Origin of the sequence: Rhodococcus tibetensis (assembly GCF_024438035.1) — a bacterium.
Lineage (GTDB): Bacteria > Actinomycetota > Actinomycetes > Mycobacteriales > Mycobacteriaceae > Rhodococcus_F > Rhodococcus_F tibetensis.
In genome coordinates this window covers 169,825-226,100 of record NZ_JANFQF010000001.1, presented here as the reverse complement: position 1 = coordinate 226,100, position 56,276 = coordinate 169,825, and the positions used below count along the sequence as shown (strand labels likewise).

58 protein-coding genes (2 of these 58 only partly in view) are annotated in these 56,276 nt (G+C 64.5%); 22 read left to right on the top strand and 36 right to left on the bottom strand.

Translation table 11 applies throughout. From position 1 onward, the window contains the following. The 13 genes from NOF53_RS01155 to NOF53_RS01095 form a co-directional block, all read right to left on the bottom strand. A protein-coding gene (locus tag NOF53_RS01155; RefSeq protein ID WP_255965136.1) for an NAD-dependent epimerase/dehydratase family protein crosses the window boundary here: on the bottom strand, positions 1 to 141 show its 5' portion. Its footprint begins 861 nt before the window's first position; the window shows 141 of its 1,002 coding nt (coding positions 1-141); the start codon lies at positions 139 to 141; its stop codon lies off the left edge, out of view. Positions 142 to 274: 133 nt separating this feature from the next. Continuing rightward, complete coding sequence (locus NOF53_RS01150) at positions 275 to 808, bottom strand: Rv1363c family protein (RefSeq protein ID WP_255965135.1); 534 nt, start codon at positions 806 to 808, stop codon at positions 275 to 277. After that, positions 805 to 1,593, bottom strand: coding sequence for an Rv1363c family protein (locus NOF53_RS01145; RefSeq protein WP_255965134.1), 789 nt, complete (start codon positions 1,591 to 1,593; stop codon positions 805 to 807). Before NOF53_RS01145 ends, NOF53_RS01150 begins: the two co-directional genes overlap by 4 nt. Further along, a complete protein-coding gene (locus tag NOF53_RS01140) occupies positions 1,590 to 3,002 on the bottom strand; it encodes an MCE family protein (RefSeq protein ID WP_255965133.1) in 1,413 nt (470 codons plus the stop codon). The genes NOF53_RS01145 and NOF53_RS01140 overlap by 4 nt, the downstream gene beginning before the upstream one ends. Further along, complete coding sequence (locus NOF53_RS01135) at positions 2,999 to 4,243, bottom strand: MCE family protein (RefSeq protein ID WP_255965132.1); 1,245 nt, start codon at positions 4,241 to 4,243, stop codon at positions 2,999 to 3,001. The genes NOF53_RS01140 and NOF53_RS01135 overlap by 4 nt, the downstream gene beginning before the upstream one ends. After that, positions 4,240 to 5,529: an MCE family protein gene (locus tag NOF53_RS01130; RefSeq protein WP_255965131.1), complete on the bottom strand. Its 1,290-nt coding sequence runs from the start codon at positions 5,527 to 5,529 to the stop codon at positions 4,240 to 4,242. Before NOF53_RS01130 ends, NOF53_RS01135 begins: the two co-directional genes overlap by 4 nt. Further along, the gene (locus NOF53_RS01125) at positions 5,526 to 6,575 is read right to left on the bottom strand and encodes an MCE family protein (RefSeq protein ID WP_255965130.1); all 1,050 of its coding nucleotides are present in this window, start codon (positions 6,573 to 6,575) and stop codon (positions 5,526 to 5,528) included. The genes NOF53_RS01130 and NOF53_RS01125 overlap by 4 nt, the downstream gene beginning before the upstream one ends. A 2-nt stretch (positions 6,576 to 6,577) precedes the next feature. Then, positions 6,578 to 7,594, bottom strand: a complete 1,017-nt coding sequence (locus tag NOF53_RS01120) for an MCE family protein (protein ID WP_255965129.1) — start codon at positions 7,592 to 7,594, stop codon at positions 6,578 to 6,580. A 1-nt stretch (position 7,595) separates the two neighbouring features. Beyond that, complete coding sequence (locus NOF53_RS01115) at positions 7,596 to 8,771, bottom strand: MCE family protein (protein ID WP_255965128.1); 1,176 nt, start codon at positions 8,769 to 8,771, stop codon at positions 7,596 to 7,598. Between the two features lie 12 nt (positions 8,772 to 8,783). Then, a complete protein-coding gene (locus tag NOF53_RS01110) occupies positions 8,784 to 9,635 on the bottom strand; it encodes an MlaE family ABC transporter permease (RefSeq protein ID WP_255965127.1) in 852 nt (283 codons plus the stop codon). A 24-nt stretch (positions 9,636 to 9,659) separates the two neighbouring features. Then, positions 9,660 to 10,424: an MlaE family ABC transporter permease gene (locus NOF53_RS01105; protein WP_255965126.1), complete on the bottom strand. Its 765-nt coding sequence runs from the start codon at positions 10,422 to 10,424 to the stop codon at positions 9,660 to 9,662. 524 nt (positions 10,425 to 10,948) lie between these two features. After that, on the bottom strand, positions 10,949 to 11,866 hold the full coding sequence (locus tag NOF53_RS01100; RefSeq protein WP_255965125.1) for a 3-oxoacyl-ACP reductase: 918 nt from the start codon (positions 11,864 to 11,866) through the stop codon (positions 10,949 to 10,951). Positions 11,867 to 11,970: 104 nt separating this feature from the next. Beyond that, positions 11,971 to 12,162, bottom strand: coding sequence for a ferredoxin (locus tag NOF53_RS01095; RefSeq protein WP_255965124.1), 192 nt, complete (start codon positions 12,160 to 12,162; stop codon positions 11,971 to 11,973). A gap of 247 nt (positions 12,163 to 12,409) precedes the next feature. On the opposite strand from NOF53_RS01095, the gene NOF53_RS01090 reads away from it, so the two are divergent. The 3 genes from NOF53_RS01090 to NOF53_RS01080 are packed head-to-tail and all read left to right on the top strand — an operon-like array spanning position 12,410 to position 16,320. Continuing rightward, the gene (locus tag NOF53_RS01090) at positions 12,410 to 13,621 is read left to right on the top strand and encodes an acyl-CoA dehydrogenase family protein (protein ID WP_255965123.1); all 1,212 of its coding nucleotides are present in this window, start codon (positions 12,410 to 12,412) and stop codon (positions 13,619 to 13,621) included. A 9-nt stretch (positions 13,622 to 13,630) separates the two neighbouring features. Then, on the top strand, positions 13,631 to 14,752 hold the full coding sequence (locus tag NOF53_RS01085) for an acyl-CoA dehydrogenase family protein (RefSeq protein WP_255965122.1): 1,122 nt from the start codon (positions 13,631 to 13,633) through the stop codon (positions 14,750 to 14,752). Beyond that, complete coding sequence (locus tag NOF53_RS01080) at positions 14,749 to 16,320, top strand: long-chain-fatty-acid--CoA ligase (RefSeq protein ID WP_255965121.1); 1,572 nt, start codon at positions 14,749 to 14,751, stop codon at positions 16,318 to 16,320. The genes NOF53_RS01085 and NOF53_RS01080 overlap by 4 nt, the downstream gene beginning before the upstream one ends. A 42-nt stretch (positions 16,321 to 16,362) precedes the next feature. Here NOF53_RS01080 and NOF53_RS01075 read toward each other — a convergent pair whose 3' ends face one another. Beyond that, positions 16,363 to 17,478 carry an NAD(P)H-dependent flavin oxidoreductase gene (locus NOF53_RS01075; RefSeq protein WP_255965120.1) on the bottom strand — a complete coding sequence of 372 codons (1,116 nt, stop codon included), beginning with the start codon at positions 17,476 to 17,478 and terminating at the stop codon, positions 16,363 to 16,365. Beyond that, positions 17,478 to 19,154, bottom strand: coding sequence for an acyl-CoA synthetase (locus NOF53_RS01070; protein ID WP_255965119.1), 1,677 nt, complete (start codon positions 19,152 to 19,154; stop codon positions 17,478 to 17,480). Before NOF53_RS01070 ends, NOF53_RS01075 begins: the two co-directional genes overlap by 1 nt. A 79-nt stretch (positions 19,155 to 19,233) precedes the next feature. Between NOF53_RS01070 and NOF53_RS01065 the strand changes: the two genes are divergently transcribed. Further along, positions 19,234 to 20,088, top strand: coding sequence for a crotonase/enoyl-CoA hydratase family protein (locus NOF53_RS01065; RefSeq protein ID WP_255965118.1), 855 nt, complete (start codon positions 19,234 to 19,236; stop codon positions 20,086 to 20,088). 85 nt (positions 20,089 to 20,173) lie between these two features. On the opposite strand, the gene NOF53_RS01060 is transcribed toward NOF53_RS01065, so the two are convergent. Beyond that, entirely contained in the window at positions 20,174 to 21,121 is a 948-nt protein-coding gene (locus NOF53_RS01060) for a hypothetical protein (protein WP_255965117.1), read from the bottom strand. Positions 21,122 to 21,271: 150 nt separating this feature from the next. Beyond that, positions 21,272 to 22,309 (bottom strand): LLM class F420-dependent oxidoreductase, encoded by a 1,038-nt coding sequence (locus NOF53_RS01055; RefSeq protein ID WP_255965116.1) that lies wholly within the window; start codon positions 22,307 to 22,309, stop codon positions 21,272 to 21,274. A 79-nt stretch (positions 22,310 to 22,388) separates the two neighbouring features. On the opposite strand from NOF53_RS01055, the gene NOF53_RS01050 reads away from it, so the two are divergent. From NOF53_RS01050 to NOF53_RS01030, 5 genes are read left to right on the top strand one after another with little or no spacing between them, the layout of a single operon-like run. Further along, positions 22,389 to 23,369, top strand: coding sequence for a Zn-ribbon domain-containing OB-fold protein (locus NOF53_RS01050; protein ID WP_255965419.1), 981 nt, complete (start codon positions 22,389 to 22,391; stop codon positions 23,367 to 23,369). 12 nt (positions 23,370 to 23,381) lie between these two features. Continuing rightward, a complete protein-coding gene (locus NOF53_RS01045) occupies positions 23,382 to 24,446 on the top strand; it encodes a thiolase family protein (protein WP_255965115.1) in 1,065 nt (354 codons plus the stop codon). Beyond that, the gene (locus tag NOF53_RS01040; RefSeq protein ID WP_255965114.1) at positions 24,446 to 25,624 is read left to right on the top strand and encodes a thiolase family protein; all 1,179 of its coding nucleotides are present in this window, start codon (positions 24,446 to 24,448) and stop codon (positions 25,622 to 25,624) included. The genes NOF53_RS01045 and NOF53_RS01040 overlap by 1 nt, the downstream gene beginning before the upstream one ends. A 13-nt stretch (positions 25,625 to 25,637) precedes the next feature. After that, on the top strand, positions 25,638 to 26,501 hold the full coding sequence (locus NOF53_RS01035) for a TIGR03619 family F420-dependent LLM class oxidoreductase (protein WP_255965113.1): 864 nt from the start codon (positions 25,638 to 25,640) through the stop codon (positions 26,499 to 26,501). 10 nt (positions 26,502 to 26,511) lie between these two features. Then, entirely contained in the window at positions 26,512 to 26,925 is a 414-nt protein-coding gene (locus NOF53_RS01030; RefSeq protein ID WP_255965112.1) for a nuclear transport factor 2 family protein, read from the top strand. A gap of 166 nt (positions 26,926 to 27,091) precedes the next feature. Here NOF53_RS01030 and NOF53_RS01025 read toward each other — a convergent pair whose 3' ends face one another. Beyond that, positions 27,092 to 28,348, bottom strand: a complete 1,257-nt coding sequence (locus tag NOF53_RS01025; RefSeq protein WP_255965111.1) for a cytochrome P450 — start codon at positions 28,346 to 28,348, stop codon at positions 27,092 to 27,094. A 160-nt stretch (positions 28,349 to 28,508) separates the two neighbouring features. On the opposite strand from NOF53_RS01025, the gene NOF53_RS01020 reads away from it, so the two are divergent. The 4 genes from NOF53_RS01020 (at position 28,509) to NOF53_RS01005 (ending at position 31,461) form a co-directional block, all read left to right on the top strand. After that, positions 28,509 to 29,672, top strand: coding sequence for a steroid 3-ketoacyl-CoA thiolase (locus NOF53_RS01020; protein WP_255965110.1), 1,164 nt, complete (start codon positions 28,509 to 28,511; stop codon positions 29,670 to 29,672). Positions 29,673 to 29,681: 9 nt separating this feature from the next. Next, positions 29,682 to 30,173 (top strand): nitroreductase family deazaflavin-dependent oxidoreductase, encoded by a 492-nt coding sequence (locus tag NOF53_RS01015; RefSeq protein ID WP_255965109.1) that lies wholly within the window; start codon positions 29,682 to 29,684, stop codon positions 30,171 to 30,173. A 101-nt stretch (positions 30,174 to 30,274) separates the two neighbouring features. After that, the gene (locus tag NOF53_RS01010; protein WP_255965108.1) at positions 30,275 to 30,937 is read left to right on the top strand and encodes a GNAT family N-acetyltransferase; all 663 of its coding nucleotides are present in this window, start codon (positions 30,275 to 30,277) and stop codon (positions 30,935 to 30,937) included. Between the two features lie 116 nt (positions 30,938 to 31,053). After that, positions 31,054 to 31,461, top strand: coding sequence for a DNA-binding protein (locus NOF53_RS01005; RefSeq protein WP_255965107.1), 408 nt, complete (start codon positions 31,054 to 31,056; stop codon positions 31,459 to 31,461). Here NOF53_RS01005 and NOF53_RS01000 read toward each other — a convergent pair. From NOF53_RS01000 to NOF53_RS00960, 9 genes are all read right to left on the bottom strand, one after another. Then, on the bottom strand, positions 31,448 to 33,064 hold the full coding sequence (locus NOF53_RS01000; protein ID WP_255965106.1) for an acyl-CoA synthetase: 1,617 nt from the start codon (positions 33,062 to 33,064) through the stop codon (positions 31,448 to 31,450). The genes NOF53_RS01005 and NOF53_RS01000 overlap by 14 nt on opposite strands. Before the next feature lie 14 nt (positions 33,065 to 33,078). Next, a complete protein-coding gene (locus NOF53_RS00995; protein WP_255965105.1) occupies positions 33,079 to 34,323 on the bottom strand; it encodes a hypothetical protein in 1,245 nt (414 codons plus the stop codon). Positions 34,324 to 34,328: 5 nt separating this feature from the next. Next, on the bottom strand, positions 34,329 to 34,907 hold the full coding sequence (locus NOF53_RS00990) for a nuclear transport factor 2 family protein (RefSeq protein WP_255965104.1): 579 nt from the start codon (positions 34,905 to 34,907) through the stop codon (positions 34,329 to 34,331). A 12-nt stretch (positions 34,908 to 34,919) separates the two neighbouring features. After that, positions 34,920 to 35,126: a ferredoxin gene (locus NOF53_RS00985; RefSeq protein ID WP_255965103.1), complete on the bottom strand. Its 207-nt coding sequence runs from the start codon at positions 35,124 to 35,126 to the stop codon at positions 34,920 to 34,922. Then, complete coding sequence (cyp51, locus tag NOF53_RS00980) at positions 35,126 to 36,478, bottom strand: lanosterol 14-alpha demethylase (protein WP_255965102.1); 1,353 nt, start codon at positions 36,476 to 36,478, stop codon at positions 35,126 to 35,128. Before cyp51 ends, NOF53_RS00985 begins: the two co-directional genes overlap by 1 nt. Further along, complete coding sequence (locus tag NOF53_RS00975) at positions 36,475 to 37,260, bottom strand: SDR family oxidoreductase (protein ID WP_255965101.1); 786 nt, start codon at positions 37,258 to 37,260, stop codon at positions 36,475 to 36,477. The genes cyp51 and NOF53_RS00975 overlap by 4 nt, the downstream gene beginning before the upstream one ends. After that, complete coding sequence (locus NOF53_RS00970) at positions 37,253 to 38,479, bottom strand: cytochrome P450 (RefSeq protein WP_255965100.1); 1,227 nt, start codon at positions 38,477 to 38,479, stop codon at positions 37,253 to 37,255. The genes NOF53_RS00975 and NOF53_RS00970 overlap by 8 nt, the downstream gene beginning before the upstream one ends. A 6-nt stretch (positions 38,480 to 38,485) precedes the next feature. Beyond that, positions 38,486 to 39,046 carry a TetR/AcrR family transcriptional regulator gene (locus NOF53_RS00965; RefSeq protein WP_255965418.1) on the bottom strand — a complete coding sequence of 187 codons (561 nt, stop codon included), beginning with the start codon at positions 39,044 to 39,046 and terminating at the stop codon, positions 38,486 to 38,488. Between the two features lie 64 nt (positions 39,047 to 39,110). Beyond that, the gene (locus tag NOF53_RS00960) at positions 39,111 to 40,325 is read right to left on the bottom strand and encodes a cytochrome P450 (RefSeq protein ID WP_255965099.1); all 1,215 of its coding nucleotides are present in this window, start codon (positions 40,323 to 40,325) and stop codon (positions 39,111 to 39,113) included. An 84-nt stretch (positions 40,326 to 40,409) separates the two neighbouring features. Between NOF53_RS00960 and NOF53_RS00955 the strand changes: the two genes are divergently transcribed. Continuing rightward, a complete protein-coding gene (locus NOF53_RS00955; protein WP_255965098.1) occupies positions 40,410 to 41,012 on the top strand; it encodes a TetR/AcrR family transcriptional regulator in 603 nt (200 codons plus the stop codon). 34 nt (positions 41,013 to 41,046) lie between these two features. Here NOF53_RS00955 and NOF53_RS00950 read toward each other — a convergent pair whose 3' ends face one another. Beyond that, positions 41,047 to 42,279 carry a hypothetical protein gene (locus NOF53_RS00950; protein WP_255965097.1) on the bottom strand — a complete coding sequence of 411 codons (1,233 nt, stop codon included), beginning with the start codon at positions 42,277 to 42,279 and terminating at the stop codon, positions 41,047 to 41,049. 21 nt (positions 42,280 to 42,300) lie between these two features. Further along, positions 42,301 to 43,110 carry a DUF8017 domain-containing protein gene (locus NOF53_RS00945; protein ID WP_255965096.1) on the bottom strand — a complete coding sequence of 270 codons (810 nt, stop codon included), beginning with the start codon at positions 43,108 to 43,110 and terminating at the stop codon, positions 42,301 to 42,303. A gap of 169 nt (positions 43,111 to 43,279) precedes the next feature. On the opposite strand from NOF53_RS00945, the gene NOF53_RS00940 reads away from it, so the two are divergent. Next, a complete protein-coding gene (locus NOF53_RS00940) occupies positions 43,280 to 43,702 on the top strand; it encodes a hypothetical protein (RefSeq protein ID WP_255965095.1) in 423 nt (140 codons plus the stop codon). A gap of 30 nt (positions 43,703 to 43,732) precedes the next feature. Here the strand turns inward: NOF53_RS00940 and NOF53_RS00935 are convergent, their stop codons facing one another. Further along, entirely contained in the window at positions 43,733 to 44,656 is a 924-nt protein-coding gene (locus NOF53_RS00935) for an SDR family NAD(P)-dependent oxidoreductase (RefSeq protein WP_255965094.1), read from the bottom strand. 147 nt (positions 44,657 to 44,803) lie between these two features. Between NOF53_RS00935 and NOF53_RS00930 the strand changes: the two genes are divergently transcribed. Genes NOF53_RS00930 through NOF53_RS00905 form a run of 6 tightly spaced genes read left to right on the top strand, consistent with a single transcriptional unit; the run spans position 44,804 to position 50,069 of the window. Continuing rightward, positions 44,804 to 45,847, top strand: coding sequence for a ferredoxin--NADP reductase (locus NOF53_RS00930; RefSeq protein WP_255965093.1), 1,044 nt, complete (start codon positions 44,804 to 44,806; stop codon positions 45,845 to 45,847). A gap of 39 nt (positions 45,848 to 45,886) precedes the next feature. Then, positions 45,887 to 47,356, top strand: a complete 1,470-nt coding sequence (locus NOF53_RS00925) for an aldehyde dehydrogenase (protein WP_255965092.1) — start codon at positions 45,887 to 45,889, stop codon at positions 47,354 to 47,356. Positions 47,357 to 47,399: 43 nt separating this feature from the next. Further along, positions 47,400 to 48,152: an SDR family oxidoreductase gene (locus tag NOF53_RS00920; protein ID WP_255965091.1), complete on the top strand. Its 753-nt coding sequence runs from the start codon at positions 47,400 to 47,402 to the stop codon at positions 48,150 to 48,152. Further along, entirely contained in the window at positions 48,149 to 49,021 is an 873-nt protein-coding gene (locus tag NOF53_RS00915) for an NAD(P)-dependent oxidoreductase (protein WP_255965090.1), read from the top strand. The genes NOF53_RS00920 and NOF53_RS00915 overlap by 4 nt, the downstream gene beginning before the upstream one ends. Next, on the top strand, positions 49,018 to 49,410 hold the full coding sequence (locus NOF53_RS00910) for a carboxymuconolactone decarboxylase family protein (protein WP_255965089.1): 393 nt from the start codon (positions 49,018 to 49,020) through the stop codon (positions 49,408 to 49,410). The genes NOF53_RS00915 and NOF53_RS00910 overlap by 4 nt, the downstream gene beginning before the upstream one ends. After that, positions 49,407 to 50,069 carry a class I SAM-dependent methyltransferase gene (locus tag NOF53_RS00905; RefSeq protein WP_255965088.1) on the top strand — a complete coding sequence of 221 codons (663 nt, stop codon included), beginning with the start codon at positions 49,407 to 49,409 and terminating at the stop codon, positions 50,067 to 50,069. The genes NOF53_RS00910 and NOF53_RS00905 overlap by 4 nt, the downstream gene beginning before the upstream one ends. On the opposite strand, the gene NOF53_RS00900 is transcribed toward NOF53_RS00905, so the two are convergent. From NOF53_RS00900 to NOF53_RS00875, 6 genes are all read right to left on the bottom strand, one after another. Beyond that, positions 50,045 to 51,133, bottom strand: a complete 1,089-nt coding sequence (locus tag NOF53_RS00900; protein ID WP_255965087.1) for a prenyltransferase/squalene oxidase repeat-containing protein — start codon at positions 51,131 to 51,133, stop codon at positions 50,045 to 50,047. The two genes, NOF53_RS00905 and NOF53_RS00900, sit on opposite strands and share 25 nt — an antisense overlap. After that, entirely contained in the window at positions 51,130 to 51,870 is a 741-nt protein-coding gene (locus NOF53_RS00895) for a class I SAM-dependent methyltransferase (RefSeq protein WP_255965086.1), read from the bottom strand. The genes NOF53_RS00900 and NOF53_RS00895 overlap by 4 nt, the downstream gene beginning before the upstream one ends. Then, positions 51,864 to 53,111, bottom strand: a complete 1,248-nt coding sequence (locus tag NOF53_RS00890) for a glycosyltransferase family 4 protein (RefSeq protein WP_255965085.1) — start codon at positions 53,109 to 53,111, stop codon at positions 51,864 to 51,866. The genes NOF53_RS00895 and NOF53_RS00890 overlap by 7 nt, the downstream gene beginning before the upstream one ends. 87 nt (positions 53,112 to 53,198) lie before the next feature. Beyond that, complete coding sequence (locus NOF53_RS00885; protein ID WP_255965084.1) at positions 53,199 to 54,062, bottom strand: LLM class F420-dependent oxidoreductase; 864 nt, start codon at positions 54,060 to 54,062, stop codon at positions 53,199 to 53,201. A gap of 153 nt (positions 54,063 to 54,215) precedes the next feature. Further along, positions 54,216 to 55,130, bottom strand: coding sequence for an SDR family oxidoreductase (locus NOF53_RS00880; protein WP_255965083.1), 915 nt, complete (start codon positions 55,128 to 55,130; stop codon positions 54,216 to 54,218). Further along, positions 55,127 to 55,939, bottom strand: coding sequence for an SDR family oxidoreductase (locus NOF53_RS00875; RefSeq protein WP_255965082.1), 813 nt, complete (start codon positions 55,937 to 55,939; stop codon positions 55,127 to 55,129). Before NOF53_RS00875 ends, NOF53_RS00880 begins: the two co-directional genes overlap by 4 nt. Positions 55,940 to 56,001: 62 nt before the next feature. On the opposite strand from NOF53_RS00875, the gene echA20 reads away from it, so the two are divergent. Then, on the top strand, positions 56,002 to 56,276 hold the 5' portion of the coding sequence (gene echA20 / locus NOF53_RS00870; protein WP_255965081.1) for a (7aS)-7a-methyl-1,5-dioxo-2,3,5,6,7,7a-hexahydro-1H-indene-carboxyl-CoA hydrolase. Its footprint extends 502 nt past the window's final position; the window shows 275 of its 777 coding nt (coding positions 1-275); the start codon lies at positions 56,002 to 56,004; the stop codon falls past the right edge of the window.

Below are 56,276 nucleotides of genomic sequence, written 5' to 3'. Positions count from 1 at the left end.
GTTAACCCAGGTGACCCCGTCGTGGGGAGCGTGTTCGGACCGGATGCGGTCGATGGCTGTCACCTCGTGGCCCGATTGGACCAGGAGATCGAGCAGATTGGTGCCCACGAATCCCGCGGCCCCGGTTACTGCAACCTTCATCGACGACTCCCCGTTCAGTTGTGGCCCTGCGACACAGCGTGGTGTGTGGGCAGTCGGCCAGGAAGCCCCGAGAGTACTAGAACATGTTTCACTTTGTGAAGGTCCGCCCGGCTCGGCGTGCGCGCCGACACTGCTACACCGGGGTGAGCTGATCGACGAGCCAGCGGTCGTCGACCTTCTGCAGCGAGACCCGCACCCGGCTGCCCGAGGTCCGAGCGTCCGGTGCTTCGGCACTGGTAGTGGTCTGGTTGAGGTACAGCAGGACCACCGCCTCAGTGGGAGTGGTCGACACGGGTGCAGCGGCTTGCACAGTCACCTGGACCGTCAGCTGTTTCTCCTTCGCCCCCGGAGCGATGGTTCCCTCCACGAGGGTGGTGTAGTCGTCCCGGAACGAGCCCGTGATTCCGTCTGCCGCAGCGGCCAATTGGCTGTCGACGTTGGCGAAGTCGTACGCCAGCATCGCAACGGCTTGCCTGCTCGCCGCGTCGACCGCCTCGGTCCGTGCCTGTTCGGCCAATTGGTCCTGCCGATCGCCGTACCAGAGGAACCCCACAGCGACTGCGAGCGCGACCACCGCGAGCGCAGCCACGATCTTCAACGCTGTCGCCTTGCTGACCGGGAGTTTTCGCGATTGTTGTGTGGACTTGTCGACGTCTTTGTCGGTCATGGGACGAACTCCACCTTCGATGCTGTCAACTTCCCGTTGTCGTCGCTGACGGTGACGCGCATCCGAAAGTCACGCGGCGACGGCTCCGGTTGTTCGGTGCTGGTGACCATGGTGCGGGCCGCGACGAGCACGTCGGCCGAAATCTCTGTCTCGCTTTGAATTCCCGCTTCGAGTACTTCGCCTTCGGTGGTGACGTTGGCGTCGCGGACCACACCGACGAAGGGGTCTTCCCGGCCCTGGAATTCCGCCAGAAAGGCTCCTGAGGCACCCGCGAGGATGCGGTCGACGTCTTCCTTCGCGGTCTCGGGGTGAATTGTCGTCAGGTTCAGTACGGTCTGGCGCGCCGTGTCGATGAAGGCCTGGCGCCGATCGTCTCGTTCGCGCGCAGACCGTTGGTCGAGCAGCAGGACGACGGCGGCCACGACCAAGGCGAGAATGACGACCGCGGCCACACCATAGCCGACCAGCGACTTCCACGAGCGACGCATTTTCGTATCGCCTCCGGGCGGTGGCGGCGCCCCGCCCGACTTGACTGCCCCCTCGGCAGCCGCCTTCTTCGTCGAAATCGTCACTGCCACCGGCTCATGCTTGGGCTCGGCAGATTTACCCGAGTGCGCGTCGCTCGACTTCGCCAGCACGACCGGTTGCGGTGTTCCCGTCTCACCGACCGGTGGACCCGCGTGGCGCACCGCTCGACGCCGGCTGCGCTCCTTCCGTGCCGAGGAGGCCTCCCCCGCCGGCGCTGCCACCTCGTCGGCCGCCCGCTCTTGTGTCGATGAACTCAAATCTGCTGACCTGTCATCATCGTCTGCCACGTCGAGTCCTTTCTCGGCGATCCTGACGCCAGATCCGGTTGGGTGTACGTCTTACCATCCGAACCGACAAAGCTACCCGTGCCCGGGTCGTACGGGACGGCCGCGACCGACCCACTCGGGGATCCTTCGTAGGAACTGGGGATAACAGGAACGGCCGTATACGAGGGTACATCCGGCGGCATGATCGGCCCGTAGGGCGGGTTGTTACCCGCGGCCTCCCACCCGTCACGGCACGCTTGCACGGTCGGTGCCCGGCGTCCGGGGTATTCCATGCAGGGTAGGTTCCGCGCACCACGCACGACCGACGGATCGTCCTGCGCCGCCTTGCAGTACAGATCGCCGGGTGTCGCGATCGGTTCCGTCTGGTCGCCGCTGCGCCGCTGATCCGGCGGGAGGAATCCTGTGGTGCACGCGGGCGGATCGTGGAGTTCCAAGGCGAAGTCGACAATCGCGCCGTCCTCGACCGGTCCCCCCTTGGCGGCCGTGACGAGTGCGGCGGTCAACGGTGGGTAGATGACGAGAACTTGCTCGATGCTCTTGTTGTAGATAACACCCACCTGGCCGACGCTCACCAGATTGCTCAGCAGAATCGGCAGGGTGGGCTGTAACTCCTGGAAGAGCTGAGTGGCTTCGACCGCCGTTCCGGGACCCTTCTCCAGCACTCCCCGCAGATCCGGGTCGCTGGCCCGGAGCTGATCGGTGAAGGTGACGAGGTCCTGGGTCCACGAACGGATGGCGTCACTACTGACGGTTTGGGTATCGAGTAGTGGGCCGATCTGTTCGATCAAATCTATCGTCGCGTCGCTGTTCGCATCTGCCTCTTCGACGAACAGACGGGCCGAGTCGATGAGCCGCTGCAAATCGGGGCCGGAACCGTTGAACGCGGTGAACGCCTCGTCGATCACGGTACGTAGCCGGGTGTCGGAAATACTGGCCAACAGCACGTCGGCTTGGTCGAGCATTTCGCCGACATCCTGCGGTACGGCCGAGCGATCCAGCGGGATCACGTCACCGGCCGCGAGATCCGGGCCCTCGGACGTCCGCGGGATCAGATCGACGTACTGCTCCCCGATGGCCGACACACTTTTCACCACTGCGTCGACATCGGCGGGAATTTTGTAGGTGCTGTCGAGCGACAGCTGGGCTTCGACCCCGTCGTCGGTGAGGACGACACGATCGACGACACCGACATTGGTTCCCCGGTACGCGACGTTGGCGTGTGAGTACAGCCCTCCGGTGGAAGGCAGTTGCACGGCGACGTCGTAGCGTCCGATGCCGAACATGACCGGCACCTTCACGTACTGGATCGACATCACGACGAGACCGACCACCGTGAGGATCGAGAAGATGATCAATTGGATGCGAACGGATTTTCTCATGGTGTCGGGGCCCCTCCCAGTTGCGGCGGAAGGCCGGGAATCTGCGGGAGGCCTGGAATCTGCGGCAATCCGGGAAGAGCGGGTGCCGGCGCAGGCTTCGCTGCCGGCGGCGGGGCGGGCAGCAGCGGGATCTGCAGGGGATCACCGGACTGTCCCGCGACTCCTGCGAGCGAGCCGACAGCTCCTTCCACTCCGCCGAGCGAACCACCCAGGGCCGTACCCGTCAGGAAGTTGCTGTCGACCCTCGCAGCACTCAGGTCGACGGTCATCATCAGGTTCGCGTAGTCGCCTCGAATGGCCTTGTCCATCGTCCTCATGGGGAACGGGTAGGTGAGCATCAGCGTCAGGACGTCGGTGAGTGCGCTGCCCGAATTGGCGAGTTCCGCGAGCACCGGTGTGAGGTTGCGCAGGTTCTGTTCCAGCTCTTCCCCGCTGCTGTCGACGAGACGGGTGGCGGTATCGCTGAGTTTGCCGAGCTCCACCAGCGCCGTTGTCAAATTATGGCGTTGTGCCACAAGCACTTCCAGGGCAGGTGGGATTCCGTCGAGCGCTGCCTCGAGCGTGGGTTTCTGCTGGTTGACCGTGACGGAGAGTCGATCGAGACCCTCCATGGCACCGATGATGTCGCCGCGCTGTTCGTCCAGGCTCGTGACCAGTTGGTCGAGTTGTGGAAGCAGGTCACGGACCGAAGCCTCGCGTCCTCCGAGCGCGGCGTTCAACTCTTCGGTGATGTCCCGGATCTGGGCGATACCACCGCCGTTCAGAACCACCGACAAGGACGACAGCGTCTGCTCCGTCGTCGGGTACGCCCCTGCACGCTCGATCGGAATTACGTCGCCTTCCGCCAACCGGCCCTCGGGCTCCGCATCTGTGGGCGGGGCGAGCTCGAGATGCTGCGAGCCGAGGAGACTGGTCTGACCGATCTTGGCGGTCGCATTGGCGGGCAGTTCGACGTCCTTGTTCAACGAGACGGTAACCTGCGCATGCCAGTCCTTCACGTCGATGCCCGTGACGGTACCCACGGTGACGTCGTTGACGCGGACCGGTGAATTCTGCGAGAGAGTGGTGACATTGGGCATCTCGATCTCGACGGTGTACGCGTCACCGCCTGTGCCCTCAGTTCCGGGAAGGGGAAGCGAATTCAGACCCTCCCACTCACATCCGGTCATGGTCAGCGACAACGCGAGCACCCCGGCCGCGATACCACCGCCCCGCACGCGCCTGCTTACGAACCCGGTCATCGTCCACCTCCCGGCTGCAGCAGGTCGTTCAGATCTCTCGGCACGGCGACGGTCGGAATTCCGGCCAGCGCACCCGTCGCCGGCGGCGCGGACCGCGGCGGTACGGATCCCGCCAGGCTCGGCGGACTGTACTGAAGCTGATCCGGGAACGCGTTCACACCTGTTGTCGGGTTACTGAGAATGGGCAGGTAGTTCATGGTGAGCGAGTTCAGCACCGGCGACAGGTATTGCGTGCACAGGTCGGCACTGCGTTGGGCATCGTTGGCCTGCAGGCTCTGAATCGCGCCGCACATGAAGTTGACGGGATTGCCGAAGTTCGCGAATGCCACCGCACCGACCAGGGACCCCTGCGCCGGCTTGTAGATGTTGCTGAAGTTGGCCAATGCCGTCGGGGCGACGTGCAGCGTCTGCTCGAGCTGTGGCCGCTTGTCGGCGAGCACCTGGGTGGCGTCGGCGAGGCGCCCGACCTGCTCGGTGAGCGCTGCCCTGTTCTCGACGACGAATCGATTGACATCACCCAGTGCGAGATCCAGGTCGATCAGTGCCGTGCCGAGTTCGTCCGAACTGGTGGCGAGCAGGTTCGACACGGACGCCAGCCGGCCCTCGAACTGCACGATCTGCTCGTTGCTCGACGACAGAGCCGCGACGAAGGTTTGCAGGTTCCGGATGGTGGCGAACAGATCGGTCCGCCCGTCGGACAGTGTCCGCATGGTCTCCGACAGTTCACGCAGTGTGTTGCGCAGGGATTCACCGTTGCCGTCGAGGTTGTCTGCCGCGGTGTCGATGAATGTTCCCAGCGATCCCTGTGGGTCGGCGCCTTGCGGTCCGAGCGCCTCGGAGAGCTTGTTCAGCTCGGATTTGATTTCGTCCCACTCCACCGGTACAGCGGTGCGGTCCACCGGAATGTTCGCCCCGTCCTGCATGGTCGACCCCCCGGCGTAGACGGGCGTCAACTGAACGAATCTGCCGGACACCAAGCTCGGCGCGACGATGATCGCCTTGGCGTCGGCGGGGATGTCCACGCTCTTGTCCACGCTCATGGTGACCTTGGCGAAATCGGGACCCGGCTCGATCTCGCCGACCGTGCCCACCTTCACGCCCAGCACCCGCACGTCGTCGCCGGAGTAGAGGCCGGTCGTCGTCGGAAAGTAAGCGGTGACGGTGTTCTCGAACAGTCGCGGCAAAAAGGCGACCAGGCCACCGACGATCAAGGCCACCACGACGCCGGCGATCGCACCGCGGATCCACCACTTCTTCCGCGCACCGGATTCTTCTGTCTGTGTCATCGCGGCCTCAGCTCGAGGGACGGGCCCGTCTGCAGGTAGGCCTGCAGGTCGTTCGGCAGATGCTCCGGCCACAAGATCGCGTCGTTCAGCCCCTGCAGCAGATTGCCGATGCCGATGTTGTAGACGTACGCCATGAAGAAGGGTCCGCTCCCCACAGATTCACCCAGCTGCGTCGCGTACGGTGCGAGGCCGTCGAGCGCCTGCGAAATGTTGTCCTTGTTGCGTTGGAGGATGTCCACCACGGAGTTCAGCTTGTCGAGTGTCGGCTTCATCTGCTCCTGGTTGTCCTGCACCAGCCCCGTCAGTTGCCTCGACACCGCCGAGATGTTCACGATCAGCTGGCTGATCGCAGCCCGGCGACGGTCGAGCTCACCCAACAGTTCGTTGCCGTCGACGATCAGCGAGTTGATCTGGCCGCTTCGCTCGGCGAGTATGCCCGTCACGTTCTCGGCGCGAGAAAGTAACTGCTTCAAGGTTTCGTCGCGTGAATTGATGCTCTCCGACAACCGGGTCAACCCGTCGAGGGCGGTGCGCAACTCGGGAGGGGTGTTCTCGAGCGCGCCCGACATCGCGTTCAGCGCATTGTTGACCTGATCGGTGTCGAGCTCCGACACCGTCGTGGTGAGGTCGCCGAGTGCGTCGTTGAGCGAGTACGGCGAATTGGTCCGATCCAGCGGAATTGTCGACCCGACCGGCAGGGTATCCGTTCCCCGCGGCGTGACCGCAAGCGATTTCCGGCCGAGGATGGTATTGGTCTTGATGTCCGCCTCGGTCACATCCCCGAGTGCTATTCCGTCCTCGACAGTGAAAGTGACCAGCACGTGCTGCCCGTCGAGCTCGACATCGGAGACCTTGCCCACGTCGACTCCTGCCAACGTGACCGTGTCACCGGACATCAGACCACCGGCGTCCTCGAACATGGCATTGTAATGCGTTCCGCCCGAGAGGAACTGAAGCTGGTCGTACTGCAGAGTGGCGATCACGATCATCGCGGAGACTGCCACACCGATCAACCCGACCTGTACGGGATTCCGTTCTTTCTTCATGGCTACGGTGCACACCTCCCCGCTGTCTGTCCGCCTGGCATGTTGAGAAGCAGATCCGACCCCTCGGGGCCGGTGAACTTGAACTTGACTGTGCACACGTACATCTGGAAAAAGCTGCCGTACGTGCCGATCCGGATGAGGCGGCGATAGGCATCCGGAAGGTTCTGGAGCACCCAGTCCAGAGTCTCTTCTCCCATTTGCAGCTGCGTCGCAGTCCGGTTCGCCTCCGCGACGGTGCTCTGCAGCGGCGGACGGACCCCTTCGAGCAACTCCGCGAGGTCTCCTGTGCCGCCGGCGATCCTCGGGATGGCGTCACCGATCGGCTCACGATCCTGTGCGAGGCCGCTCACCAGTTGCTGCAATTGATCGAGGGTAGACCTGAACTGGTCACCGCGATTGTTGATGGTTCCGAGGACCTCGTTGAGGTTGGTGATGACCTCACCGATCAACTGGTCGCGATCTGCGAGTGTGTTGGTGAACGAACTGGTACTGCCCAGCAGCGACACGAGCGTGCCGCCCTGCCCCTGGAAGACCTGCACCAACGCCGCCGAGAGATCGTTGACCTGCTGGGGATTCAACGAACGCAGGAGCGGCTTGAACCCACCGAGCAAGAGGTCGAGGTCGAGTGCCGGCGAGGTCTGTTCCACCGGGATGGAGCCGCCCTCCGACAGCGGCTCCACCGAACCGGCGCCCTCGAGGAGTTCCATGTAGCGGTCACCGACGAGGTTCTCGTACCGGACCGTTGCCTTGGTTCCATCGAACAACGAGTACTTGGACTCCACGTCGAACTCCACGTCGGCGAGGTTGTCGTCGTCGATCTTCACGTTCTTGACCGCGCCCACCGGGACACCGGCGATGCGCACCTTGTCACCCGGCTTGAGGCCTGACACATCGACGAACGTCGCCGAGTAGTCCTTCGACGTGCTGAAACGGTACTGGCTGAACACCACTGCGAGGCCCACGAAGATGAGGGTCATCACCGTCGCGAAGATCACCAGCTTGACGGTTGTGCTTCTCACGTCACTGCCCACCCTGCTCCGGGTAGACACCGGCGAACAGGATCTGGAAGACCTTCGGCATATGTACCTGTACTTCGGTCGACGGCACGAACGGCACAGTACCCGTGTCTGCCACTAGGAACTTGGCGTGCACGTTCGGATCGGGATTCGGGAGGCCGGCGCAGTTGGGTCCTCCGGACGCGTTCACCTTCGGCAGATCCTCCGGGTAGCTGTACGGCTCCTGCCCGTACATGAAGCTGGCACTCAACGCGATTCCCGGCTGATTGCCGCCGATGAGCTGTTCGGCGAGTGGGATCACGTTGTTGAGACCGACGAGGAAGCAGGAGATCTCCGGCGAATACTCCGCGAGTAGATCCGTGGTGGGGAGCAGGAGGTCGAGGGTGTCCGTCAGACCCTGCTCGTTGTCGGTCAGCACCGTATTCGCCGTATCGGCCAATCCTGTGGCATTCAACAGCACTGCATCCAGATTGTCCTGCTCTTCGACCACCGTGCGGCTGGTCGCGGTCACGTTGTCGAGTGTTTGCAACAGTTCGGGGGCGGTGTCCGCGTAGACGTTCGTGACCACGGCGGCCTTCGCCAGATCCTCCTGCAACTGATCGAGACTGGGGTTCATCTTGGCGAGATAGCGGTCGCTCTGCTCGAGCAGTGCACCGAGTTCGTCGCCACGACCACGCAGCGCTGATGCGATGGCCCCGAGCGTCGCATTGAGCTTCTCGGGTTCGATCTGGTCGAGAACATCCGTCAGATGCTGGAAGACCGAGTTGAACTCGACGGTGACGTTGTCGGACGCGATGACAGCCCCCGCTTCGAGATGCGTGCCGGCGGGATGTTCCGGCATGACGAAGTTGACGTACTTGGCGCCGAATACGGTGGTGGACTTGATTTCCACCGCGGCGTTGGAGGGAATCAGCGACATCATGTCGGGATACATGTCGAGCTTCAACTCGGCACCGTCGGTGACGTGCTCGACGGAGCCGACTCGACCGACCTCGACGCCGAGAAGCTTCACCTTCGCGTCCGGCTCCATCACCAGGCCCGACCGGTCGGAGGTGACCGTGACCGGGGTCGATTCCTTGAAAGCGCCGTTGAACATGGCCAGGGAGAAGACGATGATCGCCAGCAGGCCCGCGACGAGAACGAGAGCCGCGAGTTTCTTCTTTCCACCCGAATCAGTCATCTACCGGCACTCCTATCCCGAAAGGTTGAAGTTGCCGGAGCCGCCGTAGATGGCGAGGGAGATGAGCAGGGTGACCGTGACCACCGCAATCAGCGACGACCGCACCGCGTTGCCCACGGCCACGCCGACGCCGACGGGACCACCCGACGCGGTGAAACCGTAGTAGGTGTGGATGAGCATGATGGCGATCGCCATGACGATTGCCTGAGCGAACGACCACAGGATGTCCGTCGGTATCAGGAACGTCGAGAAGTAGTGGTCGTACACGCCGGCGGACTGATCGTAGAGAACTACGGTGGCGAATCGGCTGGCGATGAACGACGCGATCACAGCAAGCGCGTAGAGCGGAACGATCGCGATCATTCCGGCCATCACTCGGGTGCTGACCAGGTACGGAATCGACGGGATCGCCATCGTTTCGAGGGCATCGATTTCCTCGGAGACGCGCATGGCACCGAGCTGGGCCGTCGAGCCTGCGCCGATCGTGGCGGCCAGGCCGATGCCCGCGATGACCGGGGCTGCGATACGGACGTTGATGAAGGCGGCGAAGAAGCCGGTGAGTGCTTCGACACCGATGTTGCCGAGCGAACTGTATCCCTGCACCGCGATGGTGCCACCGGTGAAGAGCGTCAGAAATCCGACGATCACGACTGTTCCACCGATCACCGCCAGCGCACCCGTGCCCATGCTGATCTCGGCGATGAGCCGGAGAGTTTCTTTCGGGTATCGCGTCACGGCGCGAGGGGCCCAGGCGATTGCGCGCGCAAAGAACAGCGCCTGCTCACCGAGGCGGTCGATCGAACGGTTCGCCGACGCGAATCGCCTGCGTGTGCCGGAAAAACGCCCGGTCGCTGCGAGAGCCATCTACTCCACCACCATGTCGATCGATCACCCTGCCGTCAGCTTGATACCGACGGCGGTGACGAGAACGTTGACCACGAACAGAGCCATGAACGAGAACACGACGGTCTGATTGACGGCGTCGCCGACACTCTTGGCGCCACCTTTCACATTGAGACCGAGGTAGGACGCGACAAGGCCGGCGATCATTCCGAACAGACCGGCTTTGACCTCCGAGATCACGAGCTCACCGAACCCCGTGAGCAAGGTGATGCCGTTGACGAACGCCCCCGGATTCACGTCTTGGATGTATACGGAGAAGATGAATCCTCCGAGAATGCCGATAGTGCAGACGAGGCCGTTCAGCAGGAGTGCCACGACGGTCGAGGCGAGCACGCGGGGTACGACCAGCCGATGAATCGGATTGATGCCGAGCACTCGCATCGCGTCTATCTCTTCGCGGATCGTGCGGGCCGAGAGATCTGCGCAGATCGCGGTGGCGCCCGCCCCGGCCACGATGAGCACGGTCACGATGGGACCCACCTGGGTCACCGTCCCGAGCGCCGCGCCCGCACCACTGAGATCCGCCGCACCTATCTCCCGAAGCAGGATGTTGATGGTGAAGCTCACCAGAACGGTGAACGGGATGGCGACCAGCACCGTGGGAACCATCGACACCCGGGCGACGAACCACGCCTGGTCCACGAATTCGCGACGCTGGAAGGGCCTCGAGAACACCGCCTTGAGCGTCTCGGCCGACATCGTGAAGAACCCACCGACCGCACGCAACGGCACCTCGAGGAGGTCTACCATTCGTCCTCCTCGTCCCTGATCGCGCCCAGCACCGACTGTTGGTTGAGCCCAGCCCCCAACGGTCTGTGACTCAGGTCATATTAACTAGAACGTGTTCACCTGTCAAAGACGACCGTTCATCAGCAAGAATCGTCCCACATCCAGTACGCCGGAAGGGCGAATTCGGCCGAAAAGAAAGCCTGTGCCGCATCGGCGTCGAGCACCGACGAGGTAGCCCTAATGGCCTATAGCACAGCGGTTTTCGTCTAACAGCTCGGGGTCCACGCAAGGTCCGAACGAAAGCGATCGGGTGGTTCTGCATGGACGCCGATCGCCACTCGCCGCAGCGGTGCCGAGACCCGGGATCGGCGCAAAACTAGAACACGATCTAGCTTCCGTTGGCATATTCTTACCCGCCCGGTGGCGCCGTCTCGATCTCACTCGGTCGCTCTGTATTTTCACCCAGTATCGCTCATGACGTGGGTATTACCTGGGAAAACGGACGGGTAACGCCAGATGTGTCGTCGATCGTGCCGTAAGCATTCTCAACCCAGCTCACGCAGGGCAGCCGAAGCAGAGAAGGTTGCAGCCGGGTCGCGTTCACCGAAGTAGGTGCCGAGTTCCTCAGCCAGGCTTTCGAGGGTCCACTGGGGGCCATTCGCGTCGAACCGCTGCTCGACGACCGGAGCCGCCATCAACGCGACCATCGGGCCGTACACAACGAAGACCTGGCCGTTGACCGCGTCGGCCGCGGGCGACGCAAGGTAGGTGACCAACGCCGCCACATGCTCCGGTGACAGCGGGTCGACCCCCTCGGACGGCCTCTCACCGAAGACGTTTTCCGTCATGGACGTGCGTGCACGGGGACAGATCGCGTTGGCCCGCACTCCGTAGCGGGACAGCCCGCGGGCCGCCGAAAGCGTCAAGGCCGTGATTCCCGCCTTGGCCGCTCCATAATTGGCCTGACCTTCCGGCCCGAGTAACCCTGCCTCCGAGGACGTATTGACGATTCGGCCGTATACGGGCGCGCCCGCCTCCTTTGATTTTCCTCGCCAATAGGAGGCGGCGGAACGGCACAGTAGAAAGTGACCGCGGAGATGGACCTTCAGTACCAGATCCCAGTCCTCGTCGGACATGTTGAACAACATGCGGTCCCGCGTGATCCCGGCATTGTTGACAAGGATGTCGAGGCCGCCGAACTGTCCCTGCGCCGCCTCCATGATCGCGTCGGCGGTGGACCGTTCGCCGATGTCACCGGCAACGAATTCGACCTTCGCGCCCAATCCGCGGATCTCTTCGAGCGTCTCTTCCACCGCATCGTTGGCCACCAGGTCGTTGACCACGACCGACGCACCCGCTCGGGCCAGGCCGATCGCCTCGAACTTTCCGAGCCCGGACCCGGCGCCGGTCACGACGCCCACCTTGCCGTCCAAGTTCACATCGCGGTCACCGACATCATTCATGAAGAGAATCTCCTGGTTGTCTGCATTCGCCGCAGGTTCACAACCCCGGCGCCGTGGTGGACGTCGCCACTGTAGAACGTGTTCTCATTTAACGGCAACAACGGTCAGGGATGTTCGGTGAGCGCCGCCCTCGGGCACTGTGCGATCGCCGTGCGCACGTCACCCTCCCGGTCAGCGGGGGGATGAGCGGTCGAAATGTGCAAGTTGTCGTCGTCGTCGAGGTCGAAGATGTCGGGGGCGATCCCTACGCACACACCATTGGCCTCGCAACGGTCGAAATCGACTCTGACCTCCATGGCAATCCTCACTTCTCCTCGTCCCGCCGCTCGTGGATCCGGGTTTCGCCGGACTGCGGCACATCCCGTTCCTGCGCTAACACTAGAACCTGTTCCAGTCGTGTGCAATGATTCGTTCCACGACTGCGAGCAGGCCCGCCGAGCGCGCTTCCCAGCCGGCTGGGCAGGCTCCCGCCAACGCACCGTAGGGACTGGAACGTGTGCCAGATTCGGCGAACTTTCCGGCTCGGACTGGAGAGGTATTTCGATGCACATCACCTACACGCCACAACAGCAGGAGCTGCGCGAAGAACTGCGCGCGTACTTCGCGCAGTTGATGACGCCGGAGCGGCGAGAGGCTCTCGCCGCCACCACCGGCGAGTACGGAGAGGGCAACGTCTACCGCGACGTCGTCGCCCAGATGGGCAGGGACGGCTGGTTGACGCTCGGCTGGCCGAAGGAATACGGCGGCCAGGAGCGCTCGGCGATGGAGCAGCTGATCTTCACCGACGAGGCAGCTATCGCAGGCGCCCCCGTCCCGTTCCTCACGATCAATTCCGTGGCCCCGACGATCATGCACTTCGGTACGCCCGAGCAGAAGTCGTTCTTCCTGCCGAGGATCTCCGCCGGTGACCTGCACTTCTCCATCGGGTACTCCGAGCCCGAGGCGGGGACGGACCTCGCCAGCCTGCGCACCACCGCCGTCAAGGACGGTGACGACTACGTGATCAACGGCCAGAAGATGTGGACAAGCCTGATCGCCTACGCCGACTACGTGTGGCTGGCCTGCCGGACCGACCCCGAGGCGAAGAAGCACAAGGGAATCAGCATGCTGATCGTGCCTACCACGGCTGAGGGTTTCTCGTACACCCCCGTGCACACCATGGCAGGTCCGGACACCAGCGCCACCTACTACCAGGACGTGCGAGTACCGTCCTCAGCGCTTGTCGGCCCCGAACACGGTGGGTGGGCGTTGATCACCAACCAGCTCAACCACGAGCGCGTCGCACTCACCTCGGCAGGACCGATCCTCACCGCACAGCGGGAAGTGCGGGAGTGGGCGCAGAACACCAAGTTGCCGGACGGCCGTCGCGTCATCGACCAGGAGTGGGTCCAGATCAACCTGGCCCGTGTCCATGCCAAGGCCGAGTACCTGAAGTTGATGAACTGGGAGATCGCCTCCTCGACCGGGGCGAGCGAAGCGACGGGGGATGATCCAGCGCACGCCCCCGGCCCGGAAGCGGCTTCGGCCAACAAGGTGTACGGAACCGAGTTCGCCACCGAGGCCTACCGCCTACTCATGGAAATCCTCGGCCCGTCGGCCACGCTCCGACAGAACTCCCCCGGCGTCCTGCTGCGCGGGCGCATCGAACGGATGCACCGCTCCTCACTCATCCTCACCTTCGGTGGCGGAACCAACGAGGTGCAGCGCGACATCATCGGCATGACAGCCCTCGGCCTGCCCCCTGCGAAGCGTTAGGACACGACCATGGACTTCACCCTCACCGAGGCACAACACGACCTGGCCGGTCTCACTCGTGGCATCGTCACGGATCTCGTCACGAACGAGCGCCTACGGGAACTCGACGCCGCCGAAGACCGCATCGATCACCGACTGTGGTCCACGCTCGGCTCGTCCGGCGTACTCGGCGCCGCCCTACCGGAATCAGTGGGCGGCGACGGTTTCGGAGTTCTCGAGCAGTGCAGCATCCTGATCGAGCTGGGCCGCGCCGTCGCACCCGTCCCCTACCTCTCGTCCATCGTCATGGCGGCCGACGCACTCGCCCGATACGGCGACGAACAACAGCGGTCCGAGTGGGCCGCGCCCGCGGCGGCCGGTTCGAGGATCCTCGCGGTTGCCCTCGACGAGGAGCTCAACGACGACCCGGGCTCGCCGGTCACCCGCGCAGAGCCCGCGACGGGTGGCTGGATCCTCGAGGGCACGAAGATCGTCGTCGACGCCGCGCCGTCGGCAGACCTGTTCCTGGTCCCGGCAGCCACTCCGGGCGGCGTGGCGGTCTTCCTCGTCCGCCCCGATGATGCCGGAGTGACCGTCACCCGGCAGCAGACTGTCGACTTCGCCAGCACCGGCGAGGTGGCGTTGCACGGAGTCCTCCTCGGCGACGATCGACTCCTCGGCACCGTCGAGCAGGGCGGCGAGATCGTCGATCGGCTCGTCGAACGCGGCTCCCTCGGTGCCTGCGCCTACCAGTACGGTGTGCTCGATCAAGCTCTGACACTCACCGCCGCCTATGCCCGGGAACGAGTGCAGTTCGGCAGGCCCATCGGCAGCTTCCAGGCCGTAGCGCAGCGACTCGCCGACGGGTACATCGACGTCAAGGGTGTCCGGCTCACTTTGTGGCAAGCAGCGTGGCGGCTCAACGAGGGCCTGCCCGGCGAGGGCGACGTCCAGACCGCCAAATTCTGGGCGTCCGACGCCGGTCACCGCGTGGCCCACACGGCCGTCCACATCCACGGCGGTGTCGGGCTCGACCAGGACCATCCCGTCCACCGGTACTTCCTCGCGGCAAAAGCTCTCGAGTTCCGGCTCGGTTCCGCTACCAGGCAGCTTCGGACCCTCGGCGCCGAACTCGCCACCGTCCCCGCATGACGGCAACACTCGTGCGGACGGTGTCGGACCTGCTTCGAGGTGTCGCCGACAGTGATTCCGAGGGCCTGTACTTCGAGGACCGTTTCCTGTCCTGGACCGACCACGTACAGGCGAGCCTGCAGCGCGCCGCGATTCTCGACGATCTCCTCGACCCCGGACGCCCTCGGCATTTCGGTGTGTTGATGGACAACGTGCCCGAGTTCTCACTCCTTGCGGGCGCAGCGGCGCTGTCCGGTACCGTTCTCGTCGGCCTCAACACCACCCGGCGCGGCGACGCGCTGGCCCGCGATGCGGCACTCGCCGACTGCCAGGTCATTTTCACCCAGAACGGCCGATCGGATCTGCTGGACGGAGTTCTACTCGAGGTCCCGGTGATCAACGTGGACTCCCCACAATGGACCGGCATGCTGTCGGCGGAGCGGCCCTCCTTCGAGCGGGCGACGCCTGAGCCCGACGATCTCTTCATGCTCATCTTCACGTCCGGGACCAGCGGCGACCCCAAGGCCGTGCGCTGCACCCACGCGAAGATCACCGGGCCCGGCCTGATGCTCGCCGAGCGGTTCTCGCTGTCCCCGGATGACGTCGTGTACATGTCGATGCCGATGTTCCACTCCAACGCCATGATGGCCGCGTGGTCCGTGGCGCTCGCGGCCCGTAGCTCGATTGCGCTGCGGCGCAGGTTCTCCGCGTCCAACTTCCTCCCGGACGTCAGGCGGTACGGAGTCACCTACGCCAACTATGTGGGAAAGCCGCTGTCGTACGTGCTGGCCACCCCGGAGAAGCCAGACGACGCCGACAACACGCTGCGAGTGATATACGGCAACGAAGGATCCGCTCCCGCGGTTGCCGCATTCTCCCGGCGTTTCGGCACCCAGGTGATCGACGGATTCGGATCCACCGAAGGCGGAGTGGCCATCTCCGCAACTCCCGGCTCACCCCCGGGATCGCTCGGGCGACTACCCGAAGGCATTGGCATCCTCGACCCGGAGTCGGGGCTGCCCTGCCCACCTGCCGAGTTCGATGCGTCCGGTCGCATCATCAACGCCGAGGTTGCCACGGGGGAACTCGTCAATGTCAACGGTCCCGGCGCCTTCGCCGGTTACTACGACAATCCTGAGGCCGACGCGGAGCGAATCCGGGACGGGAAGTATTGGAGCGGCGACCTGGCCTACCGCGATGCCGACGGCTTCGTGTACTTCGCCGGCCGCAGTTCGGGATGGCTGCGCGTAGACGGTGAGAACCTCGGCTCCGCGCCCATCGAACGAATTCTGCTGCGCTACGACGGGTTTGCGGAGGTGTCGGTGTACGCAGTACCCGATGCGGAGGTCGGCGACCGAGTGATGGCCGCAGTCGTGCCCACTCGGAAATTCGATCCCGCCGACTTCGCCGAGTTCCTCGATAACCAGACCGATCTCGGCCCGAAACAGCGCCCCACCTTGCTGCGGGTGTGCACGGAGTTCCCCCGCACTGCCACCTTCAAGGTGCTCACCCGCACGCTGAGCGCCGAACGATGGAACTGCGCGGATCCCGTCTGGGTCCGCGAAGGTGCCGGCTACGTCCCTCTGTGAGTGGCGAAGTACCCTGCCGCATACTTCGCCGTTCACCTGCGGCTATTTGTACGAATCGAGCCGGGACACTGCCGAGTCGAAGCCGGAGACGAGCTCCTCCATCACCTCGGACACCGGCCGGATCTCGTTCATCCGGCCGACGATCTGTCCCACGGGCATCGCGACGACGTCGGGATTCTCCGACGCCGCGATCCGCTGATGAGCGTCGCTGACCAAGAGGTTCTGCAACGGCATCGGCAGCGGGGCAGGCGCTTCCGGCTTCGACCACGCGTCGGTCCACTTGGTCTTCAGTAGGCGAGCGGGCTTACCCGAGTAGATCCGGGACCGTACCGTGTCGGCCGAGGTGGCACCGAGCAACGCCCGCTGGATGGCTGACGGCCCGTCGGACGAGGCACCGCCGAGCTTGTACTCCGAAGTCGTGAGCCAGTACGAACCCATCCACACACCGGACGCCCCGAGCGACAAGGCGGCCGCCACCTGACGGCCACTGCCGATTCCGCCGGCAGCCAGCACCGCAGCGGAATCGCCTACCGCATCCACGATTTCGGGAACCAGAACCATCGACGCGATCTCACCGGTGTGCCCGCCCGCTTCATAACCCTGAGCGATCACGATGTCGACGCCGTTCGCGACGTGCCTGCGCGCATGCTCTACCGCTCCGGCGAGGGCCGCCACCGGCACGCCCTTGGCGTGGGCCTGATCGATGACATCCTTGGGCGGTGAGCCGAGGGCGTTGGCGATCAGGGCGATACGGTGATTGAGTGCGACATCGACATGCGAGCGGGCCACCGAGTGAAGCCAGCCGAGCACTCCCGTCGCATGCTCGGTACCGGTGTCCAGCGGCGGCACACCCAGCTCGGAGAGGGTGCGATCGACGAAGGCGCGGTGCTCCTCCGGAATGAGCGACTCCAGGTCTACCGACGTACCCTCCGTCGGGATCTTGGCAGGCATCACGATGTCGACGCCGTACGGTTTGCCGTCGGTGTTGTCGTCCATCCAGCTCAGGACGGCCTCGAGTTCTTCGGGATCGTTGAACCGGACGCAGCCGAGGACGCCCAGGCCACCGGCCCGGGAAATCGCCGCCGCCACATGCTCGGACGGTGTGAATCCGAAAACTGGATACTCGATGCCGAACTTCTCACTCAAACCTGTGTGCATTACGCGCCTTTGCTCGTCACGGTGTTGCTCTGGGGCGAACCGTTGCCGTTGTGGTCATCGGCCGGTCGGGACTCCGTTTGTTCCTTGGCCCAGCGGTAGTCGGGCTTACCCGCAGGCGAACGTTTGATCTCGTCCACGAACCACAGGCTGCGCGGCACCTTGTATCCGGCAATTTCGTTGCGCGCGGCCAGGGCAATCTCGTGCAGGCTGGGACGCGCCCCGCCGCGCGTCTGGACGACGGCAGCGACGCGCTGGCCGAATCGCTCGTCGGGTACACCGACCACCAGGGCGTCGAACACGTCCGGATGCGACTTCAGCGCGCCTTCCACCTCTTCGGGGAAGATCTTCTCGCCGCCGCTGTTGATACACACCGAACCACGTCCGAGCATCGTGACCGTGCCGTCCACCTCCACCTGCGCGAAGTCGCCCGGGATCGAGTAGCGGACGCCGTGAAATTCCCTGAACGTCGCCTTTGTCTTCGCTTCGTCCTTGTAGTAACCGATCGGAATATGTCCTTTGCGCGCGAGGATGCCGACCTTGCCCGAGCCGGGCTCCACCGGGTTTCCGTCGTCGTCGATGACCGAGGTGGAGGCGTCGATCTTCACCGTAGGTCCGCCGCCGTGGGACTTGCCCTTCTCCACCACACTCAATCCGCCGAACCCGGTTTCGGACGAGCCGATCGAATCGGTGATCATCCGGTTGGGCAGGAGTTCCAGAAACTTTTCCTTGATGCTCGGCGAGAACAGCGCGGCCGAACTGGCCATCAGAAACAGCGACGACAGGTCGTACGGCTCACCGGTGGCCGGGTTGCCCTCGATCAGTGCGTCGAGCATCGGTCGCGCCATCGCGTCACCGGTGATGAAGACGAGATTGACCTTGTGCTGATCGACGATGCGCCACACGTCGTGGCCGTCGAACTCCGGATGCATGACGCACTTGCCGCCACCGAACAGGCTTTGGAAGGTGGCCCACTGGCTGCCGCCGTGAATCATCGGCGGAACCGGGAAGCGGGTCATGCCGGCGGTCTCGGCGCCCTGCTTGGCAAGATCCCACTCGTCCTCGACGTACTCACCGGTCATGAAGTTGATGCCGCCGCCGAGCACTCGCCAGACATCCTCCTGCCGCCACATGACGCCCTTCGGCTTACCCGTGGTGCCGCCTGTGTAGAGCATGTAGATGTCGTCGTTGCTGCGCTCCTCGAAGTCGCGCTCGGGGGAACCCTGCGCCAACGCCGTCTCGAATTCGACGCCGCCGTACGACGAGTAGTCGAGATCTGTCCCGTCCTCGACGACCACGACGGTCTTCACGAGAGGCGTCCGGGGCAGCACTGCGACCACCTTGTCGGAGTACCGACGCTCGTGAACGAGGGCAACCATGTCCGAATTCTCGAAGATATATTGCAACTCGTTCTCGACATACCGATAGTTGACGTTCACCATCACGGCACGGATCTTGAAGACCGCCACCATGGCCTCGATGGCCTCGATGGTGTTGCGGCAGTAGATGCCCACCTTGTCGCCGGGCTGGACACCCTGTTCGCGCAGGTAGTGGCCGAGGCGATTGGCCCTTTCCTCCATCTGCGCGTACGTCACTTCCCGGTCGTCGGACACCAACGCGACGCGGTCCGGAACGAGATCGATTGCGTGCTCTACGAGGTCTGCGATATTAAGGGCCACGTCAACAAAGTAGAACGTGTTACCGTTTCTGGCAAGACCCAATTTGAGAGCCAGCTCACACACCCTTCGGGAGACTTCAGTGTCCTCTACAACGACCGAGAAATCCGACATTTCGGCACAGTCGCCGCACTGCCTCGTCGAGAAGCGCGGGCACGTCCTGATCGTCACGATGAACCGTCCCGAGGCGAAGAATGCGCTGTCCGGCGAGATGATGGCGATCATGCGCGATGCGTGGGATCAGGTCGACTCCGACCCGGACATCCGGGTCGCCATCCTCACCGGCGCCGGCGGAGCCTTCTGCGCGGGCGCCGACCTCAAGGCCATGACGTCGCAGCACCCCGGCGACTCGTTCTCCGGCGCGGGCGAGGGGAGCGAGGGGAAGAAGTCATCGCGCTGGGACCTGTCGAAGATCGAGGCGCTCCTCAAGGGGCGTCGCCTCACCAAGCCGCTCATCGCCGCAGTCGAGGGGCCGGCCATCGCCGGCGGCACCGAGATCCTGCAGGGCACCGATATCCGCGTCGCCGGAGAGAGCGCCAAATTCGGTGTCTCCGAGGCCAAGTGGGGGCTCTTCCCCCTCGGCGGCTCCGCCGTGCGCCTCGTCCGGCAGATTCCGTACACCATCGCAGCCGACATCCTGCTGACCGGACGTCACATCAGAGCCGCCGAAGCCAAGGAGATCGGTCTCATCGGACACGTCGTTCCCGACGGACAAGCCCTCGACAAGGCGCTCGAACTCGCCGACCTCATCTCCGCCAACGGCCCCCTCGCCGTCCGGGCGATCCTCAAAACCATCCGCGACACCGAAGGCATGCACGAAGAAGAGGCATTCCAGATCGACGCCGCACTCGGCACCGAAGTCTTCAACAGCGCCGACGCGAAGGAAGGCCCCCGCGCCTTCTCCGAGAAGCGGGCGCCGAAGTTCACGGGCGTCTGACCGCGCGGTTTCCCTCTCTCCTTCCGGACGAACGGGACGCTCGTTGCGTCAGATCGAACGAGCGTCCCGTTCGTCCAGCAGGTGGCTAGGGCAACATCCGAACATTCGGCCTCGGACGCGACGCGGCGAGCTCGAAGTGAGCCCGCAGGTCCGCGATCACCCGCTCCGGGTGGTCGCGAACAGCGCTCGGCAGTGTCGGCAGCACGATGATGCCGGCGTTCTGCATTCGCGTCCGACGCTCCACTGTGTGCTTGTACTGCGAAGGAGCGAGGTGCCAGTCGAGCGAGTCGATGTCCCAGGCGAACGCGACCTCGTCGATCCACCCGTCCGGCATCGCGATGAACCGTCCGTCCGTACCGACGATCTTCCTGTTGAACACCATCTCGGGAAGCCCGCTGCGCAGCCACAGCCGACGCGCATGAGCCTCGGAGACGGAGTGCACGTTGGCCGTCATTTCCCGCAGGACGATCCGCGGGATCGCCGATCCGCGACCACTGCCCGCCTCGAGTTCGACGACGAGTTCTTCCGCCGTGACCGCTCCGCGCTGGACGACTTCCGCGATCGTCGCCCGCGCCGCGTCGACGGTCGTGCACCTGCGCGCCGCGTCGAGCAGTGCCCTCGGCAACGGAGCGCAGGCGATATCTCCGCGCACGTCGGGCTCGGGCATGCGTGATGTGCGTTCGACCTTGACGAACCCCGTGGACTGCACACGACGATCGGCCGCGACGAGAACGTCCACGTCACCGGAGTAGCTCCCGAAACCGTGACACCGCAGGGCCGAACGTCCTGTGACGAGCGAGTTGCGACCGCAGAACAGACGAGCTGCGAGCACCCGGTGCTGGAATGACGGCTGCCCGTTCCGAAGTAGCACGATTCCCGGCAGAAGCCGCTGCCACGGTCCACCGGACCGGCATCGCGCAGAGATCGTCGAACGAGCCAGACCGATACGTTCCAGCTCCGACGTCCGGACGACGCCGGCCACTCCCACCTGATCGAGCAACTCCGGCCGCTGTCCCCAAATCCCCCGTCGCATCAGCACATGCTGCCAGCGGGCGGCCCCTCACGACAGGCCGATTTTGCGCGCCTGTGGATAACTCGCCTTCCCACCTCGGACGAACGGGACGCTCGTTCGATCTGTCGCAACGAGCGTCCCGTTCGTCCGGAAAGGGAACGGGAGGGGAGGTCAGCCGAGGACCGCGGAGGCGAGCTGCCGCACGTGCGCGGGGTCGCGGCAGGAGACGAGGAGTGTGGTGACTCCGACGTCGGCCCATCGTTTGACGTCGGCCCGGACTTCGTCGACGTTGCCGATGATCATGGTTTCGGTGACCATGTCGTCGGGGACGACGGCGGCGGCGTCGTCTTTGCGGCCGGCGCGGAAGAGCCGGCCGATTTCCTCGACTTGCTCGCCGTACCCCATGCGGGTGTACACCTGGGCGTGGAAGTTCAGTTCGGGTGCGCCCATGCCGCCGACGTAGAGAGCTGTCATCGGCTTGAGCCGGGCGATGGCCGCCGCCCGGTCGTCGGTGATGATCACCTGGCAGGTGGCGGCTACTTCGAAGTCTTCACGGGTACGACGGGCTCCGTCCCGCGCGAAGCCCTCGTCGAGCCATTCGTTGTACATGGGGGCGAGTCGGGGTGAGTAGTAGATCGCGAGCCAGCCGTCGGCGATTTCGGCTGTGAGTGCCACGTTCTTGGGCCCTTCGGCGCCGAGCCAGATCGGGATGTCCGCCCGAAGTGGGTGCGTGATCGGTTTGAGGGGTTTACCCAGACCGGTACTGCCTGGCCCGGTGTACGGCAGCGGGTAATGCGGCCCGGCGCTGGTCACGGGCTCTCGGCGGTCGAGCACCTGGCGCACGATCGACACGTATTCGCGCGTACGGGCCAGCGGCTTCTGGAAGGGTTGGCCGTACCACCCCTCGACCACCTGCGGCCCCGATACCCCGAGCCCGAGTACGGCCCGACCGCCGCTGAGGTGATCGAGGGTGAGTGCGTGCATCGCGCAACTCGTCGGAGTGCGCGCTGAAATCTGCACGACAGACGTGCCGAGGCGGACGCGTTCGGTGCGCGAGCCCCACCACGCGAGGGGGGTGAACGCGTCGGATCCCCACGATTCTGCGGCGAAGACGGCGTCGAATCCTTCGGTTTCGGCGGCGGCGATCAACTCCGGGGCGTTCGCCGGCGGCCCTGCGCCCCAGTATCCGAGTTGCAACCCGAGCTTCATCGTGTGCCTCCGCATCGACCGTCGTCAGAAGTGGCCCTTGCCACAAACACTAGAACCTGTTCTACTCGAAGTTGTGACCATGGGAAAGAGCGCGGTGGCCGAAAAGTTCTCGAACACTCCATTGAGCGCCCCGCTGAAACTCAAATTCGACTACACCCGGTCGGTGGGTCCGACCATCGGAGCCTTCGTCACCGCGCTGCGCGACCGCAAGGTCATCGGCGCGCGCGGATCGGACGGACGGATCTACGTACCGCCACCCGAATTCGACCCCCACACGGCGGAACCGCTCACCGACTTCGTCGGCGTGTCCGACGCCGGAACCGTGATGAGCTGGACGTGGATGCCGGATCCTATTGCCGGACAACCGCTCACCGAACCTTTCGCGTGGGCGCTGATCAAGTTGGACGGTGCCGACACCACCTTGGTGCATGCGGTGGACGTGCCTTCCGTCTCCGCGATGAGCACAGGAATGCGGGTGCGGGCACGGTGGGCGGAGGACCGCGTCGGGCACATCCAGGACATCGTGTGCTTCGAACCGGGTGAGTCGACCGGAGACACAGCTGTGTCCGGGAACTCGGAACCCGTCACGATGGTGACGACGCCGATCGACCTCGACTACATGCATTCCGCCTCCGCCGAGGAGAGCTACTACCTCCGAGGGTTGAAGGAGGGCAAGCTGATCGGTGGCCGCACCGGAGCGGACGGCAAGGTGTACATTCCGCCCCGCAGTGCCAATCCCACCGACGGCATTCCGACGAAGGAACAGGTCGAGTTGCCGGACCGGGGCATCGTCACCACCTTCTGCATCGTCAACGTCCCGTTCCTCGGTCAACGCATCAAGCCGCCGTACGTCGCGGCGTACGTGCTACTCGATGGCGCCGACATCGCGTTCCTGCACCTCATTCTCGAGTGTGACGCCGCCGACGTCCGGATGGGCATGCGCGTAGAGGCCAAGTGGAAACCACGCGAAGAGTGGGGTTACACCCTCGAGAACATCGAATACTTCAGGCCGACGGGTGAGCCCGACGCCGATTACGACACCTTCAAACACCACCTGTAAGGGCGCGGCACAATGACAGATATCGCAGTCGTCGGGTTCGCGCACGCACCACACGTGCGTCAGACCTCCGGCACCACCAACGGCGTCGAAATGCTGGTTCCCTGTTTCCGGCAGCTGTACGACCAGCTCGGGATCACGAAGTCGGACATCGGGTTCTGGTGCTCCGGTTCGTCCGACTATCTGGCGGGTCGCGCGTTCTCGTTCATCTCCGCGGTCGACTCGATCGGGGCGGTGCCGCCGATCAACGAATCCCACGTCGAGATGGATGCGGCGTGGGCATTCTATGAGGCCTGGGTCAAGATCATGACCGGTGAGGTCGATACCGCGCTGGTCTACGGGTTCGGCAAGTCCTCTGCGGGCAATCTTCGCAAGGTCCTGTCGATGCAACTCGACCCCTATCTGGTGACACCCCTCGCCCTCGACTCCGTGTCGATCGCGGGCCTGCAGGCTCGCCTCGGCCTCGATGCCGGAAAGTGGACGACCGAGGAGATGGCGGCAGTGGCGGCCCGCAGCCGAGCTGCAGCCGAGAGCAACCCGAACACCCAGCTGTCCGGGCACGTGGACATCGAGGCGTTGCTGGCGTCTCCGTTCATCGCCGATCCCCTGCGCGCCCACGACTGCGCACCGATCACGGACGGGGCTGCCGCGGTGGTACTGGCAGCCGGCGACCGTGCCCGTGAGCTCTGTGAGCGTCCGGCGTGGATCACCGGGATCGAGCACCGGATCGACTCCCCGAACTTCGGTGCCCGCGACCTCACGGTGTCGCCCTCCACGACGTCGGCTGCCCGGGCCGCCACCGGGGGCGATGCCGGCGGAATCGACGTCGCGGAACTGCACGGCCCGTTCACCCATCAGGAGCTGATCCTGCGCGAGGCCATCGGACTGTCCGATTCGACGACGATCAACCCCTCGGGCGGTCCGCTCAGCGGGAACCCGATGTTCGCGGCGGGCCTGGAACGCATAGGTTACGCAGCCAAGGCCATCATGGACGGCAACGCCGGGCGCACCCTGGCGCACGCCACGAGCGGTGCTGTGCTGCAACAGAATCTGGTCGCAGTCTTGGAGGGACGCAACTGATGGCGAATCAACTAGCCGCTGTGCTCGGCACCGGCCAGACCCACTATGTGGCGAAGCGGCACGATGTGTCGATGGCAGGCCTGGTCCGCGAGGCCATCGACCGTGCCATGGAAGACGCACGCGTGGGTTGGGACGACATCGACGCCGTCGTGATCGGCAAGGCACCCGACCTGTTCGAAGGTTCGATGATGCCGGAACTGGCGATGTCGGATGCCCTGGGCGCCAATGGCAAACCGCTTCTGCGCGTGCACACGGCGGGGTCGGTCGGCGGATCGACGGCTGTCGTCGCGTCGAGTCTCGTGAAGGCGGGTGTGCACAAGCTGGTGTTGACGGTGGCCTGGGAGAAGCAGTCCGAGTCGAATGCCATGTGGGCGCTGTCCACCCCCATCCCTTTCAACATGCCGGTCGGTGCCGGAGCGGGAGGGTATTTCGCTCCGCACGTCCGGTCGTATATCCGACGGTCGGGAGCGCCCGAGCACATCGGCGCGATGGTGGCGGTGAAAGACCGCCTCAACGGCAGCCTCAACCCCTACGCTCATTTGAAGCAACCCGACATCACCCTGGAGTCCGTGCAGGCTTCCCAGATGTTGTGGGACCCGATCCGATACGACGAGACCTGCCCGTCTTCGGATGGCGCCTGCGCCATGGTGATCGGTAACGAGGAAGCTGCGGAGCGGGAGACGGCAGAAGGTCGCGAGGTCGCGTGGATTCACGCCACGGCCATGCGCACCGAACCGACCACCTTTTCCGGGCGCGATCAGGTGAACCCGCAGGCGGGCAGGGATGCCGCTGCTGCCCTGTGGAAGGCCGCCGGAATCAAGGACCCTCTCGACGAGATCGATGTCGCCGAAATCTACGTCCCTTTCTCCTGGTTCGAACCGATGTGGCTCGAAAACCTGGGTTTCGTGTCCGAGGGTGAGGGTTGGAAGCTCACCGAGGCGGGCGAGACGGCCATCGGAGGGCGCCTCCCGCTCAATGCGTCCGGTGGGGTCCTGTCGTCCAACCCCATCGGCGCGTCGGGAATGATCCGGTTCGCCGAGTCGGCCATGCAGGTGATGCACCGTGCCGGCGATCACCAGGTTCAGGACGCGCGCAAGGCGCTGGGCCACGCCTACGGTGGCGGCTCGCAATACTTCTCGATGTGGGTGGTCGGATCCGACCGGCCGGACAACCAGTAGCGGGAGCACCATCATGAAGTTCACCGTCGGCATCGCCATGAATCCTCTAGGTCAACTGCCTGCCCTCGCGAAAACAGCCGAGGAGTGCGGCTTCTCGTCCATCGCACTCCCCGACTCGCTGTTCTTCATGGAGAAGCAGAGCGCCGACTACCCGTACACCCCGGACGGTTCGCGGATGTGGAACGAGGAGACCCCGTGGGTGGATCCCCTGATCGCCGCCGCGGCGATGGGCGCGGTCACCTCCAGGATCGAGTTCTACACCCAGGTGCTCAAACTCGGATCACGTAATCCGGTACTCCTGGCCCGCCAGGTGGGATCGGTCGCCAACCTCATCGGCAACCGGTTCGGGTTCGGCGTCGGGATCGGCTGGGCACCCGAGGAATTCGAATGGTGCGGAGTGCCGTACCAGAAGCGCGGTGCGCGCGTCGACGAGATGATCGACGTCATCAAACTGATCCTCGGTGGCGGAATGGTCGAGTACCACGGTACTTTCTTCGATTTCGACCGCCTGCAGATGAGCCCGGCACCGACGAAGCCGGTACCGTTCTACGTCGGGGGGCACACCGACGTCGCACTTCGCCGTGCCGCGAGGGTCGGTGACGGCTGGACTTCGGCAATGATCAAGTTCGACGATCTCGTCCAGGTCATCGCGCGTCTGCGTGAGCTCCGGGAGGAGTACGGCCGGGCCGATCTGCCGTACGAAATCCAAACCGTGTGCATCGACCGTTTCGGCAAGGACGGGTACGCCGAATTGGCGGACGCCGGGGTGACCGACACGATCGTCGTCCCGTGGGTTTTCGACGGCATCGGCTTCGACGGACCGCTCGAAGCCAAGCAGGAATCGCTACGCAAGTTCGCCGACCAGTACATCGGATAGGGGTGTGGACATGACGACGACGGAACATCCCGCCCGCCTCGCCGGGCAGGCTTCCCGCGAGGCGGCCAGCGGCAGGCGCAAGGACGATTGGCTCGCGCTGTTCGCGGAAGACGCCTGCGTGGAAGACCCTGTCGGTCCCTCGGGTTTCGACCCGGAGGGCAAGGGGCATCGCGGGCTCGAAGCAATCTCACGGTTTTACGACATGACGATCGCGACCACCGAGTCGCTCGAATTTCTCATCGACGATTCCTTGGTGTGCGGCAACGAGAACGTGAATATCGGAACGATACGGTCGACCGTCGGGGGGTCGCAGATCGACGCCGAGGGCGTGTTCATCTACCGCGTAAACGAAGAAGGCAAGATCACGTCACTCCGCGCGTTCTGGGAGGTCGAACGGGCGATGAAGACTCTACGCACGGTCTGACACCCGAGCTTCTCGTCGAAGGCCCCGGTCCACCATCGGACCGGGGCCTTCGTCGTCGCGTGCAGTCGACGTCGTGCGTCTCGATTCGGGCATGAACAGGCAGGAAAGAGAACAGCGACGTCGGAGAGGATGAGGGTGCCCTCCGACGCCGCTGAATTTGTGGGGGTCAGTGCTTGACCGGGCAGCCGCCAGACGTCGTCTTGTAGTCCACCTGGAACTCCTTGATGCCGTTGAGCCAACCCGAGCGCAGACGCCGCGGATCTCCCAGCCTACTGATGTCGGGCAGGTGGTCTGCGATGGCATTGAAGATCAGGTCGATTTCGAGCCGGGCGAGGTTCGCGCCCAGGCAGAAGTGCGCACCCGTCCCACCGAAGCCGACATGCGGATTGTTCTCCCGCATGATGTCGAACTTCTCGGGATTGTCGAAGGCGTCCTCATCGAAATTAGCTGAACCGTAGAGCATTACGACTCGCTGACCCTTCTTGATCTGCACCCCTCCCAGCTCGGTGTCTTCGAGCGCCGTGCGCTGGAAGGAATTGACCGGGGTGGCCCAGCGAACGATCTCGTCGGCTGCCGTCTTCGGGCGTTCCTTCTTGTAGAGCTCCCACTGGTCGGGATGGTCGAGGAATGCGATCATGCCGTGCGTGATTGCGTTACGCGTGGTCTCGTTTCCGGCCACCGCCAAGAGAATGACGAAGAAGCCGAATTCCTCGGGAGAGAGTTCGTTTCCCTCGATGTCGGCTTCGATCAACGTGGTGACGATGTCGTTGGCCGGGCACTTCTTGCGCTCATCGGCCATTTGGTACGCGTAACCGAGAATCTCCATCGACGCCGCCTGGGGGTCGATGTCCAGTTCGGGATCGTCGTATCCGGTCATCTGATTCGACCAGTCGAAGACCTTGAGACGATCCTCCTGCGGCACGCCGAGAAGCTCGGCAATGGCCTGCAGGGGCAGTTCGCACGCGACCTGGGTGACGAAGTCGCCGGCACCCGATTCCGCGGCTTCCTTGACGATCTTCTCGGCGCGTTCGGTGAGTTCGTCCCGCAGGCTGTTGATCGCGCGTGGTGTGAATCCGCGGGCAACCAACTTGCGGAGCTTCGTGTGCTCGGGCGCGTCCTTGTTGATGAGGATGAAGCGCTGCATCTCGATGTTCTCGCGCGGAATATCGTCGGCGAAGCGGACAATCGCGGTGTTCTCGTGGGTGGAGAACACGTCGCTGCGCCGCGACACCTCCTTGACGTCGTCGAGCTTGCTCACGACCCAGTAGCCGTCGTCGTGGTAGCCACCGACCTCCGGCGGCTGCGGGTTCCACCAGATCGGCGCAGTCTTACGCAGCTCGGCGAACTCCTCGTAGGGGATGCGCTCTGCATAGATGTCCGGGTCGGTGAAGTCGAAACCCTCTGGAAGATTGGGCTGCGCCACTACTGTCTCCTGCCCTCAGCCATACACCACTTCGTGATGTGGAACACGTTCTACTAACATTGAAACACAAGCCAGGCGACTAGCAAAGGAAAGGTCATCCAGACCTTGCCTCTATAGGAGAACCTGTTCTATTTTCTGAGGACAAGGAAAGGAGCCCGCCGTGGGCACACCAGTAATCGTCGAGGCAGTGCGTACCCCCATCGGAAAGCGCGGTGGATGGCTGTCGGGATTGCACGCCGCCGAGATCCTCGGGGTGGTCCAGCGGGGACTTCTCGACCGCTCCGGCATCGACCCCGAATCGGTGGAGCAGGTGATCGGTGGTTGCGTCACCCAGGCGGGCGCGCAATCGAACAACATCACCCGCACGGCGTGGCTGCATGCCGGGCTGCCCTGGCAGGTCGGTGCCACGACTATCGACTGCCAGTGCGGGTCCGCGCAGCAGGCCAATCATCTGATCGCCGGACTCATCGCGACCGACGGCATCGACGTCGGAATCGCCTGCGGCATCGAAGCGATGAGCCAGGTCCCGCTCGGCGCGAATGTCGGCGAGAACGCCGGACCCCGTCGTCCCGTCGACTGGGACATCGACATGCCCAATCAGTTCGAGGCCGCTGAGCGCATCGCCCGTCGCCGCGGAATCACGCGAGCAGACGTCGAGGCACTCGGGGTCCGTTCGCAGGCCCGGGCCAAGCAGGCGTGGAACGAAGGGCGGTTCGATCGCGAAGTGCTGAAGGTGACGGCGCCCGTTGTCGACAAGGAAGGCAACCCCACCGGCGAAAGCCGAGTGGTCAGCCGGGATCAAGGCCTGCGCGACACGACCGCTGAGTCGCTGGCCAAGCTGAAGCCAGTCCTCGAGGGCGGCATCCACACAGCCGGAACCTCCTCACAAATTTCCGACGGCGCGGCCGCGGTGATGTTGATGGATGAGACCAGGGCACGCGCGCTGGGACTGACACCACGCGCCCGTATCGTCTCCCAAGCCCTCGTCGGATCGGAGCCCGAGTTCCATCTCGACGGCCCCGTCCAGGCCACCGCACGCGTGCTCGAACGCAGCGGAATGAAAATCGGTGACCTCGACCTGTTCGAGGTGAACGAAGCGTTCGCCTCCGTACTTCTGTCGTGGGCGTCGGTCCACGGTCCCGACATGGACAAGGTGAACGTGAACGGCGGCGCGCTCGCGCTCGGACATCCCGTGGGTAGCACCGGGTCCCGACTCATCACCACGGCGCTGCATGAACTCGAGCGCACCGACGGGTCGACGGCACTGATCACGATGTGCGCGGGCGGCGCGCTGGCAACCGGCACCATCATCGAGCGGATCTAGGATCTGTTGATGAATCCACCCGCCCCCGCCCCCGCCCGACCGCCCGGCCTCGACTCGAAGTGGACGGTCTCGTTCATCAAGTGGATGTCGAAGATCAATGTCTTCCTGTACCGGCGTACGGGCGGGCGACTGGGCAGCAAGTGGCGGGTGGGCAGCGCCTTCCCCCGCGGGTTGCCCGTCTGCCTGCTCACCACCACCGGCCGCAAGAGTGGTGAACCTCGGGTCAGCCCGTTGCTGTTCCTCGAGGACGGCGAGCGCATCATCCTCGTCGCCTCGCAGGGCGGTCTGCCGAAGCACCCGATGTGGTACCTGAATTTGCGGAGCGATCCGGCGGTCACGATCCAGGTCAAGTCGCGGGTGCGGCCGATGACGGCCCGCGTCGCCACCGCCGAAGAACGCGCGCAACTGTGGCCGCGCCTCGTCGACATGTACGCGGATTTCGACAATTACCAGGCCTGGACCGAGCGGACGATCCCCGTCGTCATCTGCAGTCCGCGATAAATCTGTATGTACCGCCGGGTAACGGATGCCATGTCCGGGGACTTCTTGCAGTATTGACTCCGTACGGAAGATGTACGACGGCCGAGGCGAGGAATACGGATATGACGACACAGGTTCAAGATCGGATACACGACCGCCGAGAGCTCACCGCAGCCCTTTTGCGCGCGCTCGAACGGCGACACGAAGTCCTCGATGCCATCGTCGACAGCAAGGATCATGCCGAGGCGCTCACCACCGTGGCCGGACTCCTCGACACTTCCGAGGCGTACGCGGAAGCCGTCCTCAATCTGACGTTCCGTCGCCTCACCAAGGACGAACGTCTCCGCATTCAGTCGGAACTCGAGGATCTCGACGCGAAGTTGGAGTGGACGGCGTCCGACCGCCCGGCGAGCACCGGCCGGAACTTCCGTTTGCGTCCATTCACGCCCACCGACGAGGACGCCGAGCTGTTCCGCCGCCGCTGCGCCGAACAGGAAGAAGACGGCACTCTGTGGTCGCAGGAGCGGATCGAGAAGGAACGCGCGGAGGGTCTGAAGCGAATCGACGACGAGTCCGCAGCGTGGTTCGTCTGTGAAGACACCGCCGAGAAGGCCTCCGTCGGGCTGGTCTTCGGTGAGCTCACCGGACGCGAAGTCGACGTAGCCATTTGGGTGGCACCCGAAGCCCGCAAGAAGGGGTACGGCACCGCCGCCGTGAAGCACAGCCGCCAGGAACTCGCAGCGGAGTTCCCCGGCACAGTCCTGGTCGTCCGCGCACCCGCCTGACCCGCACGGGGGTGGCAAAGTACGCCGGCGCGTACTTTGCCACCGCTTTTAGAGGTGAACATGTCGTTTACAACAATTTGTTGACAACGCCTGGAAGAGGGTGCAGCATCGAGTGCATGCCCACCGACCCGTTCACCCCACCCAACCCCAGCCGTGAGCGCGCGCACCGCGAGTATGCGGGCCTCTTCCGCATCGCCGAAAGGCACGGCGCCACCCCGCAGCAGCGTGCCCGCCAATCACATCCCGAAATGCTGGAACCACTCGGCGCAATCCGTGTGGTCGCAGCACTCGCGGGCGGCACGACCACGCCAGAGCCCGGCGAACCCGATGTCGACGACGCCGACGTCACCGCGGCGCTGAGTCTGATCCCCAAGGCGCGCGCGGAGATGGACCAGCTGGAGGCGCTGTTCCTCGGAGTTGCTCGTCAGCGGGGGATGACGTGGCAGGAAATCGCTTTCGGTCTCGGCCTCGGCAGCACTCAAGCGGCTCGGCAGCGGTACGAACGCCTGGTCAGCCGGACATGACGCGGTGGTCGGGTTCGCGCTGCTTGGTGACGCCCTGCGCCCAGCGGTAATCAGGTTTGCCGCTGGGTGTGCGCTGTACAGCGCCTTCCACCCATACGAGCCGCGGAATCTTGTACCCGGCGAGACTCTGCCGCACGTGCTGTTCGAGGCCGTCGAAGTCGATTCCCGCATCGCGTGGCTGCACCACTGCGGAGACTCGGTGCCCCCAGCGTTCGTCGGGCACACCGACGACGATGGCGTCGTAGACGTCTCGATACGCCTTCACCACGCTCTCGACCTCTTCGGCGAACACCTTTTCACCGCCGGTGTTGATCACCATGTTGCCGCGCCCGAGCAGAGTGATCGAACCGTCCTCCTCGATGCGCGCACGGTCACCGGTGACCACGACGGGCTTGCCGTCGACCTCCCGGAAGATTTCCCTCGTCTTCTCGGGATCGTTGTAGTAACCGAGCGGGACGTAGCCGCCCTTGGCGAACCAGCCGTCCTTGCCGGAGCCGGGCTCGATGGGACGGTTGTCGTCGCCGATCACCATGGCATACCGTCCGGCGGGTACCCTCGGGCCACCCACTTGCTTCTCCCCCTTGGTCGCGAATCCAATTCCTCCGAAGCCTGTTTCGGAGGCGCCGATGGAGTCCGACACCACCAGGTCGGGGAACTCTTCGAGAAACGCATCCTTGATCACCGGCGAGAACAGCGCCGCACCCGACGCGACCACCGCGAGGCTGGACGTGTCGGTGCGCGAGGACTGACGAGCCTCGATGAGCGGACGTCCCATCGCATCCCCGGTGATGATGAGGATCTGCACCCGGTGTCGCTCGACCAATTCCCAGGTCCGGTGCGGATCGAATTTCGACTCCAGAAGCACTGTGTTGCCGCTGAACAGCGCGGTGAGGGTCGGCATCATCGCCGCCGCATGAATCAGCGGGGGCAACGCGAACCACAACGTCGGATCGCCCTCGGACCCCACACGGGACTGCTGATATTCGTCTTCGATGGCCTCACCGGTGTAGAAGTCGAGGCCGCCGGCGAGAACTCGCCAGATGGACTCGTGCGTCCACACGACACCTTTGGGACGTCCCGTGGTGCCGCCGGTGTACATGATGAACAGATCGTCGTTGCTGCGCTCGTCGAAGTCCCTTCGGCCGCTGCCGGACAGCGCTTCCTCGTACGGCACGGATTCACTGTGCACCCCGGCACCACCGAGGTCGTCCTCGACGACGACGGTGTACCGGATCTTCGGCAGCGACGGCAAAACTTCGGCGATCCGCGGCGAGTAGATCCGATGATGGACGACGGCCTCCAAGTCGGCGTTGCCGTAGACGTACGCGAGTTCGTCGCTGGTGTAGCGGTAGTTGATATTGACGGGAACTGCTCGGATCTTGAAGGCGGCCAGCAGCGTCTCTATCGTCTCGATCGAATTATGCAGGTGCACACCGATATGCGAGCCCGCGGTCAGGCCCGCCCTCCGGAAGTTGTGGGCCAGGCGGTTGGCCCGGTCCTCGAGTTCGCGGTAGGTGATCCGCCGTCCGGCCGCAATCAGCGCAACCCGGTCCGGCATGACGTCGACGGAGTGTTCGAAGAGGTCGGCAAGGTTGTATGCCATGGACTTGTCCTCTTTCAGACGACAGTGAGGGGTAGCGGTATGCCGCGGTCGGTGAAGGCGAAGTCGGCGCCCGTGCTGAACCGGGTGAGCGCCACCTCGGATGCCTCCTTGGTGGGTGCCTTGCCTGTGACGACCTCCACCGTGAGCGCCGTATCCGTCTCCTCGATGACACGTGCGGAGAAGCGCGGCGATACCCCGCGCAGCAGCGCGTCGAGCGGCTGCAGGTGTGCGCCGTCGATCATCGAGAGCCAGGCACCGTCTGCGTCGGCCCCACAGTCCCTCCGAATGGTGAGAAAGAGACGATCTGCGAGTGTGGTTGTCACATCGACGTACTGACGGGGATTGAGCGCCGGGTGGACGGCGAGCACTGCTGCGAGTCCCTCGAGGTCGTCCGGCAGTCCGAGCGCATTCCGGATCCGCTCGGACGTGAGTCCGGCGATACCGGTGAATTGTTTGCGTGCGATCGTCATCGCCGACGCCTCGTCGGTGCGTGACCGCACCGCCAACAGGAATCCGAGCGTGAGCAGGTGCTGTTGCAGGCACACTTCCTCCGCCATCCGGACGAGCGCCGAATGGGAGAACTCCGAGAACCTCAGATCGCTCAGGAGTGCATCCGAGTAATCATGGCGGCCGGGTTCACTGGTGTCGATGGGCGACAACTCGACCGCGGCGGCCCTCGACCTGCCGAGCGTCACCAGACCCTTGGGCACCGGCGGTGGTGTGTGTGCGTCGTCGATGGTCACAGTCCACTTGCAGTGCGGAGTGCGATCCGCCGGGCGCCGGGGCGGACGGTGCACCGGTCGCACCTGCGCGTGCGGATTGGTGGCCAGCGCGGTCGCGTCGAACGTCGGGTCCTCGATGTCGTGACACATCGAGGTGACGTACTCGTCCCCCATCGGCTCCACGTCCATGAGGGCGCCACAGTGGTCGAGCCAGAACTCACCGTGATCGTGATCGATCACGCGGTATCGAAAGTCCATGAATTGTGGGGGCGCGCCGATGTCGAGCTGCAGGCCCTTGAAGATGGTCACCACGCCGTCGCCCTCGAACGCCAGCGCGCGCTGCATCCGCTTGGTGTAGATCGGGCTCGCCGCCATCCACTCTTCGATCGCGACCTGCGTCATTCCCTCGCGTCCAAACGCGCCGATCAGGTGCGGCATCCCGGAGCGATCGATCAGATGACCACACAGGAGCAGTTCCGGCACGAGCACCGCGAGATCCTCACGGGACAGGTCCGCGAACGACGTGGGAACCCGCACGGCACTCACCACAACGGAACCGGGGCCTGGCCCAACGGGTACCACCCGGGAAGCCGGCCGGAGGTCGATCGCGCGATACGCGCGTTCATACCGTCGGACATCGCGTTGTTCGTGATCATCTCGAGGAACAGGGCAGAGACGTTACCGAAGTCGAAGAAGTCACGCTGCCACGACCATTGGAAGTTGCCGCCGTAGCGGAACCAGCTGCCGCCGATCCCGTACACCTGATAGTGGGTGCCGTCCTCACGAGTGCGGTCGGAGACCTGTTTCCAGAACCCGATGACGTCGCCGCTGCGGTCATCGATGACAATTTTCTGATACGGGTACTCCCAGCCGTCCAGCCCCTCCATCTCCTGCCCGAGCGCCAGGTCTCGAATTTCGTCGCGGCCGACGGCCATGAAGTCGTCCTTGGGGCCGTAGTTCCATCCGTAGGTGGCGTCCACTGTGTACATCTCGGCGAGCGGCTTCCAGTCGCCGAGCGATTCACAGCGCTTGTTCTCGTCTATCCACCGCTGCACCATCTCGTCCAGCTCGGCGCGATCGAACTGCACCGCCGGGCCGATCCTTCGATCGAACTGGGACATCAGGCGTCTCCTTCACGAGGTTTCATTGTCTTCGACGATCCGCAACGCCTGGGTGGGACAGAAGCGCACGGCGCTCTCCACATCCGCGCGCAGCGACTCGGGCGGGGCAGTATCCACGATCTCGACCTGCCCGTGCTTCGGTACGGCGAACACGTCGGGTGCCTCGAGCTCACACATGGCGTGGCCCTGGCACAAATCGAGGTCGGCTTCGACTTTCATCACTTACAACGCTTCCGGTACCTCACCGCACAAGGCTGCTGCAGCTGAACCACCATCTTGCTGTGATCGTTGCGGTACGTCTCCGACGGTTGAGCCATCTCGAATTCCCAGTCCTGCAGTAGGATCGAGAAAATCGCCTTCAGCTGCATCAACGCGAACGCCGCACCGACGCATCGGTGCCGGCCCGCACCGAACGGAATCCACGTCCACCGGTTGACGATGTCTTCCTGGTTGGGATCGAGGTACCGCTCGGGGTCGAACGCATCCGGGTTCGGGAAGTCCTCGGCCAAGCGGTTCGAAATCGCCGGCGTCGCGGCCACGAGGTCACCCTCGGCGATCCGGTAACCGCCCACCTCGAAGTCGGCCTGCGCGACCCGCAGCAGGATGATCAGCGGCGGATGCAGGCGCAACGTTTCCTTCAGCACTGCTTCGAGTTTCGGGATCTGTCGTAGCGCACCGAAGCTGATGTCGGAACCGTCGGAGTACAGGTCGTCGAGCTCTCCCACGACCTGCTTGGCGTAATCGGGATGGCGCAGCAGTTCGATCAGCGTCCATGCCGCTGTACCGGAGGTGGTGTGGTGCCCGGCGAACATCATCGAGATGAACATGCCCGTGATCTCGTCGGCACTGAATCGTTCGTTGCCGTTCTCGTCCTTGATCGAGACCAGAACGTCGAGCATGTCCCGGTCTTCCTTGCCTTGCGGAGGATTGGCGATCCGGTCTGTCATGATGTCCTGAACAAGGGCGACCAGCTGCACCCGGGCCTCGTCCCGTCGCCGGAAGCTCTCTATATCGGCGTAGGGGTCGACGAACGCGATCGCGTCCGTTCCCTGCTCGAGTTCGTGGTACAGCTGCGCGAAGCGTCCGTCGAGTTGATCCCGGAACTTCTTGCCGATGAGGCAGGCCGAAGAGGTATAGATGGTGAGCTCCGCGAAGAACTCGAGGAGGTCGATCTCGCCCTCGTCGTCCCAGCGCGACACCATGCGGTCGACCTCGTGGGCGATCGTGGCGGCGTGCCCCTTCATCTGCTCGCCGCGCAGAGCCTGGTTGTGCAGCATCTCCTTGCGCCGTTCGGGGCTGGCGTCGAACACGACACCCTCGCCGAAGATCGGCTTCATGAACGGATAGGCCGCCTGCTGATCCAGGTCCTCGTCGCTCGATCGGAAAAAGAACTCGTTCGCTTCCGCCCCCGACAACATGATGACGGTGCGGTCCACCAACTGGAAGGCACCCACGTCGCCGCACTCCTCGCGCACCCGTCGCATCAGGGCAATGGGGTCGGTGCGCAGTTCCTCGAGGTGGCCGTGTTCGCGCTCGCCGCCCGAAACCCGCGGCGGTGTGGTCAGATTCATGAGACGTCCTTTCGCAGGGGCGCCTCGGGCTGAACCTCGATCAGCACCAGGTGCGCCCCGCGGGGCGCACTCACGGTGGCGACGACGGCATCAGCGATCGCGGACGCACGCAAGAAGTAGGAGTGGCGGGCGAATCCCCATTTCGCCCAGTCCTCGAGGACGGGTCCGATGACCTCCTCGGTGGTGTTCATGCCCATGGCGGTCTGCGTGGGTCCGGGACGGACGATGGACGCACGGATACCGGTGCCTTCCAACTCCATCCGCATCTGCCTGCCCATCGCCTCCACACCGGTTTTCGCAGCGTTGTAGGCGCCCATCCGCGGACGTGGTGAGTCTGCGCAATCCGATCCGATCAGCACGAAGTCACCACGCTTGCGTTCGATCATGCCGGGAAGAATGCGATGCGCGAGCCGCTGCGCACCCACGAGGTGTACATCGACCTGCTTCAGGAACTGGTCGGGATCCATCTCGTGTGCGGTGGAGAACTCGAGGTCGCCTGCGCCGGACAGCACGATCTCCGTCGGACCGAAGGTGTTCTCGGCTGCTGTCACGAAGTCGCTCACGGACGCCGTGTCCGTGACGTCGAGGAAGTGCGCGAAAGCGTCACCACCGTTGCTCCGGATCTTGTCGGCGATTACCTCGCATTCCGCTACTCGGCGGGCCCCTAGAGCCACGGGATGGCCGAGTTCGGCAAGGGCATAGGCGGTTGCGGTACCGATACCCGAGGAGGCACCGCTGATGATTGCGGGGCGCCGCGGCGAATGGGGCTCGAACCTAGGCATGACGGACCTGCACTTTCAGAGGAAGCGAGGCGAAACCTCGGACGTTGGTCGAATGGACTCGCACAGAATTCGTTTCGTCCACTTCGAAACTCTCGACTTTTTCGACCAGCTGCGTCAGCGCGATCTTCGCTTCGAGACGGGCCATGTGCGCGCCCAGGCAGAAGTGGGTGCCGCCGCCGAAGCTCGCGAGCTTGTTGCTGCTGTCCCGGCCGATGCGGTACTCGTCCGCATCGTCGAATACGGCCGAGTCGCGGTTCGCGGAACCGATCAGGATCAGCACCTTGTCCCCCGCCGGAATGGTCGCATCGTGCAAGGAGACGTCGACCGCCGCGGTGCGGGCCACCATCTGACTCGAGGTGTCATAGCGGAGCGTCTCCTCCACCCATTCCGGCACCCGGCTCTGGTCACCGAGGACCTTGCGCGCCTCCTCGGGAAACTTCGAGCCCCAATACAGGGCGTTGCCGAGCAGCTTCGTGGTGGTCTCGTTGCCCGCCACCACCATGAGAAACATGAACGCGATGATCTCGTCGTCGGTGAGCCGATCACCATCGATCTCGGCCTCGAGCAAGGCCGACGTCAGATCGTCCACAGGCCTCTTGCGCCGCTCGGCGATCATGTCCGCGTAGTAACCCACGAGGTACAGCGACGCCTCCATGGCCGCCTGGGGAACGTCCAGGACACCTTCCTCCCGGTGCACCACCAGGTCGGCGAGTCGCCGCAGTTCGGAACGGTCCGTTTCCGGGACACCCATCAGTTCCGAGATGACGTCCATGGGGAGCTTGCCCGCGAACTCCGCGATCCAGTCGAACTCCCCGGACGCGAGTGCGGGGTCGAGATACTGTGTCGTCAGATCCTCGATACGCCCGTGCAGTTCGTTGACACGCCGAGGCGTGAAACCCCGGGAGACCAACTGCCGCATCCGCATGTGGCGCGGATCGTCCATCGCCAGGAACGACATCGTCTTGTACGCCTTCGGACCGTAGGCGGCCGGATCGAGAGACACACCGTTGGCGCTCGACAGCCTCGTGTTGTCCCGGAACGCTGCAACGACGTCCTCGTGCCGCGAGAGCGCCCAGAAGTCGAGTTCCGGGTTGTAGTAGACCGGCGCCTCTTCCCTCAGTCGGCGGTAGGTGACGTAGGGATCCTCATGAAAGGCGTAATCGTAGGGATTGAACGTCACCGGATCGAGTGACGCTCCGGGGATCGACGCTGCGGTCATGTGTATTCACTCCAGGATCAGCTTGGCGGAAGTTTCCAGTCGATCTGCGAATTCGGTGTACGACCCGTAGCCCATGCCCGCGCGAACCAACCCACCGGCGTACAGCAGCTCCAGTGACTCGAGTACGTCCGGATCGGGATTGCTGCCGAGTGCGTCCGCAAGTCGTTGCCGGATCTCGATTCCGATCCGCGTGCGCAGGTGCTCCACATCGGGGTCCCGGCCGAGCAATGCGCTGGTGACCGCGCCGGCCAACTCCGGTTCGTCGGCGACCAACAGCGCGATGTGCCGCAGCACTGCCACCACCCGTCCCGTCCGGTCGAGACTCGCGTCAGCCTCCTCCGGTGAAGCGGCGAGGCGGCGCCAGAACACTTCGGCGACGAGGTGCTCCTTGGAAGAGAAGTACGTGTACGCAGTCGCCGGGGCCACCCCGGCGAGCCCGGCCACCGATCGGACGGTGAGGCCGGCGAATCCTTCTGCCCGCAACACCTCGACAGCTGCCTTGGTCAGACGGTCGACGGTATCGGCCTGCTTTTCGGTCAGGCGACGGCGGGTGGACTCGAAACTCATCTTACTGGACACGTGTCTGGACGCTACTACAGTTTAGTCGGCCTGGCAACGAAAATCCCTCGATCTACCGTCGGCGCGGGTGAATTCGCACGGGCATCGTCTTGATGCCACTGATGAAGTTCGATCGCAATCGCGTCACGGGGCCGGTCGGTTCTACGCGGTCGATTCGGGCGGCCATCGTCTCGAACAGGATCCGCAACTCCAGTCGCGCCAGGTGCGCACCGAGGCAGAAGTGGATTCCGCTGCCACCGAAAGCGACGTGCGGGTTGGGCGTTCGTCCGATATCGAAGCGGTACGGCTCCTCGAACACATCCTCGTCACGGTTGGCGCTGGGGTAGTAAATGACCACCTTGTCACCCGCAGCAACCGGCTGGTCACCGATCATCGCATCACGAGTTGCGGTGCGCCGGAAATCCATCACCGGCGTGACCCACCGCAGGATCTCCTCGACCGCGGTCGCGGCAAGTTCGGGCCCGGCCTGCAATCGGCGCCACTGCTCGGGATTGTCGATGAAAGCCTGCATGCCGCCCGCCGTGGCATTACGCGTCGTTTCGTTCCCCGCGACCACGAGGAGAACGAAGAACATGTTGAATTCCATCTCGGTGAGGGTGTCGCCGTTCTCATCCGGCTGGACCAACTTGGTGACGATGTCGTCACGCGGTTCTCTGCGCCGTTCGGCCGCCAATTCATTGGCGTACAGAAAGATTTCCATCGCCGCGAGCTCGCCGTCCGCCTGGGTGGTGCCGTACTCGGGGTCGTCGAAGCCGATCATCCGGTTGGACCAGTCGTAGAGTCTGTCGACGTCCGACGAGGGCGCGCCGAGGAGAGCCGCGATCACCTCGAGCGGCAGGGGGGCCGCGGCGCGGGGCACGAAATCGACCTCTCCCGCCTCGAGTAGGTCGTCGACGATTTGCGAGCAGATGTCCCGGATGTGCGCCTCCAGCGACTTGACCATGCGCGGCGTGAATCCGCGACTGACCAACTGGCGCAACCGAGTATGGTCCGGCGGGTCCAGATTGACGAGCATGGCAGCTTGCTTCGCCCTGGTTTCCTCGTCGAAGTCGTCGATCTGCGTGGTACCCACTGCGGAGGAGAACGTGACGCTGTCCCGCGAGACGGCAACTACGTCAGCATGCCTCGTCACGGCCCAATAACCGGAGCCGTTCTCCTCGGATTGCCAATACACGGGTTCGCTCGCCCGCAGGTGGTCGAAGAACGCGTAGGGCACCGCCTCCGCGTAGACATCGGGGGATTTGAGATCAATCCGAGACGCGGTCATTCACTGCTCCTCGATCGATAAACGAATGGGATGCGTCTTAAACTACACATTTTCATTTGTAATGGAAGCCCTTATGCTGGGCCCATGGCGAAAGGACAGAACGGACCGATCCGGCGTCGCACACTCACGCGCGACAAGGTGGTAGACGCAGCGATCGAAATCATCGACGAGCTCGGCTGGGACCCACTGTCGATGACGAGCCTCTCCGCGCGGCTCGAAGTCGTCACCGCGTCGCTCTACAACCACGTCCGCAACCTCGACGACGTCCGCGGCGCCGTTCAGGTGCGCACCATGGCGGAACTCGGCGCACACCTGCGCGAGACCGCCATGGGCCGAACCGGTCCCGACGGCCTCCGCGCGCTCGTCGACGCGCACCGCGTTTGGGCGACCGAGCACCCGCATCGGTACCGAACACTCACCACCAGCCCGGTGGACCGGGACGCCTTCATCGCCGCCGCACTGGACGCCAACACGGCACTACGCACGATGCTGGCGTCGTGCGGCGTGCCGCCCGAGGACACCCTCGACGCGGCCGTGAGCATCTTCGCCGCCATGCACGGCTTCGTCATGCTGGTGAACACCGATTTCCTCGGCGACGAGCTGGACCTGGACTCGATCTACGAATCCGTGCTTCGGGGAGCACTGTCCAGTGTCGAGCGGCCGGAGCCGACGCGCACACCTTCCTGAACGTGATCGGTCGACGGCCCGACGGCCGGCTCGCTCAGGCGTCCTCCCACGGTTGGGTTCCCTGCCCGACCTCGTAGCCGTGCTTCGGCCGGTTCAGGGTCTTGTCGGCCTGTCCGACCTCGACCATGTCGTTGGCGATGGCTGTTCTCCTGGTGGCGTCGTCGACACGACTGGTGATCGGGGAGAGTTTCTCGTCCAGCTTCTCCTTCGCTTTCAGGGCGGGATCGGACAAGAACTCCAGGTACTCCTTCAGCCGGTTGGTCAGCTCCTCGATCTCACGCACAAGAGTCATCACCAAATCGGCAACCTTGTAGATGGTGTGAGCGATCGATGCGACCTGCGCGGAGGTGCCGATCACCGGCACCTTCTTCACCAGAAACTCGAGCTTGCCGAAGACACCGTCCAAACTCACCTCGGCCTCGAGCAGCTCGGCCAACTTTTCGACCGCGGTCCTCACCGCATCTCTGATCTTGTCGGCCACCATCTCCAGGGCAAGAGCGAGGATGCGGCCGACGGGCCCTTCCCACTTCATCGCCGTACTCTGCAGGCGCGCGTAGTCGTCGAACGCCAATGCCGCCTTGCCATCCCAGTACTCACCGACACGATTGAGGCCGTCATCCATGTTTCGCGCGGACGCTTCGAACGCGTTTCCGGCGATCTTGTACGTCTCACCGATTCGTTTCAGCTCGCTCCAGTTACCGCTGATCGGGGCCAAAACGTACTCGAGGGGATTCCATTCCTTTCCGGCGATCCGGGTGACATTCTTGATGGATTCGTTCACCTCCCCCAGCCAACCCGCCGCCTCGGTGACGATCGCGCCGACGTCCTCCTTGTTGGCCACCGGATCGTCCAGCTTGACGTCCTCAGGCTTGGGATAACTGACCGCAGAACCGTAAGCCTCGGTGATACCGGGCATTTCGGCAAACGATTTGTACTCGACGGTTCCGTCACCCACGTAACGGGTGTGCGCGTTGAGTGCGTCATAGTTCTTCTTTTCCTGGTCGTGGTACATCCAGGCGGCCTTGTTCAGTTCGACACCGGTGTCGACATTCTGCTTCGCGATATCGGCCATGCGCGTTGTGGTGGCATCGGAAAGCACGACGAACGGGGTCAGCAATGAGCTGATGATCGCACCCGAGAAGTCCGCACTCGGCGGTCCGTTCTTGCCGACGAAATCAGCGATCCGCCGACTGTCCGCGCCGATCTCGTCGAATGCATTGGCGAGACCCGCGATCTGGTCGGGTCTTGTTTTGAGCTGCTCACCCATGACTTTTCCATCCCCCGTTTGTCATTCGGTTTTATTCAGTGACCTGATGATCGTGTCGACCTCGTTCTCGGAGAGGGAATCCGGCAGTCCGACGTGGTGCTTGACCATGAAGACCATTACCTCTGCGGTGGAATAGGCTGGAGTGGCGACCACGTCGAACTCGGCTCGAGTTGGGTCGCAGGAGTAGTCTCGCGGAATGTCGGTGACGGCGGCGGTGTAGCGGACTGCCGGTCTGCCGGAAATCTCAAAGTTGAACGGACCCCGAATTTCAACCTTCGGTTTATTGTCGTCTTCGTCCGAGAACAGTCGATCCGCCTTGCTGACTGCCTCCCGGGCAGCCGAATCGAGATCGACTCCGTTTCGCCCGGTAGCACCCATATCGGCCAGGGTCGAACCCTTGTCCTCCGGACAGTAGTTGTATGCGTAGTCGCTCACGGCGCCATATCCGGCAACATATCCATCATCGTCACTCCAGCTCATTACGCCGCTGTTACTCGGACGCCAGCCTTCGTCATTCGGCACGGTGTAGGTGAGCCCGAACTTGGTGGGCACCGGTTGGGGCTGACCGTCGGGAGCCTCGATCATCGGCGGCGGGAACTCCATCGACGGAAAGCCGGGCGGCAACGGCGCGACCGTGGTGCTCGGGCCGGGCGGAGGTGGAGGCGCCCACGACGAAGCCGCCTCTTCCGCCGCCTGCGCGTTTTCGGTGTACGGGTTGCCGACCCACAACACGAGAGTCATGACCGCAGCGAGCGCGGCGACGGCCAGCGCGATGTTCCTGAGCGGTTTCAGCACACCGTACTTCTGGAGAAGTCTGAAGAATCCCACCACCGGTGGAGGGTACCCTGTACCGGTTTGCCCGACGTTGCCCGGCCGGAGCGAGGTGATCGTCAGGCGCACGCTCAACAATATGAGTCATATACCGCAGCAAGGGAAGTAGCGATAAGCTTCGGCGCCGCGGTAACGCGGCGACGTCAGGCGATACAGCCAGGGGGAATGTATGAAGGAACGGGATCTGGACCCCGCGGTGGAGGCGGCGTTCCGCAAGCTGTCCGACGCGGCCGATCGCCTGGAAACCGTCCGTATCCGCACCGAGCGCACGGCGGTTGCGGACCTGGTCGACGAACCGACCCCGGTCACCGAGGGCGTGATGTTCGAGTTGGCCGCGATGCCGCAGTCCTCACCCGAGCTGAAAACGTACGCCACTCGCGTCGACAACGGTGAATGCACATGGCCCGAGATCGAGCGGCGGGCCTGGCCGCTGCCGCCAGAAGTCACCGAGCTGAAAGACTCGCGGTACTTCACCTGGCTATGGTCCTCCCCGCCTCCGCCGCCCTCGCCGAGGGGCGCTGCCACCGTCGGCCCCACCGATTGGCCCGACGACTACGACGGTTACCCGGCGCCGAAGTCGTGGCTCGAGTAATACCGGCGACGCGTTGGACCTGGACTCGGTCTACGAGTCCGAGCTGCGGGGAGCACTGTCCGGGGTCGGCTGTGTGGAGGAGACAAGTTCCGCGAGTTCGTCCAAGGACCACGGCGGCGCCGTGTCGTGGTCGCGGTATGCGACGAAACTGGGGGTCTGTCGCTCGAACCTTCCCACGAAGCAACCTGATCCGATGAAGACGCTTCCGGTGACCGCCGCCGCCCGACTGCTCGCCAGATAGGCATAGAGCGCGGCGACGTACTCCGGTGGGGCAGGATTGAGCGAACCGTAGTGCGCGGCGACGTCGAGCATGCCGCGCCGATGCAATTCCTCGATGTGCTGCTCGTATTCTTCGCCGACGGACAGTCTCGTGCGCGCACCCGGGCAGACGACATTGGCGCGCACCCCCGACTCCGCAAGCTCGGCAGCGATGGCCAATGTGAGGCTGTTGACCGCCCCCTTCGCCGCCGGATACCCCGTACCGCCGTAGTCGCCGAGGAACGCGAACGAACTCGTGTTCACGATGGCGCCCCCTCCCTGGGCGACCATCAGCGGGGCGATCACCCGGCATGTGCGAAACGTGGAGGTCAGGTGTGCGTCGATCAATTCGCTCCACTGCTCGTCGGTGACGTTCAGGATGGACGACCGCGGAGGCTCCGCGATTCCCGCACAGTTGATCAAAACGTCGAGCGAGCCGAACGTGCTCACCGCTGCGTCCGCGAGCGCTTCCGCGACCCCGTTCGCCGCAGCCGAGCCCGGCACCGCAATCGCCCGTCCGCCTGCATCGACGATCTCCTGCGCAACCTGCTCGGCGGCCTCCCGGTCGCGACCGTTGACCACCACGCCGACGCCATCCGCCGCCAGAGCCTGGGCTACCGATCGGCCGATGCCTCGACTCGATCCGGTGACCACCGCTCCGCGTCCCGCCACATTCTGTGCTTCCTGTGAATTCATGCATCCCACTCTCATCGGGCACGACGCCGCCGCGGATTCGGCGCTCGAACTCATTGCGCCATACAGTTGTGCAAACTATAGTCCAGACATATGTCCAGTTTTGAACTGGTTCCACTTTTCGACGAACCCCACAGGGAGCGTTCGCCCATGACTGCGCCGACGATCCACCGCCTCCGCATTGCGGAGGTCATCGAGGAGACCGCCGATGCATCTTCGGTGGTCTTCGACCTCGAGCCCCACCAGAAAGAACGATTCAGCTACCGGCCCGGACAGTTCCTCACTCTGCACATCCCTCACGACGGTGCCTCTCTCGCGCGTTGCTATTCGCTCGCGAGTGCGCCCGACATCGACAACGCGCTGAAAATCACCGTCAAGCGAGTCGATCGCGGACGGGGGTCCAACTGGTTGTGCGACCACGCACGGACGGGCGCGGAGATCGAGGTTCTCGAGCCGTCCGGAGTGTTCACACCGAAGTCGCTGGACCGAGCATTTCTCCTCATCGCCGGTGGTAGCGGCATCACGCCGGTCATGTCGATACTCAAATCCGTCCTGGGTCGCGGCACCGGCCACATCGTGCTGTTCTACGCCAACCGCGATGAGGACTCCGTCATCTTCCGCGCCGAACTGCTCGAGCTGCTTGCCCGTCATCCCGATCGCCTGTCCATCGTGCATTGGATCGAATCACAGGACGGACTACCCACCTCGGACCGGTTGCGAGAACAGTTCTCACCCCTGCACTTCGACGAGGCGTTCGTCTGCGGTCCCGGGCCCTTCATGGACTGCACCCGGGATGCCCTGCGGTCGCTCAACTTCCCGCGCGAGAAGCTACACATCGAGCGCTTCAACTCCCTCCGCAGCAACCCGTTCGAGTCGGTGCTCGTGACGGCAGCGGCAGACCCTGGCACCGTCACCCGCGCGTCTACCGTTGTCGTCGAGAAGGACGGCCAGACCCAGACTTTTTCATGGCCGGCGGACCAACGCCTCCTCGACGTTCTCACCACCAACGGAATGAAAGCCCCTTCGTCCTGCAGCGAGGGCGTCTGCGCCGCGTGCGAATGCCGTCTTACCGAGGGCCGGGTAGAGATGATGAACAACCAGGTTCTGGAGGACGAGGACCTCGCAGCCGGATACATCCTGGCCTGCCAGGCATTGCCCCTCACCGACACCGTCCGAATCGCCTACGACTCGTGACGACTGCTCCCCCACACCACCCGATCCGGAAGTGACCCCATGACTCTGCGCCCCACCGACAGTTCCTCCCTGTTGATCGACGGCAAGCTGGTACCGGGCTCCGGTGGCACTTTCGACGTGATCAACCCTGCCACCGAAGAGGTGCTGGGTGCCGCGGCCGATGCCACCTCCGCCGACATGGACGCGGCGATCGCTGCTGCACGAAGGGCATTCGACGACACGACCTGGTCTCGCGACCACGCCTTCCGGGCGCGATGCCTGAGACAATTGCGCGACGCCCTGCTCGCCCACATCGAGGAATTCCGTGAGATCACGATCGCCGAGGTCGGCGCCCCGCGGTTCTTCACCAGCGGACCGCAACTCGAAGGACCGGTCGCCGACCTCGGCTACTTCGCAGGCCTGGCTGACAGCTACTCCTGGGCACAGGATCTGGGCGTGTCGACGACGATGGGAATCAAGTCGCACCGACGTGTACTCAAGGAGGCCGTCGGTGTGGTCGGCGCCATTACCCCCTGGAACTTTCCGCACCAGATCAATTTCGCGAAGCTCGGCCCCGCACTGGCCGCCGGAAATACCGTGGTACTCAAGCCCGCTCCCGACACACCCTGGTGCGCGGCGCTCGTCGGCACGTTGATTGCGCAGGAGACCGACTTCCCGCCCGGGGTGGTCAATATCGTAACGTCGAGCGATCACGCTTTGGGGGCGCAGCTGTCGACCGACCCCCGCGTGGACCTGGTGTCGTTCACGGGATCGACCGCGACGGGCAAGGCTGTCATGACTGCGGCCGCCCAGACGCTCAAGAAGGTCTTCCTCGAACTGGGCGGCAAGTCGGCCTTCATCGTGCTCGATGACGCCGACCTCGCGGGCGCGTGCGGAATGGCGGCGTTCACGGTGAGCACGCACGCCGGGCAGGGTTGCGCGCTTACTACCCGTTTACTCGTTCCACGGGAAAAGTATGACGAGGCAGTGGAGGCCACCGCGAAAGCCCTTCGCGGCCTTCCTGCCGGTGACCCCAACGAGCCGGGCACCATCTGCGGCCCGATCATCTCCGCACGCCAACGCGAGCGAGTCGAGGCGTACTTGCGGCTCGCGGTCGAGGAAGGCGGAACGATCGTCGTCGGCGGCGGACGACCCAGCAACCACGAACGCGGATTCTTCATCGAACCCACCCTGGTCTCCGGACTGGACAACAGCGCGCGGGTGGCACGGGAAGAGATTTTCGGTCCCGTGCTCGTGATCATCCCTCACGACGGCGACGACGATGCGATCCGCATCGCCAACGATTCGCCTTACGGATTGTCCGGATCGGTCTGGGGTACGGATCCCGCCCGCGTGCAACATGTGGTCGAGGGAGTGCGCACCGGCACGCTCGGTGTGAACGGCGGCATCTGGTATGCGGCCGACGCGCCGTTCGGCGGATACAAGCAGTCCGGCATCGGCCGGGAAATGGGTGTCGCCGGTTTCGAGGAGTACCTCGAAACCAAGCTGGTCGCAGAACCGGCCTCGTAGTCGCTACACACTCACAACACTCAACTCAGGGAGACAAGACGATATGGGACGGTTCGACGGAAAGACGGCCATCGTCACCGGTGCTGCTCAGGGCATTGGCGAGGGATATGCACGGGCGCTGGCAGCGGAGGGCGCCAACGTGGTGGTCGCCGATCTCAACGCGGAGCTCGGCGAGACAGTGGCGAAACAAATTACCTCGGACGGCGGGACGGCGGTATTCAAGGATGTCGACGTGTCCGACGAGGAGTCGGCGAAGGAACTCGCCGAGTTCACCGTCGAGAAGTTCGGCGGCATCGACTATCTCGTCAACAACGCCGCCATCTACGGGGGCATGAAACTCGATCTCCTCATCACCGTGCCGTGGGACTACTACAAGAAGTTCATGAGCGTGAACTTCGACGGGGCCCTCAACGTGACTCGCGCAGTGTGGCCACACATGAACAACGGTGGCGGCGGCTCCATCGTCAATCAGTCGTCCACTGCGGCCTGGTTGTACTCCGGCTTCTACGGCCTGGCGAAGGTCGGGATCAACGGCCTCACCCAGCAACTCGCCCACGAGGTGGGTGGCATGAACATTCGCGTCAACGCCATCGCACCCGGACCGATCGACACCGAAGCCACCCGCACCGTCACGCCGGGAAATATGGTGGCAGACATGGTCAAAACCCTGCCCCTCAAGCGCATGGGCACCCCCGAGGACCTCGTCGGGGCCTGCTTGTTCCTGCTCTCCGACGAGGCGAGCTGGATCACCGGGCAGATCTTCAACGTCGACGGCGGACAGATCTTCAGGTCATGACCAGGACCGAGCAGGTATCCGTCGGCTATATCGGCCTAGGCAACATGGGTGCGCCCATGGCCAAGCGATTGCTGGACCGGCCCGGCGGACTCATCGTGTGCGACACCCGGCAAGAGGCGCTCGAACCGTTCGGCAAGGCCGGCGCCAAGACCACCACCGATCCGCGCGTGGTGGCCGAGAACGCCGCGGTCATCTCGGTGACCGTGCTGAACGACCAACAGGTTCGGGATGTCGTCCTACAGATCCTGGAGGTGGCGCGACCGGGAATGGTCGTGGCGGTGCATTCCACGATCAGCGACGTTACTGCAGTCGAACTGGCCCAGTTGTGCAGTGAACACGGCGTCGAACTCGTCGACGCCCCGGTCAGCGGCGGCGCACCGGGCGCACACAAGGGCAAGCTCGCCGTAATGGTCGGCGCGAGTGACACGGCCTTCGAGAAGGTGCGTGAGCCGTTCGGACACTGGGCCGAGCTCGTCGTCCACGCGGGCGAGGTGGGCGCGGGCACGCGAATGAAGCTGGCGCGCAACCTGCTGCATTTCGTGTCCTTCACGGCCGCGGCCGAGGCGCAGCGCCTGGCCGAGGCTGCGGGCCTCGACATCGCCGAGCTGGGCAAGGTGGTTCGCCACACCGACGCGATCACCGGCGGCGCCGGCGCGATCATGCTCCGCGACAGCACCGAAGCCCTGGACGAGAACGACAACTGGTATCCGATCATGTCCCACGTCCGGGACCTCGGCGAGAAGGATCTTCTCCTGGCGATCGGTCTCGGCGAGCGTCTCGAGGTGACCCTGCCGCTCGCCCGGGTCGCCCTGACAGGACTGGGCCCGGGCCTGGGCGTCGACAGCACAGCGACCAAGGAGCAACCATGACCGACGACACCCGCACCCGGGGCCTGGCCATGATGGAGAAGGTCTACGGATTCGAGATGCAGGACGGACCCGGCGCGCATTTCGCCGTCACCGCCGACCACCTCTTCGCCGAGATCTGGGCGAGGCCCGGACTCAGCATCCGCGATCGCAGGCTTCTCCTTCTCGGCGCGCTCACCGCGCAAGGATTGGTCGATGTCGCGGAGATCCAGGTGGGCGCCGCCCTGCACAACGAAGAACTCGACGAGGAGCAGTTACGGGAGATCGCCCTGTTCCTGTGCCACTACGTGGGATGGCCGTTGGGCACGAAACTCGACTCGATGATCGGTGGGGTGCTACACAAGCGGAAGAAGGCAGCCAGAGCGGCCGCCCCGGATGCAGAGGCCACATGAGCACCGAACACCTGACACGAGAGCTTCTCCGACTCGCCGACACCACACCCGGGTTCATGCCGGAGGACGAGGGCACCGCCCTGTACGACGCCGCGATGCAGTATCTGACTCCGGGCGGAACCGGCGTCGAGATCGGCACCTACTGCGGCCGCTCCACGATCTACCTCGGGGCCGCCGCGAAGGCTCGAGGTGCTCGGGTGGTCACCATCGACCACCATCACGGTTCCGAGGAACACCAGCCGGGCTGGGAGTACCACGAACCGGCGTTCGTCGATCCCCACACCGGTGTGCTCGACACCGTCGGCCGGTTCCGCCACACCATGGCCGACTCGGGGCTCGAAGAATACGTCGTCGGTGTGCTCGGCCGGTCGTCCACGGTTGCAACGTTCTGGCGGTCGCCCGTCGACTTCGTCTTCATCGACGGCGGACACACGTCGGAGGCGGCGAACGCCGACCTCGAGGGGTGGGCGCCGTGGGTCGTCGTCGGCGGGGCACTCGTCATCCACGACGTATTCCCGGACCCGGCGGACGGTGGACGTCCGCCATTCGAAATCTACGAACGCGCGCTGGGCACAGGACAGTTCACCGAGACGAGCGTGACCGGCTCACTGCGAGTCCTCGAGCGTGTGGGCGGTCAGACCGGCGAACCGCTGGCGTGACAATAGTCGCCGCACCGATCTGCACCGATCGGTAGTCCCACAGGCGCTGCCGCGTCCCGGAAGATCCCGTGTCCGGGCGTGGTGCGCGACAGGGCGTCCGCCGCGAGGATCATCGCACCACCCGTCCACGTGGTCTGTTCGACCGGCCAGCGCTTGCCGTCGCTGTAGACGAGTCCGGTCCAGTACGACCCGTCGGGATCGCGGAGGTGCTGCATGGCAGCGAACTGCTCGAGAGCGCGGGTGTGCTCCCCCATCGCGTCGAGGGCCAACACCAATTCGCAGGTCTCGGCTCCTGTCACCCACGGCCGGTGGTCGACACAGCGGATGCCGAGACCTTCGACGACGAAATCGTCCCACCGCGAGTCGATGCGCGCAGCAGCCGCCCCGCCGCGCACGGCGCCCCCGAGAATGGGGTAATACCAGTCCATCGAGTATTCGTCTTTGAGCGAGAACGACTCTGGGTGCTGCCGGATCGCATGACCGAGGGTGTACTTGGCGAATTCCCACTCCGGTTGGGGGTCGTCGACCAGCCGCGCCAGCAACAGCCCGCACAGCAGGCTGTGGTGGATGCTGGAGTTGCCGGTCAACAGCGCCTCCGGGCACGCCTCGCCGCCGCTTCCTCGCGCCCAGAAGATTTCACCGCTCGGTTCCTGCATCTCCACCACGAAGTCGAGCCCTGCCCGCACCGAGGGCCACATGGACTCGGCGAAGTCCCGGTTGCCGGTGATCAGGTAGTGATGCCACACTCCCACAGCGAGATAGGCGCAGAAGTTGCTGTCGGAGTCGGAGTTGTGCACCACACCGTTCCGGAACTCCATCGGCCACGAACCGTCGGGCCGCTGAGCGCGGCGCGACCACTCGTACGCCGCCTCTGCCTCCTCGACCAACCCGGCCGCAGCGAGCGCCATGGCGGATTCGACGTGATCCCACGGGTCGGTGTGACCACCGGTGAACCACGGCAACGCACCCGACGACTCCTGGGCAGCCGCGATGGACTTCGCCGTCTGCCGCACCTGGCTTTCCGACAACACGTTCGGCACCGACGGAACGTCGGGCGCTCTCACTGCGGCGCCCTCACCGCGCTCGGCCGGTTCGGCTTCTCGAGATAGAACACGACGCTCTTGCCCACCACGGGGTTGAGCACCTTCTCCGCGGTGCGCGTGAGCCACGGCGCCTTCATCATGTCCCATACCAGCATCTGGTGGTAGGACTTGGCGAGAAGATTATCGTTGTTCTCCACTCCCACGGCGCATTTGAGCCACCAGTAGGGAGAGTGCAGGGCGTGGGCATGATCGCGGCCCCGGACCTTCAGTCCAGCTGCAACCAGCTTGTCCGCCAACTCGTCTGCCCGATAGATCCGTACGTGCCCACCTTCCACCTCATGGTAGGCGTCGGACAGCGCCCAGCAGATCTTCTCGGGCAACCATCGCGGAACTGTCACTGCGGCAACACCACCGGGCTTGAGGATGCGCACCAACTCGGCGATGGCGCGATCGTCCTCCGGGACGTGCTCGAGAACCTCGGAGATGAGGACGGCGTCGAACGTGCCGTCCCCATAGGGCAGATTCAGCGCATCGCCCACCTGGATACGCGCGTCGGCGCCCGCAGGCACCTCCCCCACCTCGGCCATGGCCACGAACATCTTCTCGACGTCGGCCAGCTCATCGGCGTTCTGGTCGAACGCGGTGACGTCGGCCCCGCGCCTGTACAGTTCGAACGAGTGCCGTCCGGCCCCCGCACCGATGTCGATCACCTTGTCGCCGGGCTTGACGCCCAACCGGTCGAAGTCCACGGTCAGCACAGTCGTTCTCCTCCACGGGTCTGCTGGATGGCATCGGCATAAGTCTCCGCGGTCTTCGCTGCCACCGCAGACCAGCTGTATCGTTCGAGCGCGCGGCGACGCCCACCGTCCCCCAGTCGGGCACGCCGCTCCGGGTCGTCGAGTAACGCGCCCAGCACATCCGCCAGTTCCTGCGGATCGCCGGGCGTCACCAGGACACCGGCTTCTTCCTGCGTTCCCACCACTTCGGGGATGGCACCGGCGCGGCTCGCGACCAACGGCGTTCCGCAGGCCATCGCCTCGACGGCAGGCAAGGAGAAGCCCTCGTACAAGGACGGAACACAGGCGACGTCCGCCGAGGCCAGCAGCGACGCCAGTTCGGAGTCGTCGATGCCCGACACCGTGCGCACGACGTCACCGATGGCGAGTTCGTCGATCAGCTTTTCGGTGACACCGCCGGCCGCCAGTTTGGCAACCAGGACCAACTCGACGGAGCGTTCGGTGTGCACCTTGGCGACCGCTTCGAGCAATGTCGACACACCCTTGAGCGGCATGTCGGCGCTCGCGACACATACGATCCGGCCCGGTACCCGCGCGTCGGCGCGCGGCTGGAACACCTCGGTGTCCACGCCGAGCGGAATGGTCCGCAAATGAGCGGCGGGCACGTCGAATGCCGCGCTGATGTCGTCGGCCGAAGACTGGGACACCGTCAACAGCGCGGGGATCCGGCGGGCGACACGCTTCTGCATGGTCAGGAAGCCGTACCAGCGCCGGACTGTGACCTTGCGCCACCATCTGGCGGCCGCCAGGTCGAGTTCGCGGTCACGGGTGATCGGATGGTGGATGGTCGCCACGACGGGCAGGCCGGCTTTCTGAAGTTGCAGCAGTCCGTAGCCGAGGCACTGATTGTCGTGCACGACATCGAACTCGTCGGCGCGCTCACGCAGCAGTCGCGCCGCACGCAAACTGAAAGTGAGGGGCTCGGGGAAACCGGCCGTCCACATGGTCGCCACCTCCAGCACATCGATGCTGTCGCGGAACTCGCGCGGGTGCGGCGTTCTGAACGGATCGGGCTCGCGGTAGAGATCGAGACTGGGGACCTTGGTGAGTGTGACCCGCGGGTCGACGTCCGGGTAGGGCTGACCCGAGAACACCTCCACCTCGTGACCGAGTTCGACCAGCTCACGGCTGAGATGGCGGACGTACACACCTTGCCCACCGCAGTGGGGCTTACTTCGATACGACAGGAGTGCGATGCGCACGGACTCCGACCTCTCCTCGAACAGCAGACGGCAATACTAGAACACGTTCCCACACCTGGGTGTCCTCGTCCTATCCAACCGCACTACTCAGCTCACCGCCGCCGACTCGCGCAAACCTTCGATCTTTCCGGCGAGTCGACCGAGGTACGCGAGGACCTCTTCCTCGCTACGGTCCGGGAGTCCGTAGACCACCTCGCTCACGCCGAGGTCCCTCCACCGGTGCAGCTTGTCGACATCCGGCTTTCCGTCGAGCACGACGATCCGCGGTTCGCCGACGCGGCCCGCCTCATGCCACATCCGCTGCAGCGATCGCACACGTTCGTCGATGTCCTGCTCGATCGGCGTGGTCATCCAGCCGTCGGCCGAACGCACTATCCACTTGAAGTTCTTCTCGTTCCCGGCCGCACCGACAATGACCGGAGGCACCCGCGTCGGCTTGGGCCACGCCCAGCTCGGGCCGAAGGTGACGAACTCGCCGTCATAGGAAGCTTCCTCCTCCGTCCACAGGGTGCGCATGGCCTCGAGGTACTCGCGCAGCATCGTGCGACGGCGGCCCGGCGGAACGTGGTGATCGGAGAGTTCGTCCAGATTCCAGCCGTACCCGACGCCGAGGACGACGCGGCCGCCGCTCAGATGGTCGAGCGAGGCGATCGTCTTGGCGAGCGTGATGGGGTCGTGCTCGACGGGCAGAGCCACCGAAGTCCCGAGCTCGATACTCTGGGTCACCCCGGCAGCCGACGCGAGCGCAACCCAGGGATCGAGCGTGCGCATGTAGCGATCGTCCGGAAGCGAGGCGTCGCCGGTCTGCGGATGTGCCGCATCGCGCTTGACCGGAATATGCGTGTGCTCCGGCACGTAGAACGAGTCGAATCCGTTGGCCTCTGCGCCCCGCGCAGCAGAAGCCGGTCCGATTCCGCGGTCACTGGTGAACAACGTAATACCGAACTTCACGAATTCTCCTAAGCCGAAGGCATTTTCTTCTTGGACACTAACTTCTGGACACGTGTTTAGCAAGGTGTCCAGATTTCCAATTCCTCGCGCGGCGTGGACGAACGGGACGCTCGTTCGATCTAACGCAACGAGCGTCCCGTTCGTCCAAGAGGATCAGGCGCCGTACACCGGGACAGGAGTCTCGGCCTTGGCGAGCAGGCCGGCGACGACGGGTCCGATCTCCTTCGGCTCCCACCGCGCACCCTTGTCCTGAGTGGGACCGTGCCGCCACCCCTCAGCGACGGTGATCTTGCCGCCCTCGACCTCGAATACGCGCCCACTGACGTCCTTGGATTCGGTGCTGCCCAGCCACACCACCAGTGGGGAGACGTTCTCGGGGGCCATCGCATCGAAGCCGTCCTCGGGCGCCGCCATCGCCTCAGCCATGGCCCCACCGGCGCCGACCGTCATCCGGGTCCGGGCCGCGGGAGCGATGGCGTTGACGGTGACGCCGTAGTTCTTCAATTCCGCCGCCGCCTGAATGGTCAGCTCGGCGATACCCGCCTTCGCTGCAGCATAGTTCCCCTGCCCGATCGAACCCTGCAGTCCAGCACCGGAACTGGTGTTGATGATCCGCGCGTCCACGGCACGACCCGCTTTCGCCTCGCCGCGCCAGTACGCAGCGGCGTGCCGCAGTGTGGCGAAATGCCCTTTCAGGTGCACCCGGACCACGGCGTCCCATTCCTGCTCACTCATTCCGACGAGCATGCGGTCGCGCAGGAACCCGGCGTTGTTCACCAGCACGTCGAGGTGACCGAAATTGTCGAGTGCGGTCTTGATCAGGTTCTCCGCCCCGGCCCAGTCCGCGACATCGTCACCGTTGACGACGGCCTCGCCGCCTGCGGCCGTGATCTCTGCGACGACCTGCTCGGCGGGACTCTCCCCCGTCGCCGAGCCGTCGAGTCCGGCGCCGATGTCGTTGACCACGACCTTGGCACCCTCCGCGGCGAAGGCCAGCGCGTGCGCACGTCCGATGCCGCGCCCAGCGCCCGTCACGATGACGACGCGACCGTCGACCAGTCCACTCATGTTCTCTCCTCGTTGATGTTCGCCGAAGCTCCGGCGGGATCGGGGTCTGCTGCAGCCAGAAACGCGGGGCGCTCGCCGCCGCCGTGCACGGTCAACGTGGATCCGCTGACGTAGGCGGCCAGGGGCGAGGCCAGGAACACCGCACAGTTGCCGACGTCCTCGGGGCAGGCCATGCGGCCCAGTGGGATCGTCTCCGCGACGGCAGCGAGGCCCGACTCGCCGCCGTAGTGCAGATGGGACTGCTCGGTGCGGACCATGCCGACGACAACCGAATTGACCCGAACCTTCGGCGCCCACTCCACTGCGAGACTGCGGCCGAGGTGATCGACACCGGCTTTGGCAGCCCCATAGGCAGCCGTACCGGGCGAGGGTCGCGAGCCACTGACACTCGAGATGTTGACGATCGCGCCCCCCGAAGCCTGGTTCTGCATCACCGAGTTGGCCACCTGCGACACCAGCAAGGGGGCTAGCAAGTTCAGTTCGACGATCTTGGAGTGGAATCTGGGGCTCGCATCCGCGGCGAGCGCGTAGGGCGCACCTCCCGCATTGTTGACCAGAACGTCGAGCCTGCCGTGACGTTCGACGATCCGGTCGACCAGAGCCTGCACCTGCCCGGGGTCGCGGATGTCGCAGGCAATGAACTCCGCGATTCGGCCATCCGCTTCGACGGGCTCATCGCCCGGCCTGCGCGCACAGGTCACGACCGTTGCACCTGTGCGCAGAAAGGTGCGGCTGATACCAGCACCCACTCCGCGAACGCCACCGGTCACGAGCACCACCGTTCCGTCCATAGTGAACCGCGTTTCCATCGTGCTACCCTACCAAGCAATTGCTTGGTGGAGTAGCGAGGCCGCTCAAATGGAGGAAACACATGGGAATCCGGACTGAAGACGAGCCCGGGGGCGTCACGACAGTGACGGTCGACTACCCGCCTGTGAATGCGATCCCGTCCCGGGGCTGGTTCGAACTGGCCGACGCCGTACTGGCCGCCGGCAGAAACCCGGACACGCACGTGGTGATCCTGCGCGCCGAGGGCCGCGGGTTCAACGCCGGCGTCGACATCAAGGAGATGCAGGCCACCGACGGTTACGGCGCCCTCGTGGATGCCAATCGCGGGTGCGCTGCCGCGTTCGCCGCCGTCTACGA

Coding starts and splice junctions, on each gene's coding strand:
- NOF53_RS00975 (WP_255965101.1), bottom strand. CDS start 37,260: ATGCCTAGGTTCGAGCCCCATTCGCCGCGGCGCCCCGCAATCATCAGC.
- NOF53_RS00875 (WP_255965082.1), bottom strand. CDS start 55,939: ATGGAAACGCGGTTCACTATGGACGGAACGGTGGTGCTCGTGACCGGT.
- NOF53_RS00965 (WP_255965418.1), bottom strand. CDS start 39,046: ATGAGTTTCGAGTCCACCCGCCGTCGCCTGACCGAAAAGCAGGCCGAT.
- NOF53_RS00950 (WP_255965097.1), bottom strand. CDS start 42,279: ATGGGTGAGCAGCTCAAAACAAGACCCGACCAGATCGCGGGTCTCGCC.
- NOF53_RS01080 (WP_255965121.1), top strand. CDS start 14,749: ATGACGGCAACACTCGTGCGGACGGTGTCGGACCTGCTTCGAGGTGTC.
- NOF53_RS01045 (WP_255965115.1), top strand. CDS start 23,382: ATGACAGATATCGCAGTCGTCGGGTTCGCGCACGCACCACACGTGCGT.
- NOF53_RS01130 (WP_255965131.1), bottom strand. CDS start 5,529: ATGACACAGACAGAAGAATCCGGTGCGCGGAAGAAGTGGTGGATCCGC.
- NOF53_RS01050 (WP_255965419.1), top strand. CDS start 22,389: ATGGGAAAGAGCGCGGTGGCCGAAAAGTTCTCGAACACTCCATTGAGC.
- NOF53_RS01125 (WP_255965130.1), bottom strand. CDS start 6,575: ATGAAGAAAGAACGGAATCCCGTACAGGTCGGGTTGATCGGTGTGGCA.
- cyp51 (WP_255965102.1), bottom strand. CDS start 36,478: ATGAATCTGACCACACCGCCGCGGGTTTCGGGCGGCGAGCGCGAACAC.
- NOF53_RS00915 (WP_255965090.1), top strand. CDS start 48,149: ATGACCAGGACCGAGCAGGTATCCGTCGGCTATATCGGCCTAGGCAAC.
- NOF53_RS01030 (WP_255965112.1), top strand. CDS start 26,512: ATGACGACGACGGAACATCCCGCCCGCCTCGCCGGGCAGGCTTCCCGC.
- NOF53_RS01095 (WP_255965124.1), bottom strand. CDS start 12,162: ATGGAGGTCAGAGTCGATTTCGACCGTTGCGAGGCCAATGGTGTGTGC.
- NOF53_RS01150 (WP_255965135.1), bottom strand. CDS start 808: ATGACCGACAAAGACGTCGACAAGTCCACACAACAATCGCGAAAACTC.
- NOF53_RS00905 (WP_255965088.1), top strand. CDS start 49,407: ATGAGCACCGAACACCTGACACGAGAGCTTCTCCGACTCGCCGACACC.
- NOF53_RS00880 (WP_255965083.1), bottom strand. CDS start 55,130: ATGAGTGGACTGGTCGACGGTCGCGTCGTCATCGTGACGGGCGCTGGG.
- NOF53_RS01140 (WP_255965133.1), bottom strand. CDS start 3,002: ATGAGAAAATCCGTTCGCATCCAATTGATCATCTTCTCGATCCTCACG.
- NOF53_RS00925 (WP_255965092.1), top strand. CDS start 45,887: ATGACTCTGCGCCCCACCGACAGTTCCTCCCTGTTGATCGACGGCAAG.
- NOF53_RS01085 (WP_255965122.1), top strand. CDS start 13,631: ATGGACTTCACCCTCACCGAGGCACAACACGACCTGGCCGGTCTCACT.
- NOF53_RS01005 (WP_255965107.1), top strand. CDS start 31,054: ATGCCCACCGACCCGTTCACCCCACCCAACCCCAGCCGTGAGCGCGCG.
- NOF53_RS01105 (WP_255965126.1), bottom strand. CDS start 10,424: ATGGTAGACCTCCTCGAGGTGCCGTTGCGTGCGGTCGGTGGGTTCTTC.
- NOF53_RS01090 (WP_255965123.1), top strand. CDS start 12,410: ATGCACATCACCTACACGCCACAACAGCAGGAGCTGCGCGAAGAACTG.
- NOF53_RS00960 (WP_255965099.1), bottom strand. CDS start 40,325: ATGACCGCGTCTCGGATTGATCTCAAATCCCCCGATGTCTACGCGGAG.
- NOF53_RS01000 (WP_255965106.1), bottom strand. CDS start 33,064: ATGGCATACAACCTTGCCGACCTCTTCGAACACTCCGTCGACGTCATG.
- NOF53_RS01060 (WP_255965117.1), bottom strand. CDS start 21,121: ATGCGACGGGGGATTTGGGGACAGCGGCCGGAGTTGCTCGATCAGGTG.
- NOF53_RS00955 (WP_255965098.1), top strand. CDS start 40,410: ATGGCGAAAGGACAGAACGGACCGATCCGGCGTCGCACACTCACGCGC.
- NOF53_RS01135 (WP_255965132.1), bottom strand. CDS start 4,243: ATGACCGGGTTCGTAAGCAGGCGCGTGCGGGGCGGTGGTATCGCGGCC.
- NOF53_RS00920 (WP_255965091.1), top strand. CDS start 47,400: ATGGGACGGTTCGACGGAAAGACGGCCATCGTCACCGGTGCTGCTCAG.
- NOF53_RS00940 (WP_255965095.1), top strand. CDS start 43,280: ATGAAGGAACGGGATCTGGACCCCGCGGTGGAGGCGGCGTTCCGCAAG.
- NOF53_RS01100 (WP_255965125.1), bottom strand. CDS start 11,866: ATGAATGATGTCGGTGACCGCGATGTGAACTTGGACGGCAAGGTGGGC.
- NOF53_RS00930 (WP_255965093.1), top strand. CDS start 44,804: ATGACTGCGCCGACGATCCACCGCCTCCGCATTGCGGAGGTCATCGAG.
- NOF53_RS01015 (WP_255965109.1), top strand. CDS start 29,682: ATGAATCCACCCGCCCCCGCCCCCGCCCGACCGCCCGGCCTCGACTCG.
- NOF53_RS01035 (WP_255965113.1), top strand. CDS start 25,638: ATGAAGTTCACCGTCGGCATCGCCATGAATCCTCTAGGTCAACTGCCT.
- NOF53_RS01115 (WP_255965128.1), bottom strand. CDS start 8,771: ATGACTGATTCGGGTGGAAAGAAGAAACTCGCGGCTCTCGTTCTCGTC.
- NOF53_RS00970 (WP_255965100.1), bottom strand. CDS start 38,479: ATGACCGCAGCGTCGATCCCCGGAGCGTCACTCGATCCGGTGACGTTC.
- NOF53_RS00910 (WP_255965089.1), top strand. CDS start 49,018: ATGACCGACGACACCCGCACCCGGGGCCTGGCCATGATGGAGAAGGTC.
- NOF53_RS00990 (WP_255965104.1), bottom strand. CDS start 34,907: ATGTCCCAGTTCGATCGAAGGATCGGCCCGGCGGTGCAGTTCGATCGC.
- NOF53_RS01040 (WP_255965114.1), top strand. CDS start 24,446: ATGGCGAATCAACTAGCCGCTGTGCTCGGCACCGGCCAGACCCACTAT.
- NOF53_RS01075 (WP_255965120.1), bottom strand. CDS start 17,478: ATGCACACAGGTTTGAGTGAGAAGTTCGGCATCGAGTATCCAGTTTTC.
- NOF53_RS01010 (WP_255965108.1), top strand. CDS start 30,275: ATGACGACACAGGTTCAAGATCGGATACACGACCGCCGAGAGCTCACC.
- NOF53_RS00935 (WP_255965094.1), bottom strand. CDS start 44,656: ATGAATTCACAGGAAGCACAGAATGTGGCGGGACGCGGAGCGGTGGTC.
- NOF53_RS00985 (WP_255965103.1), bottom strand. CDS start 35,126: ATGAAAGTCGAAGCCGACCTCGATTTGTGCCAGGGCCACGCCATGTGT.
- NOF53_RS01055 (WP_255965116.1), bottom strand. CDS start 22,309: ATGAAGCTCGGGTTGCAACTCGGATACTGGGGCGCAGGGCCGCCGGCG.
- NOF53_RS01110 (WP_255965127.1), bottom strand. CDS start 9,635: ATGGCTCTCGCAGCGACCGGGCGTTTTTCCGGCACACGCAGGCGATTC.